Genomic DNA, 57,671 nt, shown 5'->3' with positions numbered 1-57,671 from the left:
CTGCCAGGCATCGTGTGCCAGTATGCGCATGTTGAAACCGCGGGCACGTAGCGCGACCTGTTTACCTATGTTGCCCAGCCCAATGATACCTATGGTTTTGCCATAGACATCAGAGGCGAAAATACGTGGCCAATTTCCGGCGCGAGTTTGCTCAATTGCACCGGGTAATTGTCGAGCACAGTTAAGGATCAATGAAAAAGCAAAATCGGCGACGGCATGTTTGTTGGCATCCGGCACATTGGTAACGTAAATGCCTTTTTCCCGGGTGGCATCCAGGTCGATGTTATCGACACCGACGCCATGCTTACAGACGATTTTCAGCTGAGGGGCCGCTGCCAGCAATTCAGCATTAACCTCTGTGAAGGCAACGATCATCGCCACCGTGTCTGCAAGGTATGGTTCGAGTTCTTTTCGTCCGATATCTGCGGGAAGCATGATTAATTTAAGACCCGCATCCTGCAGTTGCTCGATTGGCTGCCGATCGTATTTGGCAAATGACGGAGAAGTACAGATGACGTTCATAATACAATCCTGTTAGTTAAGCGGCGTTACCGCCGCTGTAAAAGAGGTTATTGCAGATAGTTATTGATAATCTGTTGGATCAGATTTTCCTGTTGTGCGTTAAACGTGACAGCGTAACGACTTGCGCCAACCTCATGCCCCATGATTTGCAACGCTTTTTTGACTGCAGCGGGCGAGAAGGCAACTTTATAGAGATCGGTTCGCAAACCCGTGACGCTTTCCTGTGCCTCATGCGATCCGGCAATATCACCGGCCTTGAATCGCGCCCAGATAGCATTAATTTCTTTTGGCGCCACGTTTGCCAGACCAGAAATACAGGCAGAACAACCGTCAACGAATCCCTGGTGAATCAGCGAATCCGGCCCATTCAACACATCAAAACCTTCAATATCTTTGACGGCGTCAAGGAATCCACCGAGGCTTTCATAGCTACCGGCGCTGTCTTTGATGCCAATGATGTTGGGATGCGCCGCCAGCACTCTTGCGGTTGCCGGTTCAATGGTGTTACCCGTACGTGCCGGGATGTTATAGAGAAATACCGGCACCGATAGCGCGTCGGCAATCGCGGTATAGTGGGCAATCAGTTCCTGCTGTTTGAGCGGAACAAAATACGGGGTAATCACCGATACGGCATCGACGCCCAGTTTTTCTATTTGTTTACCCAGACGAATGGTTTCACGGGTTGAGATTTCACCAATATGCGCCACCACATTTGCCCGTCCAGCAACTTCCTCAACGCAGGTACGGGTCACCGCTATTTTTTCTTCCTCGTTAAGTACAAAAAACTCGCCATTGGTGCCGCCGCAGAAAATACCGTTTCCAGCGTTTAGCTGGCGATTAACCTGGTTTTTGAGTTCGGTGAGGTTTAATGCCCCTTCGTTATCGAAAGGGGTGACGATTGCCGTCAGTACGCCACAGATTTTTTTACTCATGATTCACTCCTTTGGTAATCAGTTCTGGAAAAAGTGTTTGATAAATAGCCTTAACATCGTCATGGCTCACCTGACAGGGCGCGTTGTTCATAAGACGTTTTACGTTAAGCGCGGCATCGGCCAGCGCGGAAAGGTCAGTGGAGGGCACGCCAAGCGTTGCCAGGTTGTCGGGCAGGTTGAGCCGTTTCACGAGCGCGGAGAAGTACTCCACCAGCGCGAAAGATTTTTCTTCAGCGCTGAGTGTGCGATCGGCGTCAGGTAGCAGATCCCAGACCTGGGCAAATTTGTTGACCGCGTGAGGGCGAACCACCTTCATGCAGGGTGCTAACAGAATCGCGTTAGCGACACCATGTGGGAGATGGTATCGCCCCCCCAGCGGATAAGAGAGCGCATGAACCAGATGTGTACCGGCGTGATTAATCGCTACACCGCCATAGTATGACGCCCACAGCATTTCCAGTTTAGCCAGCAAATTGTTCGGTTCATTAACCGAGGTTTCGATGTTTTTCAACAATTTCTGTAAACCGATGAGCGCAGCGTTGTCGCTGATTGGGTTGGCGATAGTTGCTGTAAAGCACTCAATCAGATGACAGAGCGCGTCAATGCCGGTGGATGAGGCGATGTGCGCTGGCATACTGGTGGTGAGTTCCGGTAGCAAGGCGACATAATCCGGCAGCAGCACCGGGGAGATGATACCCACCTTGGTGTTTTGTTCGGGGATGGCCAGTATCGCGTTTGGAGTGGCTTCTGAACCCGTGCCTGCTGTGGCGGGGATTAGCACGGAGGTCACACGTTGTTGCGGTTTTTCACCTGCCAGCATGGCGTCAAGCGTCGGGGACTCAGGGTGACATAAGACGGAGAGCAGTTTCGCCACATCCAGTACGCTACCGCCGCCAATGCCTATCACCATTTCCACATTGAGGTCAGCCACGCGTTTGACGAGTTTGCTGACGTCATGATGTCCCGGCTCGGCGGGTACGTTATCAATCAGTGTCACCTGACGGCCATCATTAGCCAGCAGGGTACGGATCTGCGCTACTGCATCCAGTCGAACAATATTTGCATCAGTTACCAGCAGTAACTGGCGTTTACCGCTCAGTAATGGCTCCAGAGCGGGGATGGCATGCGAACCGCTGATCACGGTGCTATTAATTGTTGCCACAACATTCTCCTGTTGTTTGAGTGATTGAATTCGCTCACTGTGATTCAGGAACGATGACATCATGGGCTAAATTTATAATTTATCTCGGAACTGAATAACTTGAGCTTGCTCACACTTAATCAATTGTGATTGAATATAATCATTAACAACACATAACGACCCGGAGCATGGATGAGTAAACAAGTAGCTAGACCGCAAATCCTGGTTATCGCCGATGACTTTACCGGGGGGAACGATGCGGGGGTCAGCCTTGCGCTGACGGGAATGACGGTGAATGTCGCCTTCACGTTACCCTCCACCGAGGAGACCGACGTACTGGTCGTTAACAGTGATAGTCGTGCGTTGGATGCACCGCAGGCATCTTCCCGCGTGAGAGCTTTAGCGCTTGCCTGTCATGCAGACTCGCGGGCGCTGTGGCTAAAGAAAATGGATTCCACATTACGTGGCAACCCAGGGGCCGAAGTTGAGGCGTTAATGCAGGTCACCGGTAAAAATCTGGCCATTGTTGCGCCAGCGTTTCCCCTGGCCGGTCGGACGACTGAAGAAGGTCTTTGCCTTATCAACGGTGTCCCGGTTACCCAAACCGAATTTGCCAGTGACCCGAAAACCCCGGTAGCTAGCGCTGATATTTGTGCGGTACTTCAGGCACAAACCACCATCACATGCCGGGCTATGTCACTGACTGACTATTTGCAACGCCTGACAGAACCTGCCGCTGATATGCCGCAAATTTGGGCGGTTGATGCGCAGAGTAATGCCGATCTCGATGCCATTGTTGTTGAAGCAATGGAGCGAAATGATACGCCGCTTTTGGTGGGGTCAGCAGGAATCTGTGACGCACTGGCTCGCCATATCCAGACGGCATCTTCCCGGCGTTTACTGGCGATTGTGGGCTCAATGAGTGAAATTGCTCAACGCCAGATTGCTGTTGTGCGCAGAAACCCGCAGGTAGAGACGGTATTCATTGATATCGAAGATATGTTGAAGGGGGCTGTGACGGGGTACGTCGCCCGCATCATTGGCGTTCTGGCATCCGGTAAACACTGCATTGTTCACACTTGTCCTGATACTGATGCGCGGCACCATATTCCGCATCTTTGCGCCCGCTGGCAGGTAAGTCGCGCTCAGTTGGGCGAAAAAATCTGCCAGTTCCTTGGGCAACTTACCCGACAGGTTGCTGATGATATCTCACCCGCAGCGCTGTATCTCTCTGGCGGCGATGTTGCTATGGCGGTTGCTGAAGCGCTCGGAGCAACAGGATTTCGTATCAGCGACCGTGTGGCCCAGTGCGTGCCGTATGGTCATTTTGTTGGTGGATACTGGCAGCGCCCGGTTATGACAAAGGCAGGGGGGTTTGGTGACGAAACGACCTTGCGTCAGGTTTTGAATTATGTTGAGGAGAAAATGAGTGAATAACACTATTGCGGTAACCATGGGCGATCCGGCTGGTATTGGACCGGAGATCATTCTTAAATCACTGGCGGAAGGAGAGCTTTCTGGCGCGCCGGTCATTGTTGTTGGATGCGTGCAGACGCTGCGACGGATCCAGTCATTGAATATAACACCGCCAGCGGAACTTCGGGTGATTGAAAGTGTAGCCCAGGCGCAATTCGCCGCAGGTGTAATCAATGTCATTGATGAACCGCTTGCCGATCCAGATTCTCTCCAGCCCGGTGTAGTGCAAGCACAGGCCGGGGATCTGGCATATCGCTGTATCAAGCGTGCCACGATGTTGGCGCTGAATGGCGAAGTTAAAGCGATAGCCACTGCGCCTCTGAATAAAGAAGCATTACATCTGGCGGGTCATCATTATCCTGGGCATACCGAACTGCTGGCGCAACTGACCAACAGTAAAGATTATGCAATGGTGCTGTATACCGACCAGCTCAAAGTCATCCATGTCACCACCCATATTGCGTTACGAAAATTCCTGGATACGCTCAGCGAACAGCGGGTGAAAACTGTTATTCAGGTAGCACATGATTTCCTGCGTCGCGTTGGGTATGAAAATCCGCGTATTGCGGTGGCAGGGGTGAATCCACATGCTGGAGAAAATGGTCTTTTTGGCGATGAAGAAATCAAAATAGTTGGACCCGCAATCCAGACTATGCAGGCGCTGGGGCTAAATGTCACCGGGCCGTGCCCACCGGATACGGTATTTATGCAGTGCCACGAAGGAATGTACGACATGGTGGTAGCGATGTATCACGATCAGGGGCATATTCCGCTAAAATTGCTTGGATTCTATGATGGGGTGAATATCACCGCCGGGTTACCGTTTATTCGCACCTCTGCAGACCACGGTACGGCGTTTGATATTGCCTGGACAGGTAAAGCCAAGTCTGAGAGCATGGCGGTGTCCATCCAGTTAGCAATGCAAATCACGCGGGATTAAAATGAAGGGATATAATCGGTTAGAACAGATTATGGATTATCTGAAAGGGCATAATCTGGCGACGGTAGAACAGTTGGTTGCCGTGACGGGCGCCTCTCCGGCGACTATTCGTCGCGATCTGATTAAACTCGATCAGGAAGGCGTGATCAGCCGTACCCATGGTGGTGTGACGCTTAACCGATTTATCCCATCGCAGCCTACTACGCATGAGAAAATGCAACGCAGCCTGCAAGAAAAACAAGCGATCGCCAGCGCGGCAGCAAGCCTGGTGAAGGCAGGGGATTCTATTGTTCTGGATGCAGGTACGACAATGATTGAACTGGCTCGTCAGCTCACCCATCTGCCGCTGCGGGTCATCACCAGCGATCTGCACATCGCACTTTTTTTCTCCGAGTTTAAACAAATTGAAGTGACGATCATTGGCGGGCGGATTGATGACTCCAGCCAGTCATGCATCGGCGAGCATGGGCGTAAACTGTTGCAGAGCGTCTGGCCGGATATCGCGTTTTTAAGCTGTAACGGTTGGGATCTGGCGCGTGGGATCACCGCGCCGACGGAAGAGAAGGCCGGGGTAAAACGTGACCTGATTGCCAACGCCAGTCGCCGGGTACTGCTGGCAGACAGTTCAAAATATGGCGCGTGGTCATTGTTTAATGTTACCCATTTGAATGCGCTGACGGATATTGTGACCGATGCCCGGCTCAATGAGGGCGTGCGCGAGCAACTAGAACAGTTACCCTGCCAACTGACGATTGCCAGTTAATCCCTATTCTGCGACAACTGGGGGTTCAAGATCTCAATAAACGCTTCCAGTTGCCTCGTCATTGCGCCTCTGCGCCAGACCAGCCACGTATTCAGCCAGCGCCAGTTTTCGCTTAGCGCCCAGGCGTTGACCTGATGATGCCCAGGCATGCTCTCCAGCATCGAGCGCGGGATCAGCGCGATACCCGCGCCGGCAATAACGCAGGCCAGCATTCCGTGATACGACTCCATTTCATGAATGGTGCCGGGCATTGCGCGATCGGCATGAAACCAGCTTTCAAAGTGGCGGCGATAGGAACAGTTGGCGCGAAAGGCGTAAATACTACAACCGTTAACATCACTGGCCCGCTGGATGGGAGGGTGACCGTGCGGCGTGACAATCATCATCTCTTCACGGTAGACCGGCATTCCTTCAAGGCCAGGATGGGTAATCGGACCGTCAACAAAGGCGGCGTTCAGCGTCCCCTCGAGCACACCATCCAGCATCGTGCCCGAAGGGCCTGTCGCCAGCGCAAACTGAATTTTGGGGTAACGCTGGTTATATTCCGCCAGCGTGGCGGGGATTCGCACAGCGGCAGTACTTTCCAGCGAGCCAAGAGAGAACAACCCCTGAGGTTCATCCCCGGCGACGACCATTCTCGCTTCCTCAACCAGTGCGAGGATCCGCTGGCTGTAGCGCAAAAAGTTGTGCCCGGATGGGGAAAGTCGCAGACGCTGGTTTTCACGAATAAACAGATCGACGCCAAGGTCGGCTTCAAGCTGGCGAATGCGGGTGGTGAGATTAGATGGCACGCGATGCACCTTCGCAGCGGCCTGCGTAATACTGCCGGTCTCTGCGACGGCATTGAACATTTCCAGTTGCGTCAGATCCATGGTGTTCTCTATTCGTGAATGGTGTGGTTAATATTATTCATTTTTCAGAAAGAGTAAATATGCGCATGATATAACCATACCCTGCGATGAAGAGAGGCAACTATGACTATCACAGCAGCAACACATGCGATTTCCGTTAATCCTGCTAATGGAGAAAGGCTGGCAGCGATGCCATGGGCGAGCGCTGAAGAGATTGCACATGCGCTGAGCCTTGCTGCGAAAGGCTACAGCGAATGGAAACATACTTCCGTTGAACACCGTGCGCAAACGCTGCGTGATATCGGGCAGGCTCTGCGTCATCGTGCGGAAGAGATGGCGCAATGTATTTCCCGTGAAATGGGCAAACCCATCAAGCAGGCACGGGGTGAAGTTGCCAAATCGGCCGCATTGTGCGACTGGTACGCCGAACATGGCCCGGCGATGCTCAATCCGGAACCTACGCTGGTGGAAAACAATCAGGCGGTGATTGAGTACCGCCCCGTAGGAACCATTCTGGCGATCATGCCGTGGAACTTCCCACTCTGGCAGGTACTGCGTGGCGCCATTCCAATTCTGTTGGCCGGAAATGGCTACCTGTTAAAGCATGCACCGAATGTAACCGGCTGTGCTGCGATTATCGCCCAGGTATTTGCTGATGCGAATGTTCCTGCCGGGGTTTACGGTTGGGTGAATGCCGACAACGCTGGGGTAAGTCAGATGATCAATGACCCGCGTATTGCGGCGGTAACGGTGACGGGCAGTGTTCGTGCCGGTGCGGCGATTGGCGCTCAGGCAGGGGCGGCGTTGAAGAAATGTGTGCTTGAGCTGGGTGGTTCCGATCCGTTTATTGTCCTTAATGATGCTGATCTTGACCTGGCCGTTAAGGCGGCAGTTGCCGGGCGTTACCAGAACACTGGGCAGGTGTGTGCGGCAGCCAAGCGTTTCATTATTGAAGAAGGTATTGCGGCAGAATTTACGGCTCGTTTTGTCGCGGCCGCGAGCGCGCTCAAAATGGGCGATCCGCTGAACGAAGAAAACGATCTGGGTCCGATGGCGCGATTTGATCTGCGTGATGAGCTTCATCAGCAGGTTGAAGCCTCCCTTGCTGAAGGAGCGCGATTACTTCTCGGCGGGGAAAAAATTGCAGGCCACGGCAATTACTATGCTGTGACGGTACTGGGTGATGTCACTCCAGAGATGACGGCTTTTCGTCAGGAGCTGTTTGGCCCGGTTGCAGCGATTACCGTGGCAAAGAATGCGGAACATGCCTTAGCACTGGCAAATGATAGTGATTTCGGTTTATCCGCCACGGTGTTCACCGCAGATGAAGCGCTGGCGCAGAATATGGCGTCACGCCTGGAATGTGGAGGCGTATTCATCAATGGCTTCAGTGCCAGCGATGCCCGTGTTGCATTTGGCGGCGTGAAGAAAAGTGGTTTTGGCCGCGAGCTCTCTCACTTTGGCCTGCATGAGTTCTGTAACGTGCAGACCGTCTGGAAAAACCGCCTCTGATGGTGTGGGTGCCTCCATCGGGGGCACCTGTCTTATTTCTGCAATTTTTCTGTCATTTACTCTCCGTATATTCGCGTCTAACGCTTTGATACAGAAGAGTAATATGAACATAACGCAAATTTTTCAACGTCTGATCCCCCGTCAGTTTGGTTTGTTAACTGGTATTTTCTGCATAATTGCACTGTTCTCTGTATTGCAGGTCGCGTCCTCTTTGATGCTCTCGGCCTCTGTCAGCGACGCGCAGCATAATGAAGGTCGTAATCAGCTCGCGCTAATACAGCAGGCGAAGATCGATGAAGCGCGGGTGGCATTATTGTCTGCCAGCGATCTGCTTAACCGGGCTGGAGTTTATTTTATGCAGGATGCTGCCACCGGCTCTGACGGAAGTTGGCGGCCATTAATGGAGGAGGCTCATCGGGCGCTGACACAGTCAAAAACCGCATGGGATGCATGGAGTCATTTAAAACCGCAGCCGGATCCTGAACTCACGGAGAGCTATCAGCGCTTTTATAGCGGCATTCAGGAACAAGCGGACGGGCTGATGCAGTCCGGTTCGATTGACGCTTTTTTTGCCGTGCCCGTACAGGCGTTTCAGTCAGATTTTAACGACAACTACGCCCGCTTTCAGCAGGAAAGTGGGCGACATGCGGAAGTCGGGCGTCAGCAATTGTTGACCAGTCTTGAGCGTTTACAGCATCTGTTTTTGTTTATTCCTCTGGTGCTGGTGGTTATCGCTGTGCTGGTCTGGCGCAGTATGTCTCGTTGGGTGATAACACCGCTGCGACGGCTGATCGATCATATCGATATTTTAGCGGCAGGCGATCTTTCCCGACCAGCTCCGCAGGTGAGTCAGTTCAATCGGGAAGTGATGCAATTAAGTTTGCGAATTGCTGCAATGCAGCAGGGACTCTGCGCGCTGGTACAGCAGGTGAATGACGCCACAACCGCAATGGTGGGGAACATCAGCGAACTTGCGCAAAATAATAAGCAGTTGTATCAGCAATCGGCGAAACAAAGTGAAGAGTTGAGTACCGTGACTTCGCATATAGGTTTTCTTGAAACGCATGTTGAGGATAACAGTGGCTTTGCTCAACTGGCGAATCAGCGTGCTGTGCAGGCCCGTGATATTGCGGCGGGCGGAGACCGAATGATGGCGACGGTAAATGCGTCAATGCAGGCGATTGTGACGCGCTCGTCTGAAATGCGCGGAATTATAACGCTAATCGACAACATCGCGTTTCAGACAAACATCCTCGCACTGAACGCGGCAATCGAGGCTGCACATGCTGGGGAACAAGGGCGCGGGTTTGCAGTGGTCGCCAAAGAAGTTGGACTTCTGGCGCGAAAAAGCGGTCAGTCGACGCAGAATATTCAGGCGCTCATTCAACACTCTTTACAGGGCATTGAAGAGGGCTTTCATGCCGTAAACGGGCTGGATGAGAATCTACAGCAGGTTATTTCGCTGGTGGAAAACCTCGGCGCATTGCTGAACGATATTTCGGCGGCAACGTTAAATCAGGGGGACAGTATTCACCAGTTGACTCGTAAGCTTCATGTTCTGAACGGAGAGGCCCGGCAAACCAGCGATCTGGTGAATGCCGCATCCAATTCTTCCTTGCAGCTACATCATGAATCTCACCAGCTTATGCAGGCAGTGGCCAGATTCCGCCTTCCGGCCTGACGCTGCGTATTCAGCTCTGTTATACTCGCAGGCCTTTCATACCTGCGAGCAAGGAGCATGTTGTGGCCAGGGCCATGGACAATTCAATTTTAGAGACCATTGTGCAGCAGGTTCGTCCGCTGATTGGTCAAGGTAAAGTCGCTGATTACATTCCTGCATTAGCTTCCGTGGACGGTTCAAAACTGGGTATTGCCATTTGCACCGTCGATGGACAGCACTATCAGGCGGGGGATGCGCAAGAGCGCTTTTCTATTCAGTCAATTTCAAAGGTGCTCAGTCTGGTCGTGGCGATGCGTCATTATCAGGAGGATGAGATCTGGCAACGTGTCGGCAAGGATCCATCCGGTCATCCTTTTAACTCCCTGGTACAGCTGGAAATGGAACAGGGGATCCCGCGTAATCCCTTCATCAATGCCGGGGCGCTGGTGGTTTGCGACATGCTGCAAGGGCGACTGAGCGCACCGCGTCAACGGATGCTGGAAGTGGTTAGGGCGTTAAGCGGCGTATCGGATATCGCCTATGATTCGACAGTGGCGCGTTCTGAGTTTGAGCACTCGGCGCGTAACGCGGCTATCGCCTGGCTGATGAAATCATTTGGCAATTTCCATCATGATGTGACCACTGTTTTACAAAATTACTTTCACTATTGTGCGTTGAAAATGAGCTGTGTAGAACTGGCGCGTACGTTCGTCTTTCTGGCGAATCAGGGACACGCCTTTCATCTTGCGGAGCCCGTGGTTACGCCCATGCAGGCCAGGCAGATCAACGCGTTGATGGCTACCAGTGGCATGTATCAGAACGCAGGGGAATTTGCCTGGCGAGTAGGTTTACCGGCGAAATCTGGCGTTGGCGGCGGTATCGTGGCTATCGTTCCCCACGAGATGGCGATTGCCGTCTGGAGTCCGGAACTGGATCCTGCGGGAAATTCGCTGGCGGGTATCGCCGTGCTGGAGCAATTAACACAACAACTGGGGCGCTCGGTTTACTGATGAATACGCTCGATCCTCTTTTTGCCAGGCTGGCGAAATCAACGTTTCGCTCGCGGTTTCGTCTTGGTCAGAAAGAAAGGCAGTATTGTCTGGATAAAGGTGCGCCGGTTATCGAGCAACACGCTGCGGATTTTATTGCCAAACGGCTGGCCCCGGCGTTACCGGTCAATGATGGTAAGCAGACGCCCATGCGTGGGCATCCGGTCTTTATCGCTCAACATGCTACGGCCACCTGTTGTCGGGGCTGTCTGGCGAAATGGCATGATATTCCTCAGGGTGTCGCGCTTAACGATGAGCAGCAACGTTACGTTGTCACGGTTATTTATCACTGGTTAGTGCTTCAAATGAATAAGCCATAGATAACATAATCCTATGATATGTCTCCTTGTGTTGTGCTTTTGTTAAAAGCAGTATAAAGAGGTCAATCTAAGGAGAAAAAATGGCTATCTGCAAACCCTGCTTTGTGATGAGTACGGCACAGATTCTGTCGAGAATCGACGAGCTCAGCGACATCCTTGAAACATGCGTCAATGACGGCGCCTCTGTTAGCTTTATGCTGCCTTTTACGAGTGAAAAGTCACGACCTTTCTGGATGAGCGTCGCGCAAAGTGTCGACCGTGGAGAAAGGATTGTTCTGGGGGCACAGGACGCACAGGGTGTTCTTGTTGGTACCGTCCAGCTCATTATCGATCAACCCGAAAACCAACCCCATCGTGCGGATGTCGCCAAACTACTGGTTCACACCTCTGCGCGACGGGGCGGTGTGGCTCGGGAATTGATGAACGGACTCGAACGTTGCGCGCATCAACAAGGCAAGACGCTGCTGGTGCTTGATACCGCGACGGGCAGTTCCGCTGAGTTGTTCTACCACAATTGCGGATGGCAAAAAGTTGGGGTGATACCCGACTATGCCAAAATGCCCGACGGGACGCTGACCGGGACCACACTTTTCTATAAAACTCTCTAATTTATTATCGGGGATTGATCAAAACAGGGTTTCAATGTATTAAAGTTTGCTAACCTATTGGACCAATTCAATCAGGTTGTATGACTAATCATAAAGGGAACCCATTGTGCAAACACTAAATCGTCGCGATTTCCCCGGTGCTCAGTATCCTGAACGCATCATTCAGTTTGGTGAAGGAAACTTCCTGCGCGCCTTCGTTGACTGGCAGGTTGATCTGCTGAATGAGCATACCGATCTGAACGCAGGTGTGGTCATTGTTCGTCCTATCGAAAGTACCTTCCCACCATCGCTGAGTACACAGGATGGTCTCTACACCACCATTATTCGTGGCTTGAATGAGAAGGGCGATGCCGTAAGTGATGCTCGTTTAATTCGTTCAGTTAACCGCGAAATCAGCGTCTATAGCGAATACGATGAGTTCCTGAAGCTGGCGCATAATCCAGATATGCGTTTTGTTTTTTCTAACACCACTGAAGCAGGCATCAGTTACCACGCGGGCGATAAGTTTGAGGATGCACCGGCGGTGAGTTATCCCGCTAAACTGACCCGACTGCTGTTCGAGCGGTTCAGCCATTTTAATGGTGCGTCGGATAAAGGCTGGATTATCATCCCTTGCGAACTGATTGATTACAATGGTGATGCGCTGCGTGAACTGGTCCTGCGCTACGCTCAGGAGTGGGCGCTACCGGAAGCATTTATTCAGTGGCTGGATCAAGCCAACGCATTTTGTTCCACGCTGGTGGACCGCATTGTTACCGGTTATCCGCGTGACGAAGTAGCGCAACTTGAAGCTGAGCTTGGCTATCATGATGCATTCCTGGATACGGCTGAACACTTCTATCTGTTTGTCATTCAGGGGCCAAAGTCATTAGCCGCCGAACTGCGTCTGGATAAATATCCGCTCAATGTCCTGATTGTTGATGACATCAAACCGTACAAAGAACGGAAAGTGGCCATTCTCAACGGCGCGCACACCGCACTGGTTCCTGTTGCCTGGCAGGCAGGGCTCGATACTGTGGGTGAGGCGATGAATGACGCAGAGATTTGCGCCTTCGTTGAAAAAGCTATTTATGAAGAGATCATTCCGGTACTGGATTTACCTCGCGATGAGCTGGCATCTTTCGCCAGCGCGGTGACCGGTCGATTCTGCAATCCGTACATCAAGCATCAGCTGCTGTCGATTGCCCTGAACGGCATGACTAAATTCCGTACCCGTATATTGCCGCAGTTGCTGGCAGGGCAACAGGCCAGCGGCAAACTGCCGGCGCGCCTGACGTTTGCGCTTGCCGCGCTGATTGCCTTTTATCGTGGAGAGCGTAACGGTGAGTCATATCCGGTTCAGGATGATGCGCACTGGGTGGAGCGCTTTCAACAGCTTTGGTCTCAGCATCATGACCGCCAGATAAACACCGAAGATCTGGTTAAATCTGTACTGGGCGTTAAAGAGCACTGGGAGCAGGACCTGACTCAGGTTTCTGGGCTGGTGGAGCAGGTTTCTGCCGATCTGGATACCATTCTGGCAAAAGGCATGCGTGAAGCCGTTAAACCACTGTGCTAAGAAAACAGCCCGGCTCAGGCCGGGTTTTTTGCAAAACAATTATTAGTTACAACATACTATTGTATGTTAAATACTAAGCCATTCTGTAACTCAGGTGCGGGAATTGTCTGGCAGGAAAAAGATGTTTAGTTAATGTTGCGATTAACTTGCAACATTGATCACTATCGCGTCTAATGTGACGGGTTTCACATTTTTCCGAAGATAACCATGATCGTTCGCCCCCAACAACACTGGCTACGCCTGATTTTCGTCTGGCATGGTTCCGTATTATCAAAAATCTTTTCACGTCTGTTGCTGAACTTCCTGCTCTCCATCGCCGTTATTATCATGCTTCCGTGGTATACGATGCTGGGTATTAAATTTACGCTGGCGCCGTTCAGCATTCTCGGCGTGGCTATTGCTATCTTTTTAGGCTTTCGCAATAACGCCTGCTATTCACGTTACGTTGAGGCCCGCCACCTTTGGGGGCAGTTGATGATTGCTTCCCGATCGCTTTTACGAGAGGTAAAGACCACCTTACCGGATGACGTCGAACTGGGGCAGTTTGTTCGTCTGCAAATCGCGTTTGCCCACTGTTTACGCATGACTTTACGCCGAAAACCGCAGGCAGCGCCGTTGGCGAAGTACCTCAGCGAGAAAGATCTGCAGACGGTATTTGCCTCACAATCACCGGCAAACCGCATATTGTTGCTGATGGGGGAGTGGTTGGCCGTGCGCAGGCGTAATGGACAACTATCAGATATATTATTCCATAGTTTAAACAATAGGTTAAATGATATGTCTGCGGTGCTGGCAGGTTGTGAGCGGATTGCGAATACTCCGGTCCCGTTTGCGTATACTTTGATCCTTCATCGCACGGTGTACCTGTTTTGTATCATGTTGCCATTCGCCTTAGTGGTGGATCTGCACTACATGACACCTTTCATTTCAGTGCTTATTTCCTACACTTTTATTTCGCTCGACACGCTTGCAGAAGAACTGGAAGATCCGTTTGGCACAGAGAACAACGACCTGCCGCTGGATGCGATTTGCAATGCTATTGAAATCGATTTACTGCAAATGAACGATGAAACAAATGTGCCAGCAAAACACATGCCGGATAAACATTATCAACTCACTTAGCGACGTTCGTTTTGCCACCAGGCGGGTTGCATATCGGAAAACGAATGAAACTCTGGGGCCAGATCTTCATCGTTAGGATCGTCAAAAGCTCCGGCTAAAAGTGCAATTACCGGGGCGTCATCAATGGCGCCCACGGAACTCCCGCACTGAGGGCAAAAGGCCCGACTGGTCGTTTCAGATGAGCGCCAGGTTGTCGGTTTTCCGGCTTTTCCCGTCCATTCTACATTTTCTGCAGCAAACTCAATCCAGACGACGGTCGGCACGCCAGTATGTTTCCGGCATATATCGCAGGAACAGGTATGGGAATTATTAGGACTGCTGGCAGTGAAGCGGATCGAGCCACACAGACACCCACCAATGTAGACTTTAGACATAACAACTCCCGTCAGAAATACGTGGCAAGACACTAGCAGATGCACGCCATTGCCACTAGAACCTTATAATAAAAAGGCGAGGGCGCGCATAGACGATAGTTCATTCCTGTGATCTGTCTGATGATTAACGCTTAACTATTGCGTCTGGCAACCATAAACATTCGCGGAAACGCCAGTAAAATTTTGCCATTTTCCTGTAATGGATATTGCTCCTGCAGGAGTTCGTGGTAGCGCGCCAGGTACTGGCGTTGCTCTCTTTCGCTCAAATCCTGCAACCAGGGGCGCAGGCCTGTAGAACTTACCCAGTCGATAATCGCCTGATGAGAATCCATAATGTGATAATACGTTGTGCGCCAGATATCTACCTCACAACCTGCCTCGCTCAAGATATCATAGTAGGCGTGTACGCCTGGAAGTGGCGTCCGGCCCCGGTCGGGATAACCCTGTTCATAAGCTACTTCGCGCATCAGAACATGCGTGGGTTCCAGCCAGTTATCCGGCATTTGCACGGCCAAAACGCCGTTGCGACCAAGAAGCGATACCAGATTTGGCAACAGTTCATAGTGATTGGGTACCCACTGTAATGACGCATTGGCATAAAGCAGATCTACGGGATGCTCTACCTGGAACTTACTGATATCCGCTTCAATAAAACGGCATGTCGGTAATACGTTTCGCGCCTCATTAAGCATGGCGGGTGAGGAATCAACTCCGGTTATTACAGCCGAGGGCCAGCGCTGATATAGCAATGCCGTACTGTTTCCCGGACCACAGCCAAGATCGACGACTGAACGGACACTCTCTAACGCCACTCTGCTGAGTAATTCCGCAGCGGGTCTTGAACGTTCAGTTTCATATTGCAGATAAAGCGAAGGGTTCCAGTCGGCCATGAATGAATCTCCAGTATGAGAGAAAAAGGCGGAAAGGGTGCATAAATCCTTGCCGATGAGCCATTTCTTTTAGAAGATTATATGAAAATGAAAGATAAGGGCAGAAATATGCTGGAAACATCGAGACTGGTTTTACGCCAGTGGGAAGCCAAAGACAGAGCCCCGTTTGCTGCGCTAAATGCCGATCCGGACGTGATGCGTTTCTTTCCGACTCCGCTGCAACGAACGGAAAGCGACAACCTGGCTGCAAGGTTCGAGGAAGGCATTACAGAGCGCGGTTGGGGATTCTGGGTCGTTGAACTTAAAGAAACACACCAGTTTGTGGGGTGTGTAGGTTTACATCCACAGCCTGATAAATTTCACTTTTCACCCTGTACCGAAATAGGCTGGCGTCTGGCTAAAGACTACTGGCACCAGGGGCTGGCATTGGAAGCCGCCGAGGCATGCCTGACGTTTGCTTTCGAGGAGCTGGGGTTAAGTGAGGTGGTTTCATTTACTTCCGTACTGAATAAACCGTCAGAGCGCCTGATGATACGGTTGGGCATGAATAAGACTGAAGAGTTCCTGCATCCCGCGTTGCCGACTGATCATCGGCTAGCACAACACGTCCTGTATCGTCTTTGCCGATAATTAGTCAGACTATTTTGAACCCTTTCTCATATCAGAAAAAATAACTAAGCCTATTCCAGCTAAAATAATAATGCTTGCAAGAAGGATCCTGGCGGTGAGCGTTTCACCCAAAAACACGATCCCGCCGAGCGTGGCGAGACAAGGAACGCTGAGCTGGATGGTACTGGCCGTCGTGGCTTTGAGCAACGGAAGAAGCGAGTACCAGAGCAGGTAAGCGCCTCCCGATGTTAGTGCGCCTGATAATACTCCCAGCATTATTCCGTTTATATCAATGTGAAGATGGGTATGAAAGATGAGGGGAATAATCAGTGCAACCGGGACCGTCAGGATGAAATTACCACTCGTTGAGGCTACGGCATGCGTGATTTTTTTCCCTGCGATACTGTACATAGCCCAGGCAACACCGGAAATAATCATCATGACTGAGGCATACAAGGAAGGCCGCTCAGCACCAGGAAGTAGCAATATCGCTATTCCAACCAATGCTCCCAGAATCCCTGTTATTTTTAATTTTACGAGTTTTTCTTTCTGAGCTAATCCCCATACCGTCATGACGAGCTGAACGGTACCAAAGAGCAGCAGGGCGCCGGTGCCGGTATTGAGCGAAACATAGGCAACGGAGAATGAGAAAACATAAATGCAAAGTAGCAGGGCGTTTAACCATCTAAACTCTATTTTTTTACTCTCAGATGCTATCGTGATGAATAAATAAAGGGCAATCGCACCACTGATTAACCTGAGACTGCTAAAAGAAATGGCATCGGCGTGCATACCCTTTAGCGCGATTCGGCAAAGCACTGAATTTCCTGCAAATGCGCTCATTGCGATAACGATTTTGATAAGCAAGTTAGCATCCTCAATCTAATACAACAGTCAGTGCCGGTGTTCAGGTTTCAAAAACACGTGTTTTGATCGATGTATTTACCCACATCTACAACGTTGTTCGTTTCAGGATCGACATTGAGAACCACAAAACGCGTTTGCGGACAAAATTGCTCAGCACTTTTCTTGCTGCATTCAGTTTGCAGCCATCGATGTTGACCATAATCGGTGACAACCGTTTTGAGATTGCTATATTCGCTGCATACAAAACCTTTTTCAGTCGCTCTTTGTCTCGCGGCATCCAGACTCAGACCAACAACATTCAGGCTGTCGACTTCTTTGGCATGTGCGCTGTCGGAAACGCGGGTCAATACGCATCCCGTTAGCGTACAGGCAAAGAGCAGTAAGAGTGCCAGGCGTTGGATGGGGTGAGCATTTTTATTACGCATTGTCTGGATAGTGGTCAATTTTATTACCGTTTTTCTGAAAGTGAGCGATGCCTCATGGAGCAGTATATAACGATTACATGCATCTGCTTTAGAATCGCCGACATGCTGCTTTCCGTTTTTAAATGAAACATTTCAATGCCGGGACGCACAGAATAAATAAGGGAGATAGATATCAGTTAGGTCGCGGCGCTTTAAACAACGGTTCGACATCATTATTGAGCAGCACAAGGACTACCATAAAACCCTTAGATTCTTCCTCATCCCATCTTGGTGCGTATAATGTATATTATGTTAAATGCAATCTAATGATCTCTCAGTTCATGGCCCTCAGCATATGGCGCTCACTCGCGTGCTTACCCTTCCCCAATCCGGCTTCGGTTAAAGCGAATAAGTTTTCTATCCGTTCTGGTGCCGGAAACATGGCGTCAGTTTCTGTTCGTCGAACTCATACATGCGGTCCTGGCCACCAACTGTCTGCCAGCAATCTTCACAGAATCCTTTAATGAAACTAACTTCAGCGTAAAATCGCTTCCGCTATTTTTTCCTGCTCATCAATGCGCTGAGCAATCCGTGTGTTTACTTGCGACTGCTGCGGTAAAGCTTCAGTCAGATCCTTCGAATAAAAACTCGTTTGATATCTATAGTCTCTCTGATGCGATGTCCGCTGTTACGAATTAGCCCGACCCGGCTATCCTTTGGATACATTTTCAAGGGTTGGTAACGGTGATGATAAACGACAAGGTCAAACCTATAGTCGCATTTGAACGTGGAGGCGGTTTTTGATTCCCGGGAAAAGAACGCCCTGACTCATCCTGTGGGCAAACAGTGAACATGACTGTCTGCTTTGAGTGTAAAACAGACAGTCACCTGGATTTTCTACGTAAACTTTATCTATTTCTTATAATCAATGCATCTGGCTGGATGTTTTTATAACAAATTTGTAAGTTCAAAATCAGCCACAATGACACTTCCCTTTTAATTTACAATTAAAGGTTTGCAACGTTATGATATACTTTTTGAACATCATCGTCAGCCTCAAGAGCGTCAACGAGTCCTTCAAAGATTTCTAAATCTTCAGGTGAAAGTTCAATTTCTGATTGAGCAATCATTTCTAATTCTGTTGTTGAGAACTCAGTAATGCCAGCTTCTTTTAAAGCAGCAATTCCTTTGTGGAGATCTGTAGATTCAGTATAAACAACGATGTTCCCTTCTTCTTCGGTTACATCGCGGACATCTACTTCGGCATTCAGCAAAACTTCAAAAATATGGTCAGGGTCTGTTCCTTTAAATACAATCACCCCGGTATTGTCAAACATATAGCTGACTGCACCTGCTGCTCCAATATTCCCGCCTTTTTTATTGAAGATTGAGCGGACATTAGCAATTGTACGATTAACATTGGAAGTCAATGTTTCAGCGATAATCAGTGAACCACTTGGGCCAAAGCCTTCATAGCGCCCTTGTACGAACGTTTCATCGCTGCCACCTTTGGCTTTATCGATTGCTTTATCAATAACGTGCTTAGGAACCTGGGCTTGTTTTGCACGCTCAATAACGAATTTTAAAGCTGAGTTTGATTCTGGGTCAGGCTCACCTTGCTTAGCGGCAGCATAGATTTCTACACCAAATTTTGCATATATATTAGACGTTGCACCGTCTTTAGCTGTTTTTTTAGCAACAATGTTTGCCCATTTACGTCCCACTGGAATGGTCTCCTCAAAAATTCATTTATGCTACGGACAGGTTAATAACCTGCATATTTTTCCGCCGCATTATATCATGATACACAAACTCTCGTCCATGAAAACAAAAATATACAGATTATATGGAGTGTTACTTTAATTACATTAATTATTAACATTATGGATAAAATATTCCCACATTATATTTCAGATCTTTTTTATTCTTAATAATTGAACCGCAGCAATAATAAAAAACCCGTCATTGCTGACGGGTTATTACATGATTTCTATCTACAATTAAGGCGTCACAATGTTAAACCAGAAATCAAAACTGTCTAAATATCCGACGAACTCGTCAAGTTTGGCGTGATTGCCAGTGATCTGTACCTCACCTTTCTCTTCCGCTTGCTTCAGCGATTCTTCCTTCAGGATAATTTTGTTCAACGTCGCCCGATTCAGCGTAATGGAGGCATCAGCATGACTGGCCTGAGTATCAGCACTATGGTTAAGAACACCGTTTTCTAGTTCCAACTTGTATTTACCACCGTCAGCGCCTAAATCAACGTTGAAGACAGCCTGGGCATTTGCCGCTTTTTCGCCATTAATATGTACAGCCAGATAATCGAAGAACATTTCCGGCGACATAGCTTTAACCGTATCCGGGCTGGCGGTATTGGGGGTTGCGCCTTTTACCACACCATTGCGTAATTCTTGCGCACCAGTCAGATAAAAATTACGCCATGGACCGGACTCTGCCTGGTAACCCATCTGCTCAAGAGCATCGGCTTCCAGATTACGAGCCTCTTTATTGCTCGGATCCGCAAAGACGATATTGTTAGTCACCTGCGCCACCCAACGGTAATTACCATGGTCATAATCCGCTTTTGCTTTTTGCATGATGGCATCGGCCCCTCCCATATAATCGACATATTTCTTCGCGGCATCTACTGGCGGTAGTTCGTTCAGCGTTGCCGGGTTACCGTTGAACCAGCCGAGGTAAAAGACATAAGTTGCTTTCACGTCATGGCTAACGGAACCATAGTATCCGCGGCTGGCCCATGATTTTTCCAGACCAGACGGCAGTTTGAAGTTAGCGGCGATTTCGTCACGAGTCAGACCCTGGTTAGCCATCCGCAATGTTTGATCGTTGATGTAACGGTACATATCGCGCTGGCTCTTCATTAACTTCACAACATTTTCATTACCCCAGGTTGGCCAGTGGTGCTGAGCAATAATAATGCTCGCCTTACCTCCCCAGCGGCCAATAACGTCATTGATATATTTTGACCATGCCAGCGGATCGCGGATCTTCGCGCCCCGCAGCGAATAGGTGTTATGCAGCGTGTGGGTTACATCTTCAGCGGCCTCAATCATTCCCTTCTCTTCTACATACCACAGCATTTCAGAGGGCGCTTCTGAACCAGGCGCCATCATGAAATCATAGGTTAGACCGTCGATAACTTCTTTCTGCCCGGTGTGGGTAATGTAATTAGTAGGTTCAATCAGTGTCACCGTACCCGCAGAGGTTGTCGTACCAAGGCCTGCACCTACCTGACCTTTTGCATCCGGTTTTAACAGATTGCCATACATATAACTGGCCCGGCGACTCATGGCGTTACCTGCCATAATATTTTCAGATACGGCCTCCTTCATAAAACCAGCCGGTGCATATACCTTCACTTTGCCGGATTTAACATCAGCTTCATCCACGACACCACGTACGCCGCCGTAGTGGTCAACATGGCTGTGCGTATAAATGACGGCAACAACGGGTTTTTTACCGCGATTTTCATAATAAAGATCCATTCCGACTTTTGCCGTTTCTGCCGATACCAGCGGATCAATGACCGTAATTCCCTCTTTCCCCTCCATTATCGTCATATTCGAGAGATCCAGATTACGGATTTGATATACACCATCGGTTACCTGGAACAGACCACCGATATTGATCAACTGCGACTGACGCCACAGGCTTGGATTAACCGTAGCGGGAGCTTTTTCGCCTTCCTTGATAAAAGCATATTGCTGCGGATCCCAAACGATGTTCCCTTGCTTTCCTTTGATTAGTTCATCGGGAAGCGGAGCGATAAATCCCTTATGGGCATTTACGAAATCTGTTTTATCAGTGAATGGCAATTGCCCGTATAAGGCATCATTCGCGCTTTTGGTTTGAGCTGTAGCATCTTTTGCCCCTTCCTGTGCGATTGCAGGAAGTGACATTAACGATGTCGAACAGACACCGGCTAAAGCCAGATAGCTTACTCGTTTATTTAGTTTCATAAATTCTCTGCTAATAATAAATTTTCAAGCAGGATCAAAACTGCTTCATTGATTATTGACATGCATCTGCGATGCGATGTTTATCAGGACGGCGTGATTGAGTATTGAAAGGTTAACATAACCTTATAAGCCAGTATCATTAAAAAATATTTAATTATAAATTTTTATTTAAATAAATCATCCGTAGACAATGGATTGTTTAAAAAGATAATGACTGGCATCCATTTCCTTAGGTCAATAAATATGCGTGCACTTTATCTATTACTCATCATTGGAACCCTCTCTGGTTGTAGCTCTTCGCCACCGGAGAAAGTAATTAGAATTAATAAAATGATTATTCCTGTTATCCAGAATAACTCCGTGACTAAATCGAGCAGTAATTCGAGATCCTTGTCGTTATATCAAGAAAATAAACTGCAAATTAAAAACGTGGCAAACACGCTAAAAAGTGATTATCTTCATGATGTTAAGCGTAATGAGATGTTTGATGTTCATAGCCAGGCATACCAGGTGTATGCTTCATTATCTAAGCTTGAGCAAATGCAACAGATGAACAATTTTTATTATAAGGAGCATAATCAAACGGGTCTGTTGAGCATCAATCAGTCGGTTAATTCTCTTATTGAATAATAAAAGAGCCTCCTCATTGATGAATGTGGAGGCTCTTAAATATGGGCTGTTTGATTAACTAAGGTTAGTCATGCTGGCCAAAACGATATGACAGCCCCGCCGTAACAGAACTGACATCGCTGGTTGCTCCAATCTGGTTTTCGTTACCGACATTGCTTACCCATTGATACTCAAGGCGCCCTGCCCAATTATTATTAAAGGCATATTCAGTACCTACCGCCACTACCGGACGGACACCGGTATCAAAACGATTATTCCCTTTAATATCGGACTCTGCGCGATATCCCATGGCACCTGCCCGACCATATACATCCCAGGCATCGTTCAGACCATAACTTGCTTTCAGTGTGAGTTGCAGCCCCTGGCTTTTCATTTGCGAACCTGATGCGCCATTTTTACCATTGAACTGCATATTACCTAAATAATCATAACCACCTTCAACGGCGAGCCATGGTGTAATTTGATAACCGGTGAATACACCGCCACCAACATTATCGCCATCGGTGCCAACATTACCAAATTTTTCACCGTGATTATTGCTCTGTTGAGTGGTGCTGGAGTCAAAATAGTGTGACCAACCAAATTTCCCGCCAGCATACCAGGTTCCGACATCCGCTGCAGCAAAAGCGGTTGTGGCTGTAAAAGCGTTAGCAATAATAAGTGTAATAAGCGTCTTTTTCATGATTTTCCTATCGAGGCTTTCAGTTACGATTGATACAAATAACGTATCGCTACAATAGGGTATTTAAGTTGTGGTGATAATTACTTTTTAATTTATTTTTGGATTTACTCAAAATCGCTCAGGTAATTTATTGATGGTGGTAAGATATCCCCCGCGTTCAAAATCAATATAGCCTCCTTTTTTTAGGGCTGAAATGACATTTAAAACGCTGCTGCGTGATAAGTGGGTGCGATCCTGAATGTAATCCAAAATAGACATGCGTTTGCGGGTCTCTTCCGGTAACAAAATCATTTCCTCGAGATGGTTTCGTATCACCGAATAGGTACGCTGCTGTACCACTAGATCATCGCGATAAAAGAGATAACCCGTGTGATATGAAAGCACAGCCGCCGCATCTTCCCACAACCCTTGTTGATGGAAGAGCTCTCGCGCTTTATCGGCATCCACGCGTAATATTGTCGACTCGGCTTCTGCGCGTAATAAGTGACCATGGACCGGCTGGATCATCTCGGCAATACCGAACAGATGAGGTTCATAGACAGTCACAATTAACAGGCCATCAGACGAACGTAAGATGGAGAGTTCTCCTTGCAGGAAAAGATATAGCTGAGGCTTATTTTTGTATTTCCACATGATACGGCGTCGAGGTACAACCTTAAGCTTTTCTGCAATTGGCTCAAGCACTTGCATTAAACGTTGTATGCTTTGTTCAGGGCGTACCGGGGGTGAAATTTGCATGTTCAAACCTGTATTCTTTTGATTGAGATAACGCTATGATTCTACGTATATTCCATGAAGAATAGTACAGCCTCATATTAAAACCATAGGTTGCGCAATACTAAAAGTACAAATTTATTTTTATTTAAATGATTTTTTTAGAAGGCCACCAGCAGACGTTCACTGAACATTAGTGCATGGATGCTTTGCTATGGTGATTATTGACAATACATAACATTTCGACTTGATAACAACGATGCTAAAACTGATAGCTGTAGTTAACGCTGGCAAACCAAAGCCACGGATTTTTATACTCACCGGCATAGATATCAGATTTAACGCTGGATGACTGCATATGCAAATACTCAACGGCTACCCCGATATTACTGGCTGGGGTAATCTGGTACTGAGCTCCGGTGGCAAATCGCCATTCATCCCCGGTCGGTAACGAAAGCGCGGCATTACTTTGTGTTTTGTACGGTGAACTGTCAAATGCGACCCCGGCATTAATTCGCCACTGCTCATCGGGATGATATTGCACACCCACCGCCGTATGCCATGTATCTTTCAGCCTATTATCACGATCGTCAGGTTGACCATTTATTGTAATCTGAGGGCTACCAAACTGACTCCAGTCCTGCCAGCCAAGATCCCCCATCACTGACCATCTTCGGTTAATATCGTGAACCAAGCTAGCCATTACCTGCTGTGGCGCGCGGACCTGGGCGGAAATCGGCAGGTCATAGCCAATATTAGGTAGATGTGGGAAACGCGCTTTGCCGTCAATATTGAAATGATAATCAGTCTTGCTGCTCCAGGTTATGCCCGCCCGTGTTTTGTCATTTAAATCCATCAATAAGCCAAGGCGGTAATTCATCGCCCAGTCATGATCGCTTTGTTTTTCATCGTGGCCGTCGACATTTCTTTTTAAAGACAGAAAACCGTAGTTCAAACCCGCAGCAGCACCAACCGACACCTTGTCACTCAGTTTCCATGCAACGCCTGGACTCAGCGTCATCGCAACCAGGGTGCTTTGTTTAATCAACCGATCCCCGGCCCAGTTGCCAAAATCGATACCCAACCCATAGTTGCCATATAATCCCAGCCCGGCTGAAACGGTATCGCTCAGGCGTTGCGCATAAAACATACTGGAATTGGGGAACAGCGTCATTACGTTCCCCGGACTTTGCCTTTCGTCAGCGCTATTGTTCAGCGTATAGGGAATATCTCCCCCCATCGCCTGCAACCCTCCGCTGACCATATGGTCAGACAGACGGGTCATTCCCGCTGGGTTCGTTAATAGCGTTGAGGCATCCTGAGCGCGAGCGGCCTGCCCTGCACCAGCGAGTGCTGTATCCTCCGTTCCGACTTCATAAAAATAGAGCGTACTGGCGTTACCGAATGCCGAAAAGAGCATTCCGGAAAGAAGAATTATATTTTTTTTCATTGTATTACCTGTCTGGATGGGAACTTAACAAAACGTAGGCCAGTTATCACACAGTATTGATTTACGCTAATAGCATAATCAGGCCTCTGGAATGATGTCGCGTTAAGTTTCATCCAATATTAAATTTTATAATCTGCCCCTGCTCTCTTAAATATCGCCTTAATGAGAATTCTTCTTAATAAGAAATTTGGCATTAATTCAAATGTAAAGAAATGAAAATTTAATGTTTTCATAAAAAAGTATGAGTGAAGTCGGCAACGGAAAAACCATAGTTATGATCATCACATAAATGTAATCTGAGTTTAAAAAAACCTACACATTCACTGCTTGAGAAGACCTCGTCTTCTCAAAACTTCGCGCCCCGAATATGCCTTTAATTTCAATAAGGCACGGTTAGCATTGGTCACTAAAACCCAATTCATAAGTGAGGTGAATATCTTATTGGTCTGGTTAAATATCTGGAGAATAACACCATTCCGGTCGTGGATATCGTTTGTGTTTTAAAATACGGAGCTTAATCATGTACTAACAATCAGATATCTGATGCGACTCATTCTTCTGTCCGCTTTTGTAAGCAGAAGAAAAGAGTGATGATAGCTAATACAGGTAAAGATAGGGGTAATGACTTATGGCCTCACAATATGACTTTACTGTCACTCTGCACGATCTGGCTTTTATTCTTAAGCAGATCAAAATATCCGAAGCGGCAACTAACGCGGATGGTAGCGTTAATGATGAAATGCTTCGAGAATTAGTCTCCAGTCCGCTATTACCTTATGGCCTTCGTACGGTGGATGGTTCATGGAATAACCTTTTACCGGGTCAAGAGTTATACGGCTCTGCCGACCAGACTATGCCAAGATTAACCGCATTAAACTGGCAAGACGCGGATGAAATGACCAGTTATATCCAAATTGGCGGGATGGTTATTGATGCTGACCCGCGAATTATCAGTAACTTAATTTCGGACCAGACGGCTTCAAACCCGGCGGCTCTGGAGGTATTCAACGCATTAAAAGATGCGCCTGGTGGTGGTACTATTACAGGAGAAGGCAGCTTATCTATTCCCAACCAGTCTCCGGATATTGGACTTTCCCCCGCTTTTAATGGCTGGATGACCTTCTTTGGTCAGTTTTTCGACCACGGTCTGGATTTGATACCGAAAGGTGGCAACGGTATTGTTTTCATTCCGCTACAGCCAGACGACCCATTATATGTTGAGGGGTCGGATACAAACTTTATGCTATTAACCCGGGCGACGGTCAACGAAAACCGAGAGACGGTAAACCTGACAACCCCTTTCATTGATCAAAACCAGACCTACACCTCCCACCCTTCACATCAGATTTTCATCCGCGAATACGTAATCATTGACGGTAAACCCGAGCCAACGGGAAATCTGTTAGGCGGCGCTAACGGAGGACTGGCGACCTGGGCTGACGTTAAAAATCAGGCTGAAACTCTACTGGGTATAAAACTCACCGATCAGGATGTTTTTAATGTTCCTCTGCTGGCAACGGACCGCTACGGTAATTTGATTTTAAGTGAAAACGGGAAGGTACAGATTGTGACCACCAACGGCCTGGTTGAAGCCAATGGCGGCCTGTTACCTGCGGAGACGTTCCGCACCGGCCACGCGTTTCTGGATGATATTGCTCATACTGCCGCGCCAAAAGCGGGCCTGCTGGCGGATGATGACAGTGCTATCGGCGGCGAAGGAGCGCAACCTGCGGGAACCTATGATAACGAACTGCTCGACCGCCACTTTATCACCGGCGATGGGCGTGGTAATGAAAACATTGGCTTAACCGCTGTGCATGCCGTTTTTCACAGCGAACATAATCGCCTGGTTGAACAGTATAAAACCACACTGCTGGAAACCGGCGACATCGACCTCATTAACCAGTGGTTGATGCCGAATCACCAAATCACTGAGATGCCTGCCAATACCAGTACTCTGGTATGGAATGGCGAGTACTTATTCCAGGCCGGTCGCTTCTCCACGGAAATGCAGTACCAACACCTCGTGTTTGAGGAGTTTGCACGTACCGTACAACCCGCCGTCGATCCGTTTGTCTTCTCCAACACGGCGGATATTAACCCCCTTATCTTTGCCGAGTTTGCGCACGTGGTTTACCGTTTCGGGCATTCAATGCTGACAGAAACCGTGGCGCGTACCAACATTGATATGCAAAGCGGCGATATCGGCCTGATAGCCGCGTTCCTGAATCCTGTGGCATTCAATGAAATCAACGGTGCCACCGTCACTGACGACCAGGCCATCGGCGCGATTGTGCGTGGTATGACGCGTCAGGTGGGCAATGAAATTGATGAGTTTATTACCGATGCTCTGCGTAATAATCTCATCGGCCTGCCCCTTGATTTAGGCGCGCTTAATATTGCCCGTGGCCGTGATACGGCAATGCCTTCGCTGAACCAGGCTCGCGAGCAGTTTTTTGCATTAAGCGGTGATAGCCAACTACGCCCCTATACCAGTTGGGCTGACTTTACCACCTACCTGAAAAACCCGGCCTCTATTATTAACTTTATGGCCGCTTACGGTCAGCATGAACTGATCCTCAATGCCACCAGCCTTGAAGGTAAACGCGCGGCGGTTAACTTCCTGCTGTTTGGCGATGCCAATAACGCCCCACCTGCGGATGCAATGGATTTCTTTAATAGCACTGGGGCGTGGGCAACGAAAGAAACCGGCCTGAATATGGTCGATTTCTGGATTGGCGGACTGGCTGAGCGCAAAAATGAATTTGGCGGCATGTTGGGTTCAACCTTCAACTTTGTTTTTGAAACGCAAATGGAAATGTTGCAGGACGGCGATCGTTTCTACTACCTGAGCCGCGTTCAGGGGTTGAACTTACTCAATGAACTGGAGGCCAACTCGTTTTCCGCGCTGGTAATGCGTAACAGCGATCTTGGTGAGGAGGGTTCCTCTCACCTGCCCGCCAACCTGTTCCAGACGCCGGACCATATTTTTGAAGTGAACCGCGTGCTGCAAACGGAAATCGACCCGAAATGGGGTAATCCGCTGAAAGATCTGCTCTCGCCGTTGTTGGTGCGTCGCGACCCTGGCGCGGATGTTGACGGCGATAGCTTTGCGGACGGTGGTTATCTGAAATATACCGGTGATGGGCATGTGGTACTTGGCGGAACGGCAGGCAACGATACGTTAATCGGCGGTAAAGGGATCGACAGCCTGTGGGGCGATGGCGGAGATGACCGACTGGACGGCGGTGACGAAGCCGATGTGGTCCACGGCGGTGACGGTGATGACATTATTACCGATACCGGTACACCCGTTGGCGATGCTGACTTCCTGCACGGCGATGCCGGACATGACGTTATTTTCTCCGGAAATGGCAACGATCTGGTCTTTGGCGGCAGCGGCAGCGACTTCGTGGTGGTCGGTGAAGATGCGCAGGAGGTCTTCTCGGGTCAGGATAATGACTTTGCGCTTGGCGGCTCGGGTGGTGATTTCCTGATGGGCAACGAAGGCGATGACTGGCTGGAAGGCGGCGACGGGTTTGACACGCTGGCGGGTGATAACTCTGAGCTGTTCTTCAACAGTACCATTATCGGTCACGATGTCCTTAACGGTCAGGGTAACGACACCGACTACGATGGCGAAGCTGGTGACGACATCATGGTTCAGGGCGCGGGGATCCAGCGTAATAATGGTATGGCCGGTTTCGACTGGGCTATCCATAAAGGCGACCCAAACGGCGCTAACTCTGATCTTGGGATCCCCATTTTCGTTAACCAGCAGGAATTTATTCTGCGCGATCGTTTTGACCTGGTTGAGGGGCTGTCGGGCTGGAAATACGACGATATCCTGACCGGGACGGAACAGCCGATAGGAACCGCCCCGGTTCAGGGTGTTCCCCTCTCTAACAACCTGACCCAGGAAGGTGCAGACCGGATCAACGGGCTTCAGGCCATTCTCGGCGTAGAACGTTCTGCTAACCCGGACGCGGTGCTACTGAACCCTGATGATGGTAGCGATATTTTACTCGGCGGCGGCGGTAGCGACCGCATTATGGGTAAAGCTGGTAACGATATTATTGATGGCGATGCGTGGCTCAACGTGCGTATTGCCGTTACCGGTATGGCAGGACTCACCAGCGCCGAAGGCATGGCCGAACTGAAGTCGTACATGCTTGCCGGCACGCTGAAACCGAATCAACTGTCGATTGTGCGCGAAATTCTGCATGAAGGTAACGGCACGGAAACCGACGTTGCAGTGTACCGTGATGTCAGCAGCAACTATGTCTTCACCCGCATGGCTGACGGTAGCCTGCGTGTCGATCACGCTACGCCCAATGCCGCGCTGAACCTGAATGATGGCATTGATCGTTTGTTGAACATCGAAAAACTGGAGTTTGGCGATGCTCAGCAGTTGTGGGTGACGGCGCAGCAAGCGACGGGCGATCTCACCATCAGCAATCCTAACCCTTCGGTGGGCGATCTGCTGCGCGTCAACGTGGCGAATTTGCTGGACGGTAATGGGCTGGCAGCGGATGTGGCCATCACGATGACCTGGCAGGCATTCGTCAACGGCCAATGGCGGGATCAGGCAACCGGTGCGGAGTTCAGAGTGCCTGGCGCTATTCAGGGCGCGCCGCTGCGTGTGGTAGCCAGTTTTAACGACCGTATGGGTGACGCAGAAACGCTGGTGTCGGCACAAACTCAGGCAATCCTGCCGAGAAATCAGGCCACCACCGGTGCGCCGGTAATTAATGACCTCACTCCGACTGAAAGTCTGACGCTGACCGCGGTGGTTTCGGGCATTGCGGACGCAGACGGTCTGAGCGGCGGTAATTTCACCTATCAATGGAGAATGAGTTCGCCAACCGGATTCGTCAACATTAACGGCGCGACATCCGCGACCTATACGCCGGGCCAGGCCATGGTCGGTCGAACGCTGCAGGTGGTGGTTACCGTCGTCGACGATGAAGGCAACCCCCCTGTTGTTCTGACCTCGACCACCACACAGCCTGTGGGCGATCTGATTGTCGGTACCAACGGCGCGAACACGCTCGTCGGTACCGCATGGAGCGATATTCTGCGCGGTGAAGGTGGGAATGACACTTTGTTGGGCGGCGCAGGTGACGATCTGCTCGTGGGCGGTGCGGGTAACGACAGTCTGTCTGGTCAGGCGGGGCAAGATATCCTGCAGGGGGATGCGGGTAATGACACGCTTGATGGTGGTCTTGGCGCCGACAGTATGACCGGCGGCGCGGGCGATGATACCTACATCGTTGATGATTTCGGTGATGTGGTTATTGAAGGTGTGAATGGCGGTACGGACATTGTGCGTACCGGCCTCAGCAGCTATGACCTCACTGACAACGTGGAAGAACTGGTCTTTACCGGCAGCGGCAGTTTTATCGGTACCGGGAATGCCATTGCTAACACCATTACGGGCGGTTCCGGCAATGACTATCTGTTTGGTATGGGAGGTAATGACCAGTTGTTTGGCGGTACCGGGAATGACTTCCTCGATGGCGGAGATGGCGCTGATAACCTGCAGGGCGGAAACGGCAACGACGTCATGATTGGCGGCGCGGGCGCGGATACCCTCTCCGGCGGTAGCGGCGACGATATTCTCAATGGCCAGGAGGGTAACGACATTCTTGACGGAGGGGCCGGGAGCGATATCTTCGCCTTCGGTGCTAACTTTGGGCAGGACCGGATCACCGGTTTTGACAGTAACCCCAACGGCGGCCAGGACTTCCTCGATCTCGTCTTGTTAGGCATCAACGCGGGTAATTTTGCCAGCAGCGTGTCTATCACCGGAAACAATGGCAACACCATTGTGACTATCGGCACTGACACCATCACATTAGTGGGCGTCAATTCGACCACCGTGAATATTGGTGACTTTTATCTGGAAATGCCCACCACCCTTGCCAGCAACAATGGCAATAGTTCATTGATCGTATAAGGAGAAGACTATGTCGCGCCAGCATACGCCAACAGAACTGAATGATGCATTAAAAGGAACGAAACCCACTTTTCTGATGCTGCTGTTTTTTAGTTGTGTGATTAATATGCTTATGCTGGCGCCGGCAATTTATATGCTACAAGTATACGACCGCGTGCTGGTGAGTAAAAATACCACCACGCTGTTAATGCTAACCTTATTGATTGTCGGCTTGTACATCGTTATAGCCATGATTGAATCCGCCCGCGCGCAGGTCATGGTCAGGCTTGGCAACCGGCTGGATATAAAGCTAAGCCAGTTAGTCTTTAACGCGGCATTTAAAAGAAAGATGGTTACCGGTGATAATAACCCGGCGCAATCTTTAGCCGAACTGGATCAGCTCCGTCAGTTTCTTTCCGGGAATAGTCTGTTCGCTCTGTTGGATATTCCCTGGACGCCGATATATCTGTTCATCGCCTTTCTGGTCCATCCTCTGCTGGGCTATCTCTCCCTCGGTGGAATAACGTTATTATTCATTCTGACGCTGGTCTCGGAAATCGCTACCAAGCGCCCTATTCAACAAGCACACGCCTTAACGATTAACAATGCCAGTAAACTCAATAAACAGCTACAAAACTCCGATGCCATTGAGGCGATGGGAATGCTCTCAACCCTGAAGTCCAACTGGCAGGAACAGCATAACAAAGTGCTGGCGTTACAAACGCTGATTGCCGACAAAACGGCCGGGTTAAGCAGTCTCAGCCGCTTTGTGCGGGTGTTGCTGCAGTCGATTGCGCTGGGCGCTGGGGCTTTACTGGTGATCGGCGGCCATATTACCCCGGGCCTGATGATTGCCGCGTCGATTATTCTTGGCCGCGTCCTCAACCCGGTAGAACAGGTGATCGGCAGTTGGAAGCAGTTTGTGCAGTTTCGTAGCGCCTGGCACCAGCTCTCTGACCTGCTGAAAGAGTATCCGGCACCGAAAGAGGTGCTGACCCTGCCTCGTCCGAACGGCAACATCAGCGTTGAAGGTGTTTTTGCTGCGGCTCCCGGTCAGTCTTCCCCACTATTGCGTAATATCTCATTCCAGTTGGAACAAGGCGAAGTGCTGGGGATTATCGGTCCCTCTGCCTCAGGGAAGACATCGCTGGCCAAGGTTTTGGTTGGCGTCTGGAAGCCGTTATCAGGAAAGGTCAGATTAGACGGGGCGGATATTTGTCAGTGGGATAAAGCACTGCTGGGTCCGTCCATTGGCTATCTGCCGCAGGATGTTGAACTGTTTGACGGCACCATCGCGCAAAACATTGCCCGTTTCACCACAAATGACAGTGAGCTTATCGTCGCTGCCGCCCTGCTGGCCGGCGTACATGAGATGATTCTGCGTTTGCCGCAAGGATACGACACACCGCTTGGCGCAGGTGGGTACCAGCTCTCCGGCGGGCAGCGACAGCGTATCGGGCTGGCTCGCGCCGTTTACAACAACCCTGCGTTTATCGTGCTTGATGAACCGAATGCCAATCTTGACGACGCGGGGGAATTCGCACTCATTAAAGCCATCAATACCCTGCGCACGCAGGGACAAACTACCGTCATTATCTCGCACCGACCCACGCTGCTCGGCGTGGTCAATAAAGTTTTGCTGCTTAACGATGGCGCTATACAGGAGTTTGGCACCCGCGATCAGGTTTTTGCCCATTTGCGTCAGGCCAACGTACTGAAACCGGTGGCTACGCCTTCTCCATCCACTACTGAACAGCAACGTGAGGCCTGATGATGAAAAAGAATCCCCACAACGCGGCCTCCGCTGGCGTAGATACCAATATCTGGTCGCCGATTATTCGGGGCGTGATCGTCATTATGCTGGGTGTCGGCAGCTTTATCCTCTGGGCGGTACAAGCACCGTTAGATGCGGGCGTGGTCGCCGATGGCACGGTAACCGTATCGAGTAACCGCAAAACTATTCAGCACCTGAGTGGCGGTCGGGTAACGGATATCTTTATCAAAGAAGGCGACCTGGTGAAGAAAAACCAGGTTCTTGTCCGGCTGGATAAAATGCAGCTCGAAATGCGTTTCAGCGCCTTAAACGCCCAGTATATTTCTGCTAAAAGTATTGAAGACCGCCTGCTGGCAGAACGCGATGGTCTGGAAACAATCGGCTTTAATACGACGTTGACGCAGCAGTTCTCCGGCAATAAACGGCTGGCGGAAGTGAGAAATCTGCAGGCTAAACTTTTCGATACGCGCCGCAAGACCATTCAGGACGAACTGTCGATGATTCAGGAGACGCTCGATGGCCTGGTGGGACAAACGGATAACCTTTATAAAATAAAAGGCTATCGCGACCGCCAGTTCAATCTGATTAACCGGGAACTGGGTGCTATTCGCGCACTGAGTGAAAAAAACTATTACCCCAAAGCGCAGTTACTGGTGCTTGAGCGCGAAGCAGCAGAAATATCCAGCAGCGTTTCAGAAGATATACTTAATATTGCCAAACTGAAATCCCAGCAGAATGAATTAAAAATTAAAGCCTACCAAGTGCGTCATCAATATTTACGTGAAGTTGAGTCTGAACTGACCGAAAACCAAAAAGAGGTGGCAATGCTGGAGGATGAACTGGTATCCACGCGTCATGAACTGGATAACACCGAGATCCGCTCGCCGATTAACGGCATCGTGCTAGATGTTAAAGTCAGTACCGTTGGCGGGGTCATCCAGCCTGGAGAACATTTAATGGATATCGTTGCCGCCGGGCAACCGATGCAAATCGATGCCAAAATACCGGTGCACGCCATTGATAAACTGGTCCCCGGTTTAACCGTTGATGTGCTATTCCCTGCCCTTAACCACGCGCTGTTACCGTCGGTCCCGGCCCGGGTTCTCACCATCTCGGCGGATCGTTTAATTGATGAGGCCACACAGCAGCCTTACTACCTTGCTGAAGTACAGGTTTCAGCAGAGGGCGCGCGTTTGCTGGGCGATTACAAAATTAAAGCGGGAATGCCCGCCAGCGTGACGATCAAGACCGGTGAACGAACCCTGATGAGTTACCTGTTTAAACCGTTGATTGCCCGTCTGGAACTGGCCTTTAAAGAGTATTGATCCATCCATTGCCGGTTGGGTGCTCGTCTTGTCGCGCCATGCCGGTTTATGCCATTGCTGGCAGCTTTGCTTTCTTGTAACCTTCTTCCCGTAAAATCTGGAACCACTGAACTGGACTTCGTATGAATGCTCATATTTCTAAAGACCCATTACATGGCGTAACGCTTGAAATGCAGGTCAATGCCCTGGTTGATCGTTATGGTTGGGCTGAACTGGCGCAACGCATTAATATCAACTGCTTTAAAAATGAACCGAGCGTTAAATCCAGTCTGAAGTTTTTGCGCCGTACGCCGTGGGCGCGGGCAGAAGTCGAAGCGCTGTACCTTGATTCGCTGCATGACCAGGTCTCAAACAACACCCCCGAACCGGCCTTCGACCCATGGGCTAACAGCCGCAACAAGAAGAATTAAGAGCAAAATCTGATGTCAGCATCCGGTTTTATTTCAGGAAATTATCAGAAAAAACTGGCGAATGTTCTCGCCCGTTTCCGCGCCGGGCTGCCGCTAACCAACATGAAATGGTTCGCGCTGCTGGTAGGCAGTATGTTGCTACTGGGCAGTTGTTCATCGCAACCGCCCGGCTCCAGAATTACGCCACAGCCTCCGGTGAGTAAACCACAGCAAAGCAAGGAGCCGGTGCGTGGTATCTGGCTGGCAACGGTTTCGCGTCTGGACTGGCCGCCGATTTCATCTGTCAACATCAGTTCGCCTGCCGCTCGCATCAGCCAGCAGCAAAAAGCGCTGACGGACAAGCTGGACAACCTGAAGCGGCTTGGTATTAACACCGTTTTTTTCCAGGTGAAACCTGATGCCACCGCGTTGTGGCAGTCTAAAATCTTGCCATGGTCAGATACCCTGACCGGTAGGATTGGTCAGGATCCGGGTTACGATCCGCTCCAGTTTATGCTCGATGAAGCGCATAAACGCGGCATGAAAGTCCATGCCTGGTTTAACCCCTACCGTGTGTCCGTGAACACCAGGCCTTCGACGGTCACCGAACTAAACAATACCCTGACGCAGACGCCCTCCAGCGTTTATGTCCTGCACCGGGACTGGATCCGCACCTCGGGTGAGCGTTTTGTGTTAGATCCCGGTATTCCCGAAGTGCGTGACTGGATAACCAGCATCGTGGCTGAAGTCGTTGAGAATTACCCGGTTGACGGCGTGCAGTTTGATGATTACTTCTATACCGAGTCTCCCGGATCTGCGCTCAACGACACTCAGACCTTCAGAAGATACGGCCAGGGATTCGCTTCCAAAGCGGACTGGCGGCGCGATAACACGCAACGACTGATCGCCCAGGTTTCGCGGACCATCAAGAAACTCAAACCTGAAGTCGAGTTTGGCGTCAGTCCTGCGGGCGTGTGGCGCAACCGTTCGCACGATCCGGCAGGTTCCGACACGCGCGGCGCGGCAGCGTATGATGAATCGTATGCTGACACCCGTCGTTGGGTGCAACTAGGTCTGCTGGACTACATCGCTCCGCAGCTGTACTGGCCTTTTGCCCGCGACGCGGCGCGCTACGATGTACTGGCAAAATGGTGGGCTGATGTCGTCAAATCAACCAACACCCGCCTGTATATTGGGGTGGCGCTGTATAAAGTCGGCGAACCGTCGCGAAAAGAGCCGGACTGGACGGTCAAAGGCGGCGTACCGGAGCTGAAAAAACAGCTCGATCTGAACGAGTCTGAACCGCACATTAATGGCACAATTCTGTTTCGCGAAGATTACCTTAATCAGCCGCAAACGCAGGAAGCCGTGACCTACATTCGCAATCGTTGGGGGCGCTAATGGTTGTCCTGACCGCGAAGCCTGAGCCAGACGCTCACGTAGCGGCTAAATTTCCCCACAAAAACACCGGCGAAGATGCCGCCAGTAATGATAGCCATGGCACTCATTGCGGGCTGGCGTAAAACGTCGGGGGAAACGGCGTTAAGTACGCCAAGTACGTACTTAACGCTGAATGCCAGCAGTATAAACGGCAATGCGGAATAGTCCGCCGGACGGTGAATACTCCGCGGTGCGCTACCTCGACTCAAACGGCTGGGGTTAATCAACATGTAGCCAATTATCGCGCCACTGATAATACCTATTACCCACTGGATATAGGTAATGAGGGTCGGATCGCGATAAGTGATTAAATCGTAGATATCCCAGAACAGAAAAATAGCGGGGATTAGCGCCAGTTTTTCCAGCGTGACGGTGGCGGGCGTTCTGGCTTTAATCCCCCGGTAAAGCAGAAAGACAAACAACAGATACACCCAAACTGGTGTGTGTTCCAGCATACCCAAGACAAATTCAGCCATAACATTGCCCCGCTCAGCTTTAATTCTCCGGTAAGTGTAGCGGCTATATCTGCGTCACCGGGACATTAACCGGCGGACATTATCATTAATTTGTTTCTGTATCGTATTCAGCGTGGATTGCGTTATCTGATCGGAATATTTGTCCCTGGCGACAGCGCTCAATCCTGTGGCAGAGTGACAGACCTTTTCGATTATGCCGTTCACATGATCAGCAGATAACTCAGCTTCCTGAACGCCTAGCGACAGAAGGTGCTTTCTTTCGATATCCAGCGCCTCTCCCAGTACGTCCATTTGGTGATATCCACCAGGCCCTTCACACCAGGTGACGTCATAGGCCGGAGCCAGAGTCCAGTTTCCATCGGCTGACATTAAATAGGCAAAATTCTTCGGATGATCGTCGCGGTTGTTAAATGCCACGTTGAAAACCACGCGTTCGAACGCTTTTGCCTTTTCTCTGACATCATTGGTACAAATCTGCGTAGCGCGCAGAAAATCCCGGTAGTCTAAAGCGCCGGGTATCTGGTAATTTGCCCCGGTAAGTGCCGCCAGGCTCTGCATAGGAATACGTATCGACTGGTCACGGTCGAAACGGCGAGTGGCAAATGCAGCCTGTCCGCCGGGCAGATTAAAATACGCCGTGTCTGGCGTGGTGATCCCACATTGGCGCAAGCATTCAGCATAAACCGCTTCGATGGCACATACCTCAGCATGCTCATGCCTGGCGGGAAATTTAATCAGCCAGCTTTCGCTCCCGGGTAGCGGCGCCGTGGTGAATTTAGACGTGACAGTGTCACGATAAAGTAGCGCCTTAGGCCTTGCTCCCTGTGGCGAACCGCCCATCTGGAGTAGTTTTTGCAAGAATTCCCCGCCTTCCCCGCTCAGGACTTCCTGAACCTCCGCGGCCAGTTGTGCGAGAGGAACATCCTCTTTTGACAGCGTCTCGACATCTGACTGAACGGGCTGGAATGTCATGGCGCCCATCGCGTTGTTGCCGACCCAGGTTAAGCGCTCCAATGGACCGATGCGTGCTGCGTTGAGCCCGCGGCGTTTAAATAGTCGGTCCATCAACAGCATACCCCAGCCATCAGGTAGCGAATCATAGACCGGCCCAGGTAATCCCAACTGATGAGCCGGGAAATCCCTGCGTAAACGGGGACCGTTCAGCGGTAACATCAGTCGGGACAGTTCCAGCCCCTTACGTAAGGCCTCTTCACTGTATTCAAAGGCGATCAACGGACGTCCGGTCAGGGCTGTGGAAGACATCAGTTTGCCCCACAGCCATTTCTCACCCCAGCCTTCATAGAAGACATCAACTTGCTCAGGCATCAGAGTTTTTCCTTTTGATCCGCTGACGTGCCGCGCTCTTTTCGTAACGCAAAATATCATCGAGACTATCAATCCTGGGTTTGAATAACCCCTCCAGCGCATCGCCATAGCCTAACACCATCGCGACTTTGACCAGATTCTCAAATCCTACATTTTTCCCCGCTTCCAGATTCGAAACGGTATTCACACCGACCCCTGAACGCGCGGCAACATCAGCCTGCGTCATTTGCCGGGCGAGTCGTTCTTTACGCAACCTGTCGCAAAGTAGTTTGACGATATCGGCTGCAGTATTTAGCGTTAAATCCATAATATTGGCTCTTATTGGGATAAATACGACTTTACACCCAATATTATAGAGTTAAGCAGGGAATGATTCAAAGCCTTATAAGGCACAATAAAAGGGAGTTAAACCGGAAAATCTTGCTTAAGGGCCATTATACTGGAGTTATCCGGGCACATTGCCTGTACCCGGATAGGGTGTGGTTATCCGGCAACGCCAGGCTCAGGCAATCTGAAGGATGAGACCAGCAGTGCCAACTGTTCCGCCTCCTCTTTCAGTGCCTGCGTCCGTGCTGCGGCATCATCAATTAATGAGGCGTTTTGCTGAACGGTGCTGTCCATTTCGGTAACGGCCAGCGTAACTTCGGAAACGCCCTTACGTTGTTCTTCACCCGCAACGCGTATTTCCCCCATCAACTGGCGCACCTGACGCACATTGCTCACCAGTTCTCCCAGACGTTCGCCGGCAGTGTGGATTTGCTGACTTCCGCTACCTACATGAGAAACGGATTCATCAATCAACGCTTTAATTTCCTGGGCAGCAGTGGCACTGCGCTGAGCCAGCGTGCGCACTTCTGAGGCCACGACGGCAAACCCTCTGCCAGCATCACCCGCTCTGGCGGCTTCAACCGCGGCATTCAGGGCGAGAATATTGGTCTGGAACGCAATGCTGTCGATGACCGCGACAATTTCCACCATTCTGCCGGATGAGGCGCTGACGTTATCCATCGTAGAGATCACGCCCTGCATCACATCGCCGCAACGGTTTGCCGTTTGCGCGGTACTGTCGGATAGCTCATCCGCCAGTTGTGTGTTACTGGCATTTTGATGAACGGTCGCATTTAACTGCTCCATAGCCGCCGAACTCTCTTCCAGAGCAGCAGCCTGCTGCGTTACGCGAGATGAAAGCTCCATATTACTGTCAGCCAGGCTAACGGCGTTATTCGCCACCACTGTGCTACTGCTTCTGACGGTGATCAAAATGGCTGAGATTTTATCGACGAACAGGTTAAACGCCTCGGCAATAGCAGAGATCTCATCTTTGCCGCGAACATCCAGACGACGGGTAAGATCGCCTTCGCCCTGCGCGATGTCATCAAGAGCCTGACGGGTATCATCGAGACGAGAAATCAGTCGGCGAACCACCAGCCAGGATCCCACCAGCAACAACGTCATTATCGGGATTAATACTTCCAGGACGTTCTGCATCATTACTTTGGCAAGGCCGACGATACGCGACTCAGGTGTCACCAGACCGACAACCCAACCGGTATCCGCCATCGGGAACAGCATTACCCGTGACGCCGTATTCAGAACGTTGTCGTTTGCAAGCGTAATCGTCTTCACCCCATCGGCCGGGCGCAGAGATTTCAGCCCCTTTTCCACCGGGATAAGCCATTGCGCGCTTTGCGCCAGATCGTTAATGGTTTTATATTTTGCCAGGTCGGCCTGCGGGAAATAGAGAATTTGTCCCTGCTTGTCTACCACAAACGCGTAGCCGCCGGTGCTGTTGCCCTGCTGCTGCATGAAAGTAGCGACATTATCCAGGCGAATGTCGGTGGTGGCGACCCCGGCAAACTTGCCCGCCAGTTGATAAGGCACGCTGCATGTCACCATGTTGACGCCAGAACTGGCATCCTGGTAAACATCAGACCATAGGCAGTTGTTTTGTGATTGCCCTTTGGCGTGCTGATACCAGCTTTCATTGTGGTATCCGCTTGATCCTTCGACATTGTAGTCGTTGGAATACACCAGTTTTCCTTCAGCATTACGCGCCCAGAAAAAGCTTCTTTTCTCTACACCAGCGGTGAATGCATCAGGTTCTGGCCAGATGCCGCCGCCGGTGATAATCGAGTCTTTACCTTCACCAATCAGATGTGGAACGACGTTTTGGTACAGAGATTCATCATTTGGCAGCACCTCAGCCAGCCGTGACAGGCTGACGGTCTCGCCTTCAATTCTGGACAATACGGTACTCAATTGACGGGTTAAACCTTGCCCTGTTTCTTCGATCAGGGCGGTGTTGATTTCAACGACGCGCGGCTGACCACGCCAGAGCATAATCACCACTATCACAAGGCTCGTGACTGCAAGCAGCAGAATGCCGCCGATGGTTAAACGCGTTGAAATACGAGTAGGATACCAGGCCATACAAACTCCTTCTGCAAAAGGCTAACTTTTATCCAGTATCGGCACAGGAGTTTATATCTTTATAAAGTTTTCTTAAGTATTACAAAACAAATAAGTGACATTGTCACGAATAGCAAAACCCAGCACTCTGGCTGGGTTTTAATAACTGCTTAATCTTATTTGGATAATTCTTTTTTGATTTCGTCTTTTATTTTGCTTAATTCACTCTGAGGATGTTTTTTACAAAGTTCAACGGTCAGGGGAACTGCAGTCGTCACGGTTTCGTTATAGTCTACGTAATCGCCACCTTTGAAGTCTTCGTCTTCATTGAGCACCCAGAAAGCCACCGGAGCCATAGTTTGCGGGTTCAAATCAATAAACTCCTGGCAGCTCATGCCTTTCGGAGTCACTTCAGTTTTAGCGTTATCAGTTGCTGCATTGACGCTGACACTGGTTAACAGCGCTGCGACCAGAATACCAGCTGTAGAAAGAGAAAATTTATTCATTGTAGAACTCCATTTATAATATAAATAATATCTACACTTGCGCTTCAAACCGTTAATGTAGTTCGCAAAAATAATACCCCTACCATCATGAGAATAAAGATTGCCGCCATGGATATAGCTGAAATTTATATTTCACATTACTGATTCTGATGTTTGGGCGTAAAACGTGGCCACAATGTGATCGTTCCGACGAAATCAACAGAATCCTGCCCCGCTCCCCCTGCCGTTGCACCAAAACTGAACTAGGCTGCACAAATGTTGATCATTAGTTAACGAATATGAGTTTGTTTTAACAAAAACAGCCAGTGTGCCGCTGTTACCGACCTGGCACGCGTCCTGCATTGTTAATTTGCTAACAGTGAACCGTAATCTGACAGACAACTAACAGCGAGAAGGTAATGACAGCGAAACCTGAGTTATTTACCCGCATAGAGCAGACCTTTAGCCAGCTGACGCCCAGCGAAAAGCGCGTGGCCGGGTGGCTGTTAGCCCATGCTGTACAGATCCCTTTTGAAACCGCGGATGGTATCGCTAAAGCAACCGGAACCAGCGGTATTACCGTTGGACGCTATCTGCGTAAACTGGGGTTTCGCAATCTGGAAGATGCAAAAGCCAGTCTGCGAGAGCTACCCGTTGTCCCGTATCAGCCCTGGGGAATGAACGAGCGGCTGGACTCCTGGCACCAACAGCTAAGCCTGCCGGATCGCGCGCAGCAGTCGCTGTTACTGGAAATCGACGCCATTACCCACGTCTATCAACTTGCACAAGGCGAAACGTTTTTACGCATTGCGCAGCAGCTGGCGCATGCGGAAGCCGTGTATATTCTCGGGATCCAGTCCACCCGTGGGATCGCCAACGCCTTTTTTAGTCACCTGGAATACCTGCGACCTAAAGTTAGCTACTCCGAAGGGCTTTCCGGCAGTTGGGTGGAGTCGCTGAATTCGGGATTCAACCAGCCTTACGTGGTGATCACCGATATGCGCGCCTATTCCGCTATCTCGCGACAATATTGCCGCGTCGCCACGGAACGTTGCATTCCGCTGGCGCTAATCACCGATGTGTGGTGTCCATGGGCCAGAGACTATTCTATTGATTTACTTCAGGTAAAAACCGACACCGGACATTTCTGGGACTCACTGGCGCCGGTGAGTTGTTTGTTCAATTTATTACTCTCTGCGGTGGTGGCCCAACTGGGTGACTCCCTCGCAGGACGCCTGCAAACCAATCGCCAGTTACAACAACAATTTGGTCAATTCGAACAATGAACAGGAAACGTGCTATGTCAGAAACCCCAGAACTGGTCGATCTGTCGGTGATATTTCCGTCGCTGCATATCGATCTTAAATACGCCACTGCCGACAACATTACCGGTGCACCTATCTATCGGGAAGCGCGCTGCCTGTTGCACGCCGAGGCGGTAACCGCGCTGGCTAAAAGCATTAGTATTGCGCAACTGGCGGGATTGTCGCTGGTGGTGTACGACGCGTATCGCCCTCAGCAGGCGCAGGCGGTACTGTGGAATGCCTGTCCTGATCCCCAGTACGTTGTTGATGTGGCGATAGGATCCAATCACAGTCGCGGAACGGCCATTGACGTTACGTTAATGGACGATCGTGGCGTTCTACTCGATATGGGGGCCGGTTTTGATGAAATGCACGACCGTTCCCATGCCTGGCACCCTTCTGTTCCTCCGGCTGCGCAGCGCAATCGGCTGCTGCTCAATGCCATTATGTTCGGGGGCGGTTTTGTCGGTATCAACAGCGAGTGGTGGCATTTTGAATTACCTGATGCCGCTCGTTATCCGCTGCTTGACGACCAGATAGCCTGTTTCCCCGCTTCACCCATAACAACACAACATCCCCTTTAATTCTGGAGCCTGGTTATGAAGACTACACCTGCGTTAAACGCGTTTTTTCGCCCCGCTCTGATAGCCGTTGCGCTGGCGTTTGCCCTGCCCGCCGCGCAGGCCGCCGTGCCTAAAGACATGCTGGTGATTGGTAAAGCCGCCGATCCTCAGACGCTCGATCCCGCCGTGACCATCGATAACAACGACTGGACGGTCACCTATCCCTCTTATCAGCGGTTGGTTCAGTACAAAACCGATGGTGGCAAAGGTTCCACGGAAGTTGAAGGCGATTTAGCCAGCGGCTGGAAAGCCTCGGACGACCAGAAAGAGTGGACGTTTACTCTGAAAAACGATGCCAAATTCGCCGACGGAACGCCGGTGACGGCTGATGCGGTAAAGCAATCCTTCGAACGTTTGCTCAAAATTGGTCAGGGTCCCGCAGAAGCGTTCCCGAAAGATCTGAAGGTTGAGGCGATCGATAACACCACGGTGAAATTTACCCTGAGCCAGCCGTTTGCTCCGTTTCTGTATACGCTGGCAAATGACGGGGCTTCAATTATTAACCCGGCTATCTTAAAAGAGCATGCCGCAGACGATGCCCGCGGATTCCTCGCGCAGAACACGGCGGGTTCCGGGCCATTCATGCTTAAAAGCTGGCAAAAAGGACAACAGCTGGTGCTGGTGCCTAACCCGCATTATGCCGGCACTAAACCGACGTTTAAGCGGGTTTCGGTAAAAATCATCGGTGAAAGCGCCTCCCGCCGCCTGCAATTATCGCGTGGCGATATCGACATTGCCGATGCGCTTCCTGTTGACCAACTGGCCGCCTTAAAACAAGAAGGCAAAGTGAACGTGGCGGATTACCCCTCATTGCGCGTGACCTATCTGTATCTCAACAACAGTAAGGCCCCGCTCAATCAGGTGGATTTACGCCGCGCCATCTCGTGGGCCACCGATTATAAAGGCATGGTCAACGGGATCCTGAGCGGCAATGGGAAGCAAATGCGTGGCCCGATCCCTGAAGGCATGTGGGGTTTTGACGACAAGGCCATGCAGTACAGCTTCGATGAAGCCAAAGCGAAAGCGGCCCTGGACAAAGTTGCCACCAAACCTGAAAGCCTGAGCTTCCTGTACTCTGATAATGACCCTAACTGGGAACCTATCGCGCTCGCGACCCAGGCAAGCCTTGGCAAACTGGGCATTAAGGTGAAGCTGGAAAAACTGGCGAACGCCACCATGCGTGACCGCGTGGGTAAAGGCGATTACGACATTGCCATTGGCAACTGGAGCCCGGACTTCGCCGACCCGTACATGTTTATGAACTACTGGTTTGAGTCAGACAAGAAAGGCTTGCCAGGTAACCGTTCGTTCTATGAAAACGCTGAGGTCGATAAACTCCTGCGTAGCGCGCTGGCCACGACCGATCAGGTTGCCAGAACCAATGACTACCAGCAGGCGCAAACCATCGTGATTGATGAAGCAGCCTACGTCTATCTATTCCAGAAAAACTATCAGCTGGCGATGAACAAAGACGTCAAAGGATTTGTATTCAATCCGATGCTGGAACAGGTCTTCAATATCTCCACCATGAGTAAATAAGCCACGTTGATGCGGAGCCGCTCTGGCTCCGCAAGGGGAAGCTAATGACGTTCTGGAGTATTTTACGCCAGCGATGCTGGGGACTTGTTCTGGTGGTTATCGGTGTTTGCGTAATCACCTTTATTATTTCACACCTGATACCAGGCGACCCAGCGCGGCTGCTGGCGGGCGATCGCGCCAGCGATGAAATTGTCGAAAATATTCGCCAACAGCTGGGGCTGAATCAGCCGCTGTATGTGCAGTTTTTTCGCTATGTCAGCGACATTTTTCATGGCGATTTAGGCATCTCTATTCGCACCGGACGTCCGGTACTGGATGAGCTACGCATTTTCTTCCCCGCTACCCTTGAGCTGGCTTTCTGCTCCTTGTTGCTGGCGCTGATTATTGGGATTCCGTTAGGTATTTTATCTGCAGTATGGCGCAATCGCTGGCTTGATCATCTCGTTCGCCTGATGGCGATCACCGGCATCTCCACGCCTGCATTCTGGCTGGGGCTGGGGGTTATCGTGCTGTTTTATGGGCATCTGCAAATTTTACCCGGCGGCGGACGTTTAGACGACTGGCTGGATCCGCCTGCTCACGTTACCGGGTTCTATCTGATAGATGCACTGCTGGAAGGCAATGGCGAAGTCTTTTTCAATGCGCTTCAGCACCTGATCCTGCCATCACTGACGCTGGCATTTGTGCACCTGGGGATTGTCGCTCGCCAGATTCGCTCCGCCATGCTTGAGCAACTGAGTGAAGATTACATTCGTACCGCTCGCGCCAGCGGGCTGCCGGGCTGGTACATCGTATTGTGTTACGCGTTGCCTAATGCGCTTATCCCCTCGATAACCGTTCTCGGCCTGGCATTAGGCGATCTGCTCTACGGCGCGGTGCTGACTGAAACGGTCTTCGCCTGGCCTGGCATGGGCGCGTGGGTGGTGACGTCGATTCAGGCGCTCGACTTCCCGGCGGTAATGGGATTTGCCGTAGTGGTCTCTTTCGCCTATGTGCTGGTTAACCTGGTGGTGGATTTGCTCTATTTGTGGATAGACCCACGAATTGGACGTGGAGGCGCACAATGATGCTCACACAAGAAACGCCGACCGCCCCTCAGACAACACGCCGCCGCACGGACTGGGCTAAACTGTTCTGGATGATGAAAAGCAGCCCACTGACGATGGTTGGCGGGGTCATCATTGTACTGATACTACTGCTAATGGTGCTGTCGCCGTGGCTAACCCCTTACGATCCCAATGCTATCAATTTGAGTGCACGTCTGCTACCCCCGTCAGCCGCGCACTGGTTTGGTACCGATGAAGTTGGCCGCGATCTGTTCAGTCGCGTTTTGGTGGGAAGTCAGCAGTCGGTCGTTGCGGGGCTAGTGGTGGTGGGTATTGCCGGAGGATTGGGTTCGCTGCTGGGGTGTCTGTCTGGCGTCATGGGCGGACGTGCCGATGCGATTATTATGCGGATAATGGACATTATGCTGTCTATTCCCTCGCTGGTGCTGACGATGGCGCTGGCCGCCGCGCTGGGTCCAAGCCTGTTTAACGCCATGCTGGCGATTGCCATCGTACGTATTCCGTTTTATGTGCGCCTCGCCCGCGGTCAAACGTTAGTGGTGCGCCAGTTTACCTATGTGCAGGCCGCACGAACCTACGGGGCTTCACGCTGGCATTTGATTAGCTGGCACATTTTACGTAACTCTCTGCCGCCGCTCATTGTGCAGGCGTCGCTGGACATCGGCAGCGCGATCCTGATGGCCGCCACGCTCGGGTTTATTGGTCTGGGTGCACAGCAGCCCAGTGCTGAATGGGGGGCGATGGTCGCAATTGGCCGCAACTACGTGCTTGATCAGTGGTGGTATTGCGCTTTTCCTGGCGCCGCCATTCTGATTACCGCCGTGGGTTTTAATCTCTTTGGCGATGGTATTCGCGATCTGCTGGATCCGAAAGCCGGAGGAAAACAGTCATGACACAACCTGTGCTGGAAATTGAAGATTTGCATCTGAGTTTCCCCGGCTATAAAGCTGACGTGCATGCGCTGAACCATGTATCGCTGCATATCAACCGCGGAGAAATCGTTGGCGTGGTGGGTGAATCCGGTTCCGGTAAGTCCGTGACGGCTATGCTCACCATGCGTTTGTTGCCGGAGGGAAGCTATCATATTCACCAGGGGCGCGTTTCGCTGCTGGGTGAAGATGTGCTCAACGCCAGCGAGAAGCAAATGCGCCAATGGCGCGGCGCACGTGTGGCGATGATCTTTCAGGAACCCATGACGGCGCTGAATCCGACCCGACGTATAGGTCAGCAAATGGTGGAAGTTATTCGCCATCATCAGGCGTTAAGCCGCACGGATGCTCGTCAGAAAGCCATCGCTTTACTCGACGAAATGCAAATCCCGGACGCGTCGGAAGTCATGAAACGTTTCCCGTTTGAGCTTTCCGGCGGGATGCGTCAGCGGGTAATGATTGCCCTGGCCTTTTCGTGCGAGCCGGAGCTTATCATTGCCGATGAACCGACCACCGCGCTGGACGTCACGGTACAACTGCAGGTGCTGCGTTTGCTGAAGTTAAAAGCGCGCGCCAGCGGGACAGCCGTATTATTTATCAGCCATGATATGGCGGTGGTTTCACAGTTATGCGATCGGTTATACGTCATGTATGCCGGGAGTGTGATTGAGAGTGGCCCGACGCAAACTGTTATTCAACGCCCAACGCATCCCTATTCCATTGGTCTACTGAAATGCGCGCCGGAACACGGTGAGCCACGCGCATTACTGCCCGCAATTCCCGGTACCGTGCCGAACTTAACCTGTTTACCGGCCGGATGCGCATTTCGCGAGCGCTGCTTTGCCGCTGGCCCACGTTGTGAAGAAACGCCTGCGTTAAGCAGTCAGGGAGGCGCGGATCAACAATCTGCCTGCTGGTATCCGCAACTGGAGACAACACATGTCTGATTTTTTACTGGCGCTGCAGGATGTTCATGTCAACTTCCCTGCGCGTAAAAACTGGCTCGGCAAAGTAACGGAACGGGTGCATGCGCTCAACGGCCTGGATTTACAGATCCGTCAGGGAGAAACGCTGGGGATTGTCGGTGAGTCCGGCTGCGGAAAAAGTACACTGGCGCAACTGCTGATGGGGATGCTGAAACCCAGTCAGGGTAACTATGCTTGCCGTGGGGACACGCAGCACAACGGTATGCAGATGGTCTTTCAGGATCCCCTTTCATCGCTGGATCCGCGCTTACCGGTGTGGCGGATAATGACCGAGCCGGTGTGGATCCAAAAGCGGAGTCCGGAGCGTGAGCGACGCATGCTTGCCGAGGATTTGGCGCGCCAGGTGGGGATTCGCCCGGAATACCTCGATCGCCTGCCGCATGCGTTTTCTGGCGGACAGCGTCAGCGTATTGCCATCGCCCGGGCGCTATCATCAGAGCCCAATGTGATTGTTCTCGATGAACCTACCTCAGCGCTGGATATCTCCGTGCAGGCGCAAATTCTCAACCTGCTGGTGTCATTGCAGGCGCGCAGGAATCTGACTTACGTGCTGATATCGCACAACGTGTCGGTGGTCCGCCATATGAGCGACCGGGTGGCGGTAATGTACCTCGGGCAAATTGTCGAGCTGGGCGATGCGCAGCAGGTACTCGCTCAGCCCGCTCATCCCTACACGCGATTATTACTGGACTCGGTCCCCAAAACGGGCGCACCGCTGGCGGAAGATTTGGTGTTGCGCAAAACCGAACTCCCGGGGAACCGTACGCTGCCTCAGGGCTGCTTTTTCCGTGACAGATGTCCGCTGGCAACCCGCGGTTGTGAGCAGAAACAGCCATTGCTGAAAAGTGACACCGGATGTGAGGTTCGCTGCTGGCGGGCGTTGGCATAACCTTAACGGCTGGCGTAATGCGTGAGAGCATCAGGCGCAATAGGCCTTTTTCAGTGAATCCACCAACACTTCTGAGGCGGTGGACAACTTATGATGCGCCGAACGCAAAACGCCGATCCGCCGCTGGATCACCGGCGTATCCAGATCGATACAGGTTGCGCCCAGCTCGGTCATTTGCGTGCGGCACAGGGCGGGTACGGCACTGCCGCCCAGTCCGTTGGCTACCAGCCGGCCAATGGTCACCAGTTGATGGCTCTCCAGCGCCACCTCCAGCGTATGTCCACTTTGCACCAGTTGTTCTTCCAGCATCAGGCGCACGGCAGAAGGACGTTGCAGTGTGATGAAATCCAGCGTTAACAGTTCGCGCCACGCAATACGATCCCTGCCCGCCAGCCGGCACGTTGGCGGCACAATGGCGATAAAACGATCCACACCGAGCGGCGTGAAATGCAGATGACCTGAATAGTCCGGCTCAAAGGCAATCCCCATCTCTACCCGCCCTTCACTGACCATTTCAATTACGTGTTCGTTAATCACATCGTGAACCGTTACGTTGATACCGGAGTAGGAGTCACGAAACGTTTTTAGTACCGATGGCAGGACGTTAGCAGCGAATGAGGGCATGGCGGCAATAGAGATTTTCCCGCGCTGTAGCGTAAAGCGCTGGCGCATTGCCTCTTCCGTATTTTCCCAGTCCGCCAGCAGTTGTCGCCCCATGTTCAGCAGCGTTTCGCCCTCTTGCGTCAGAGTCACTTTGCGTGTGGTTCTCAACAGTAACGCCCCGCCCAACGAATCCTCAAGTCCTTTAATCGCCAGACTTAGTGCGGGTTGCGACATATTCAGTCGTTCACTGGCATGAGCAAAATTCAGAGTGTGAGCTACCGCTAAAAACGCGCGTAACTGTTTGATGCTCATTCCCATTTCGCATTCTCTTAACTGGTTGAATACCTTTAATTAACATTAAATTGATAAAAAAACCCAATGAGTGAGTCACAAATTTAAAATTAACAAATCATTTTTCACCCCCAATGATGTCAGCAAGGACAACAGAAGGGGCAAGTGTATGGCTGGACTGGATAAACGGGTTGCCACTTATCAAGAGGCGCTGGAAGGACTAACCGATAACATGACGCTGCTGGTTGGCGGTTTTGGCTTATGTGGGATCCCTGAGAACCTGATTGCCGAAGTACGTCGTCGGGAGGTTCAAGGGCTTACGGTTGTGTCAAACAACTGCGGCGTGGATGGTTTTGGCCTTGGTGTACTGCTGGAAACGCGCCAGGTACGCAAGGTTGTCGCATCTTATGTGGGTGAAAACGCCCTCTTTGAGCAACAGGTACTTAATGGTGAACTGGAAGCTATCCTGACGCCGCAGGGCACGCTGGCAGAGCAACTGCGTGCGGGCGGTGCGGGGATCCCGGCATTCTATACCGCAACCGGATACGGGACCCCGGTTGCGCAAGGCAAAGAAGTTCGCGAGTTTGCCGGACGCCCTTACATCTTAGAACAGGCGATAACCGGTGATTTTGCGTTGGTTAAAGGCTGGAAAGCTGACTGGTACGGCAACGTTATTTATCGCCACACCGCGCAGAATTTTAATCCGCTGATGGCCGCCGCCGGGCGTATTACCGTTGTGGAAGTCGAAGAAATTGTCCCTCCCGGAGAGCTGGATCCCGCCGCAATTCACACCCCAGGAATTTTCGTTAACCGCCTGATTCAAGGGCAGTTTGAAAAACGTATTGAACAACGCACCCTGCGCCAGAAAGGAGCCTGACCATGTTAACGCGTGAACAAATGGCGATGCGTGTTGCCCGCGAACTGCGCGACGGTTATTACGTCAACCTTGGGATTGGTATCCCCACTCTGGTGGCGAACTATATTCCCGATGGCATGGACGTAATGCTGCAATCGGAAAATGGTTTGCTGGGTATGGGCCCGTTTCCTACGGAAGATGAAATTGATGCTGACATGATCAACGCCGGGAAACAGACCGTGACGGCGCGCAAAGGTGCGGCGATCTTCGATTCGGCGCAATCTTTCGCCATGATCCGCGGCGGCCACGTTGATCTTACGGTGCTTGGCGCATTTGAAGTGGATGTTAACGGCAATATCGCCTCATGGATGATCCCCGGAAAAATGGTGAAAGGCATGGGCGGCGCGATGGACCTGGTTGCCGGAGCCGACAACATCATCGTGGTGATGACGCATGCCTCCAAAAGCGGAGAGTCGAAACTGCTCCCCGCCTGCACCCTGCCGCTGACCGGCGTAGCCTGCATTAAACGCGTGCTTACCGATCTGGCGCTACTGGAAATTGCCGACGGCGCGTTCATTCTGCGTGAGCGTGCGCCGGGCATCAGTGTGGATGAGATTGTCGCCAGAACCGCCGGCAAGCTGATCGTTCCCGAAAATGTCCCCGAAATGCACTTTAGCTGAGGAGCTGACCATGCAGGATGTTGTTATTGTCGCGGCAACGCGCACCCCGATTGGCAGTTTTCATGGCGCACTGGCGCCGCTTTCGGCGGTTGAACTGGGTTCGGTGGTGATCCGTTCGTTGCTGGAAAAAACAGCCGTAACCCCTGAGCAAATTGATGAAGTGATTTTAGGTCAGGTCCTGACGGCGGGCTGCGGCCAGAATCCGGCCAGACAAACGGCATTACGCGCAGGCCTGCCGGTAACTACGCCGGCGTTAACCATTAATCTGGTGTGCGGCTCGGGCCTTAAAGCGGTGCATCAGGCGGTACAGGCTATTCGCTGCGGCGATGCGCAGATCGTGATTGCCGGTGGGCAAGAGAGCATGAGCAATGCGCCCTATTTTCTCGATGGCGCTCGGGCGGGCCTGCGACTGGGTCATGCCAGCATGAAAGACAGCGTGGTGCATGACGGTCTGTGGGATGCGTTCAACGACTATCACATGGGCATTACCGCCGAAAATCTGGCGGATAAGTTTGCCATTAGTCGTGAGCAGCAGGACGCTTTTGCCCTTCGCTCCCAGCAAAAAGCCGCCGCCGCCATTGAAGGTGGTCGTTTTAGCGCGGAAATCACGCCGGTCAGCGTCCCACAGGGCAAAAAACCGCCGCGTGTAGTGGATCATGACGAACAGCCACGTCCGGATACTCAGGCCGATAAACTGGCGCAGCTCAAGCCAGCATTTCGCCCAGGTAACGGCACGGTGACCGCCGGGAATGCCTCGTCAATCAATGATGGCGCCGCCGCGGTAATGTTGATGAGCGCCGCCAAAGCGGCAGAACTCAACCTGCCGGTTATGGGCCGGGTGGCGGGCTACGCCGTCTCCGGCGTCGACCCTGCGATTATGGGCATTGGGCCAGTAGAAGCGTCACTCCAGTGCCTGAAGCGAGCGGGCTGGACGTTAAATGATGTCGATCTCATTGAAGCCAACGAAGCCTTTGCCGCACAAGCGCTGGCGGTTGGCGAATCCCTGAACTGGGACGGTAATCGGGTGAACGTGAACGGCGGAGCGATTGCGCTGGGCCATCCCATTGGTGCCTCAGGTTGTCGAATTCTGGTGACACTGCTGCATGAAATGTCCCGCAGCAATGCCGTCAAAGGGCTGGCTACGCTGTGCGTAGGCGGCGGTCAGGGCGTAGCACTGGCGGTGGAACGTTCGCAGGAGGCATCTCATGCAAAGTAAACCTATCTGCGTACTGGGTGCGGGTTTGATGGGCGTCGGTATTGCCACTCACTTCGCCCGGTATGGTCACGATGTCTGGCTGTATGACACCGACAGCAGCCGCATTGCGGACATTGGCGCCGTTGCCAGCGGCATTATGGATGAACTGATTGCTACCGAACAGTTTGCCGCAGACGAAAAAACACAGGTTGTGAGCCGTCTGCATGGCACTACCTCGCTACAAGATATTGCCGCGTGTGGGTTGCTGATTGAAGCCATCCCGGAGCGACTCGAACTCAAGCACGCGTTGTATGCGCAACTGGAAGAGCTGATCGCGCCGGAGGCCGTGATTGCCAGTAATACCAGCGGCCTGCCGCCGGATGCGCTGGCAGAAAAGCTCGCCCATCCCGAACGCTTGCTGATCGCCCATTTCTGGCACCCGCCGCATTTTATTCCGTTGGTCGAAATTGTCCCCGGCACGGCCACGAAGCCAGAATACCTGCATGCGCTGCAACAGCGACTGCTTTCAATGCAACTGGAAGCCGTGGTGCTCGATCGCGCCGCACCGGGGTTTGTTGGTAATCGCCTGCAGTTTGCCCTGCTGCGCGAAGCGTTGCATATCGTCAAAAGCGGTATCGCCAGCGCAGAGGTGGTGGACCAGGTCATGCGCGCCTCGCTTGGTCGTCGCTATGCGATGGTTGGTCCGCTGGAGGCGGCAGATATGACCGGACTTTCTACGGTGCAGGATATTTGTCGGCATCTGCTACCGGAACTGGCAACCGGTAGCGACATGATGTCGCTGGTCGCTGACAAAGTTGCCAACGGTGATACCGGTTTACGCAGCGGTCAGGGATTTTATCGTTGGGATGATTCGCGCAAGGAATATATCCAGCAACGCAGAGAGCATCAGCTGCGCTTTGCCCTGAAACCGTAACTTCTCTTTCTGTACCCCACTATAACAATGATATTGAGGAGTCATGATGAGTGTATTAATCGCCCTGGCAGCGCTGGGCCTGCTGATGCTGGCAGCCTATCGCGGATATAGCGTCATACTTTTTGCCCCCATCGCGGCATTAGGTGCTGTATTGCTTACCGAACCCAGCGCCGTCGGACCTGCTTTTACCGGCCTGTTTATGGAAAAAATGGTCGGTTTTGTGAAGCTTTACTTCCCGGTGTTCTTGCTGGGAGCAGTGTTTGGCAAGTTAATCGAGTTATCTGGTTTTTCACGCTCCATTGTCGCCGCCGCCATCAACATTCTCGGCCGTCGCCACGCCATCCCGGTGATTGTGCTGGTGTGTGCGCTGTTGACCTACGGTGGCGTGTCGCTGTTTGTAGTGGCGTTTGCGGTGTATCCGTTTGCGGCGGAACTGTTCCGCCAGAGTAATATCCCAAAGCGCCTGATCCCGGCAACCGTTGCGCTGGGGGCCTTCTCTTTCACTATGGACGCCCTGCCAGGCACGCCGCAGATCCAGAACATTATTCCGACCAGCTTCTTTGGGACTAACGCCTGGGCCGCGCCGTGGCTGGGTTTGATAGGTTCCGTGTTTATTATCGTTGTCGGTCTGGTTTATCTCGAGCGCCAGCGTCGTAAAGCCCAGACGAAGAATGAAGGATATGGCACTGAACTGTTAAACGAGCCCGAAACGCCAGATAACATTAATCTGCCGAACCCGATAATTGCTATCTCTCCGCTGATCCTGGTTGGCGTATTTAACCTGCTGTTCACCCGCTGGATCCCCCAATGGTATGGCGCCACGCATCAGTTAGAGCTTCCGGGTCTTGCCAAACCGATTACCACCGAAGTCGGTAAAATCACTGCTATCTGGGCGGTAGAAGCGGCGCTGATTTCTGGAATTTTACTGGTGGTACTCTTCGGCTATCGCAACATTAAAGGTCGCCTGGCGGAAGGGAGCAGAACGGCGGTTGGCGGTGCGATCCTCGCAGCGATGAATACCGCATCAGAGTACGGCTTTGGCGCAGTGATCGCCGCCCTGCCGGGTTTCCTTGTGCTGTCCAAAGCGCTGGCGGCCATTCCCGATCCACTGCTCAATGAGGCTATCAGCATCACCACGCTTGCCGGGATCACCGGTTCGGCGTCTGGCGGGATGAGTATTGCCCTCGCCGCCATGTCTGACACTTTTATTGCCGCTGCTCATGCCGCCAATATCCCACTTGAAGTCTTCCACCGCGTGGCGTCAATGGCCAGCGGTGGTATGGACACCCTGCCACACAACGGCGCGGTCATTACCCTGCTGGCCATTACCGGTCTCAGCCATCGTCAGGCGTACGGTGGGATTTTCGCCATTACCGTCATTAAAAGTCTGGCCGTTCTGTTTGTTATCGGCGTCTTCTACACCACCGGAATTGTTTAAGGAGAATCATCATGAACTTAACGGGAAAAACTGCCCTTGTAACCGGTTCAACCAGCGGTATCGGATTAGGCATCGCACAGGTGCTGGCGCAAGCGGGAGCGACCCTGATCCTTAACGGGTTTGGCGATGTTGAAGCCGCCAAAGACGCCGTGGCGCAGTATGGCAAAACGCCGGGCTATCATGGCGCGGACCTGAGCGATGAAGCGCAAATTGCTGACATGATGCGCTATGCTGCAAGCGAATTTGGCGGTGTGGATATCCTGGTCAACAACGCCGGGATCCAGCACGTTTCACCGGTGGAAACCTTCCCGGTTGATAAATGGAACGCGATTATCGCCATTAATCTCTCTTCTGTCTTTCACACCACACGCCTGGCGCTTCCCGGCATGCGTAAACGTAACTGGGGGCGCATTATTAATATCGCTTCTGTTCACGGGCTGGTGGCCTCAAAAGAGAAGTCCGCCTATGTGGCAGCGAAGCATGGCGTGGTGGGACTAACCAAGACCATTGCGCTGGAAACCGCGCAAACGGGCATCACCTGCAATGCGCTGTGCCCCGGTTGGGTGCTCACACCGCTGGTCCAGCAGCAGATTGATAAACGAATTGCCGAAGGCGCTGAGCCTGAAGTCGCGCGTGACGCCCTGCTGGCGGAAAAGCAGCCGTCGCGCGAATTCGTCACGCCGGAACAGTTGGGTGAGCTGGCGCTATTTTTGTGCTCAGACGGCGCGGCGCAGGTGCGAGGCGTTGCGTGGAATATGGATGGCGGTTGGGTAGCGCAATAACATCATCTGGTGCCGGATAAGACGCAGTCGCATCCGGCACGCCACGATTAAGACTTCAACTGATAATCCAGCGTAATTTCCGCGTTCAGCACCTGCGATACCGGGCAGCCCGCTTTCGCTTTCTGGATAATGCCGTCAAACGTGGCGGCATCGATCCCCGGGACGCTCACCTCGCTGTGCAGCGCGACTTTGGTGATAGCAAACCCGGCATCCACTTTATCCAGAGAAACATCGGCAGTGGTATCAATGGCATCTGGCGTAAAACCCGCTTCGCCCAACATCAGAGAAAGCGCCATTGAGAAGCAGGCCGCATGGGCCGCGCCAATCAACTCCTCGGGATTGGTGCCTTTCACCCCTTCGAATCGGGTATTAAACCCATACGGTTGCTGATTCAACACGCCACTTTCGGTCGATACGGTACCTTTACCGCGCTTAATGTCGCCTTCCCAGTGTGCCTGACCTTTCTTATGGATAGTCATTACCGTTCTCCTGTGTTGTCGTTGGAGTTACAAGTATAGGACGGCTGAGAAAAAGCATGGCACATACGGGAAAGTTCTCATTTGCCGCTTAAGCATTGACCTTTCAGATAAAATGACCGACCATCCAGAAAGCCGTTATTTTGAACATCGGCTTTCTATCAGGTTGTATTTCGTCCGTTGTCATACGGGCTCGCCCTTGAAACCAGTAACAGGATTAAGGAGTTAGAATGAAATCGAACCGTCAGGCCCGTCATATTCTCGGACTGGACCACAAAATCTCAAATCAACGTAAATCCGTGACCGAAGGTGACAAAACCAGCGTGGTCAATAATCCTACCGGAAGAAAGCGCCGCGCTGACGGCAAGTAGACCTTTCGCACGTCTGACTGAATAACGAGATAAACACCATTGCAACCGCAGTGGTGTTTTTGCTTATAAAACCCCTTTACCCATTCACAATGCTTTATACTTCGCCCGTTTCCCTGGCGAACAGGCCACATACGATCATAAAGAGTGCCAGGGACGGTTATTCAAAAAAGAGTGAGTGACATGGAAAACGAAACTAAAAAACTGCGTTCCCTTTACATCCCTTACGCTGGCCCGGTACTGCTGGAATTCCCCTTACTGAATAAAGGGAGCGCTTTCAGTGTGGAAGAACGCCGTAACTTCAACCTGCTGGGGTTACTGCCGGAAGTGGTCGAGACGATTGAAGAACAGGCCGAACGCGCCTGGATCCAATATCAGGGATTCAAAACTGAAATTGATAAACACATTTATCTGCGTAACATCCAGGACACCAACGAAACCCTGTTTTACCGACTCGTGCATAATCACCTCGATGAGATGATGCCGGTTATCTACACCCCAACGGTCGGCGCGGCCTGTGAGCGTTTCTCTGAGATCTATCGTCGCGCGCGCGGCGTATTTATCTCTTATCAGAACCGCCACAATATGGATGACATCCTGCAAAACGTTCCTAACCACAATATCAAGGTTATCGTCGTTACCGATGGCGAACGTATTTTGGGGCTTGGCGATCAGGGCATCGGCGGAATGGGGATTCCAATCGGTAAACTGTCGCTGTATACCGCGTGTGGCGGAATTAGCCCGGCCTACACCCTGCCGGTGGTACTTGACGTCGGGACCAACAACCAGCAACTGCTCAACGATCCGCTGTATATGGGCTGGCGTAATCCGCGCATCACTGATGATGAGTACTACGAATTTGTCGATGAATTCATCCAGGCCGTGAAGCATCGCTGGCCGGACGTACTGTTGCAGTTTGAAGACTTCGCGCAGAAAAACGCCATGCCTCTCCTGACCCGTTATCGCGATGAAATCTGCTCGTTTAACGACGATATTCAGGGTACCGCGGCGGTGACCGTTGGCACGCTGATTGCTGCCAGCCGCGCGGCCGGTAGCCAGTTGAGCGAACAAAATATCGTCTTCCTCGGGGCGGGTTCCGCCGGTTGCGGTATTGCCGAGCAGATCATCGCGCAAATTCAGCGTGAAGGCTTAAGCGAAGAAGCGGCACGTCAACGCGTATTCATGGTCGATCGCTTTGGCCTGTTAACCGATAAGATGCCGAACCTGCTCTCTTTCCAGACCAAACTGGTGCAAAAACGAGAAAACCTCCAGCACTGGGATACGCAAGAAGATGTGCTGTCGCTACTCGACGTGGTACGCAACGTTAAGCCGGATATCCTGATTGGTGTTTCCGGACAGACCGGCCTGTTTACAGAAGAAATCATTCGCGAAATGCATAAACATTGTCCGCGGCCGATCGTCATGCCGCTGTCTAACCCGACTTCCCGCGTAGAAGCTACGCCACAGGATATTATCGCCTGGACAGAAGGTAATGCGCTGGTTGCGACCGGTAGTCCGTTCGCACCGGTACTGTGGAAAGAGAAAATTTATCCGATCGCCCAGTGTAACAACGCCTATATCTTCCCGGGTATTGGTCTGGGGGTTATTGCTTCTGGCGCGTCGCGCATCACTGATGAAATGCTGATGTCGGCAAGCGAAACGCTGGCGCAGTATTCACCGCTGGTGCTCAACGGCGAAGGACTGGTGTTACCGGAGCTGAAAGACATTCAGACGGTGTCGCGCGCCATCGCTTTTGCCGTGGGGAAAATGGCCCAGCAGCAAGGCGTGGCGGTTAAAACGTCCGCCGAAGCGCTACAACAGGCGATTGACGATAATTTCTGGCAGGCGGAATATCGCGACTACCGCCGTACTTCTATCTGACGCTTTGCCCGGCGGCAAACTGCTGCCGGGCAATGTTAAGCGTTTGATGAACAAAAGGCTGTATGTGGATTACTGCTCTGAAAGTTCAAGTTCAGCAATAACCGGCAGGTGATCGCTCGCCGTAGACCACGTAAATTCGGATGAATTATGTGGGATCTGCAGATTTTTGACGTTCCACTTTTGCCCTTTAAATGTGAAAATATGGTCTATA

At 51.4% G+C, this 57,671-nt stretch carries 53 protein-coding genes (2 of these 53 only partly in view); 32 read left to right on the top strand and 21 right to left on the bottom strand.

What is annotated here, in order from left to right:
* The 3 genes in view from OGV80_RS10085 to OGV80_RS10075 are tightly spaced (at most 47 nt apart) and all read right to left on the bottom strand, a layout consistent with a single transcriptional unit that may run on beyond the window.
* Window positions 1-522, bottom strand: partial view of a phosphoglycerate dehydrogenase gene (locus OGV80_RS10085; protein ID WP_043016352.1) — the 5' portion only. 429 nt of this gene lie to the left of the window's left edge; the window shows 522 of its 951 coding nt (coding positions 1-522); its start codon is at window positions 520-522; its stop codon lies off the left edge, out of view.
* Window positions 523-569: 47 nt separating this feature from the next.
* On the bottom strand, window positions 570-1,454 hold the full coding sequence (locus tag OGV80_RS10080; protein ID WP_087053269.1) for a dihydrodipicolinate synthase family protein: 885 nt from the start codon (window positions 1,452-1,454) through the stop codon (window positions 570-572).
* Entirely contained in the window at window positions 1,447-2,616 is a 1,170-nt protein-coding gene (locus OGV80_RS10075) for an iron-containing alcohol dehydrogenase (RefSeq protein WP_043016350.1), read from the bottom strand. Before OGV80_RS10075 ends, OGV80_RS10080 begins: the two co-directional genes overlap by 8 nt.
* 171 nt (window positions 2,617-2,787) lie before the next feature.
* Between OGV80_RS10075 and dtnK the strand changes: the two genes are divergently transcribed.
* Genes dtnK through OGV80_RS10060 form a run of 3 tightly spaced genes read left to right on the top strand, consistent with a single transcriptional unit; the run spans window position 2,788 to window position 5,774 of the window.
* The gene (gene dtnK, locus OGV80_RS10070; RefSeq protein WP_286514777.1) at window positions 2,788-4,032 is read left to right on the top strand and encodes a D-threonate kinase; all 1,245 of its coding nucleotides are present in this window, start codon (window positions 2,788-2,790) and stop codon (window positions 4,030-4,032) included.
* The gene (locus OGV80_RS10065; protein WP_100194390.1) at window positions 4,025-5,011 is read left to right on the top strand and encodes a D-threonate 4-phosphate dehydrogenase; all 987 of its coding nucleotides are present in this window, start codon (window positions 4,025-4,027) and stop codon (window positions 5,009-5,011) included. The genes dtnK and OGV80_RS10065 overlap by 8 nt, the downstream gene beginning before the upstream one ends.
* 1 nt (window position 5,012) lies before the next feature.
* Window positions 5,013-5,774 carry a DeoR/GlpR family DNA-binding transcription regulator gene (locus OGV80_RS10060; protein WP_043016347.1) on the top strand — a complete coding sequence of 254 codons (762 nt, stop codon included), beginning with the start codon at window positions 5,013-5,015 and terminating at the stop codon, window positions 5,772-5,774.
* On the opposite strand, the gene ptrR is transcribed toward OGV80_RS10060, so the two are convergent.
* Window positions 5,771-6,646, bottom strand: coding sequence for a putrescine utilization regulator PtrR (gene ptrR / locus OGV80_RS10055; protein WP_181634691.1), 876 nt, complete (start codon window positions 6,644-6,646; stop codon window positions 5,771-5,773). The genes OGV80_RS10060 and ptrR overlap by 4 nt on opposite strands.
* A 102-nt stretch (window positions 6,647-6,748) precedes the next feature.
* Here ptrR and sad point away from each other — a divergent pair, with 102 nt between their 5' ends.
* The 7 genes from sad to OGV80_RS10020 all read left to right on the top strand — a co-directional run bounded on the left by sad (window position 6,749) and on the right by OGV80_RS10020 (window position 14,454).
* Window positions 6,749-8,137 carry a succinate-semialdehyde dehydrogenase gene (gene sad, locus OGV80_RS10050; RefSeq protein WP_181231424.1) on the top strand — a complete coding sequence of 463 codons (1,389 nt, stop codon included), beginning with the start codon at window positions 6,749-6,751 and terminating at the stop codon, window positions 8,135-8,137.
* A gap of 103 nt (window positions 8,138-8,240) precedes the next feature.
* Window positions 8,241-9,818 carry a methyl-accepting chemotaxis protein gene (locus OGV80_RS10045; protein ID WP_043016344.1) on the top strand — a complete coding sequence of 526 codons (1,578 nt, stop codon included), beginning with the start codon at window positions 8,241-8,243 and terminating at the stop codon, window positions 9,816-9,818.
* Between the two features lie 62 nt (window positions 9,819-9,880).
* Entirely contained in the window at window positions 9,881-10,807 is a 927-nt protein-coding gene (gene glsB / locus OGV80_RS10040; protein ID WP_043016343.1) for a glutaminase B, read from the top strand.
* The gene (locus OGV80_RS10035; RefSeq protein WP_043016342.1) at window positions 10,807-11,166 is read left to right on the top strand and encodes a DUF4186 domain-containing protein; all 360 of its coding nucleotides are present in this window, start codon (window positions 10,807-10,809) and stop codon (window positions 11,164-11,166) included. The genes glsB and OGV80_RS10035 overlap by 1 nt, the downstream gene beginning before the upstream one ends.
* 80 nt (window positions 11,167-11,246) lie before the next feature.
* On the top strand, window positions 11,247-11,774 hold the full coding sequence (locus OGV80_RS10030; protein ID WP_043016341.1) for a GNAT family N-acetyltransferase: 528 nt from the start codon (window positions 11,247-11,249) through the stop codon (window positions 11,772-11,774).
* A gap of 106 nt (window positions 11,775-11,880) precedes the next feature.
* Complete coding sequence (locus tag OGV80_RS10025) at window positions 11,881-13,332, top strand: tagaturonate reductase (protein ID WP_043016340.1); 1,452 nt, start codon at window positions 11,881-11,883, stop codon at window positions 13,330-13,332.
* 207 nt (window positions 13,333-13,539) lie between these two features.
* Entirely contained in the window at window positions 13,540-14,454 is a 915-nt protein-coding gene (locus OGV80_RS10020) for a bestrophin family protein (RefSeq protein ID WP_043016339.1), read from the top strand.
* Here OGV80_RS10020 and OGV80_RS10015 read toward each other — a convergent pair.
* Window positions 14,451-14,828, bottom strand: coding sequence for a GFA family protein (locus tag OGV80_RS10015; protein ID WP_047411299.1), 378 nt, complete (start codon window positions 14,826-14,828; stop codon window positions 14,451-14,453). The genes OGV80_RS10020 and OGV80_RS10015 overlap by 4 nt on opposite strands.
* 131 nt (window positions 14,829-14,959) lie before the next feature.
* Complete coding sequence (gene tam, locus OGV80_RS10010; protein ID WP_043016337.1) at window positions 14,960-15,718, bottom strand: trans-aconitate 2-methyltransferase; 759 nt, start codon at window positions 15,716-15,718, stop codon at window positions 14,960-14,962.
* Window positions 15,719-15,826: 108 nt separating this feature from the next.
* Between tam and OGV80_RS10005 the strand changes: the two genes are divergently transcribed.
* Window positions 15,827-16,348 carry a GNAT family N-acetyltransferase gene (locus OGV80_RS10005; protein WP_199994697.1) on the top strand — a complete coding sequence of 174 codons (522 nt, stop codon included), beginning with the start codon at window positions 15,827-15,829 and terminating at the stop codon, window positions 16,346-16,348.
* Between the two features lie 9 nt (window positions 16,349-16,357).
* Here the strand turns inward: OGV80_RS10005 and OGV80_RS10000 are convergent, their stop codons facing one another.
* The 4 genes from OGV80_RS10000 to OGV80_RS09985 all read right to left on the bottom strand — a co-directional run bounded on the left by OGV80_RS10000 (window position 16,358) and on the right by OGV80_RS09985 (window position 21,581).
* The gene (locus OGV80_RS10000; protein ID WP_047411293.1) at window positions 16,358-17,194 is read right to left on the bottom strand and encodes a DMT family transporter; all 837 of its coding nucleotides are present in this window, start codon (window positions 17,192-17,194) and stop codon (window positions 16,358-16,360) included.
* Window positions 17,195-17,241: 47 nt separating this feature from the next.
* On the bottom strand, window positions 17,242-17,619 hold the full coding sequence (locus OGV80_RS09995) for a hypothetical protein (RefSeq protein WP_286514765.1): 378 nt from the start codon (window positions 17,617-17,619) through the stop codon (window positions 17,242-17,244).
* A 986-nt stretch (window positions 17,620-18,605) separates the two neighbouring features.
* A complete protein-coding gene (locus OGV80_RS09990) occupies window positions 18,606-19,322 on the bottom strand; it encodes a YebC/PmpR family DNA-binding transcriptional regulator (RefSeq protein ID WP_043016333.1) in 717 nt (238 codons plus the stop codon).
* A gap of 276 nt (window positions 19,323-19,598) precedes the next feature.
* A complete protein-coding gene (locus tag OGV80_RS09985) occupies window positions 19,599-21,581 on the bottom strand; it encodes an alkyl/aryl-sulfatase (RefSeq protein WP_087053322.1) in 1,983 nt (660 codons plus the stop codon).
* 243 nt (window positions 21,582-21,824) lie between these two features.
* Between OGV80_RS09985 and OGV80_RS09980 the strand changes: the two genes are divergently transcribed.
* Window positions 21,825-22,211, top strand: coding sequence for a KPN_03583 family lipoprotein (locus OGV80_RS09980; protein WP_087053425.1), 387 nt, complete (start codon window positions 21,825-21,827; stop codon window positions 22,209-22,211).
* Window positions 22,212-22,275: 64 nt separating this feature from the next.
* Here the strand turns inward: OGV80_RS09980 and OGV80_RS09975 are convergent, their stop codons facing one another.
* From OGV80_RS09975 to OGV80_RS09965, 3 genes are all read right to left on the bottom strand, one after another.
* Window positions 22,276-22,893, bottom strand: a complete 618-nt coding sequence (locus OGV80_RS09975) for an outer membrane beta-barrel protein (protein ID WP_047411283.1) — start codon at window positions 22,891-22,893, stop codon at window positions 22,276-22,278.
* A 108-nt stretch (window positions 22,894-23,001) separates the two neighbouring features.
* A complete protein-coding gene (locus OGV80_RS09970) occupies window positions 23,002-23,631 on the bottom strand; it encodes a winged helix-turn-helix transcriptional regulator (RefSeq protein WP_080625183.1) in 630 nt (209 codons plus the stop codon).
* Between the two features lie 238 nt (window positions 23,632-23,869).
* On the bottom strand, window positions 23,870-25,057 hold the full coding sequence (locus OGV80_RS09965) for an OmpP1/FadL family transporter (RefSeq protein ID WP_087053323.1): 1,188 nt from the start codon (window positions 25,055-25,057) through the stop codon (window positions 23,870-23,872).
* Between the two features lie 628 nt (window positions 25,058-25,685).
* Between OGV80_RS09965 and OGV80_RS09960 the strand changes: the two genes are divergently transcribed.
* The 5 genes from OGV80_RS09960 to OGV80_RS09940 all read left to right on the top strand — a co-directional run bounded on the left by OGV80_RS09960 (window position 25,686) and on the right by OGV80_RS09940 (window position 35,884).
* The gene (locus tag OGV80_RS09960; protein ID WP_286514756.1) at window positions 25,686-31,016 is read left to right on the top strand and encodes a peroxidase family protein; all 5,331 of its coding nucleotides are present in this window, start codon (window positions 25,686-25,688) and stop codon (window positions 31,014-31,016) included.
* Between the two features lie 10 nt (window positions 31,017-31,026).
* The gene (locus OGV80_RS09955; RefSeq protein WP_080625185.1) at window positions 31,027-32,766 is read left to right on the top strand and encodes a type I secretion system permease/ATPase; all 1,740 of its coding nucleotides are present in this window, start codon (window positions 31,027-31,029) and stop codon (window positions 32,764-32,766) included.
* Window positions 32,766-34,094 (top strand): HlyD family type I secretion periplasmic adaptor subunit, encoded by a 1,329-nt coding sequence (locus OGV80_RS09950; RefSeq protein ID WP_170928000.1) that lies wholly within the window; start codon window positions 32,766-32,768, stop codon window positions 34,092-34,094. Before OGV80_RS09955 ends, OGV80_RS09950 begins: the two co-directional genes overlap by 1 nt.
* Window positions 34,095-34,216: 122 nt before the next feature.
* Window positions 34,217-34,504: a VF530 family protein gene (locus OGV80_RS09945; RefSeq protein WP_043016326.1), complete on the top strand. Its 288-nt coding sequence runs from the start codon at window positions 34,217-34,219 to the stop codon at window positions 34,502-34,504.
* A gap of 12 nt (window positions 34,505-34,516) precedes the next feature.
* Window positions 34,517-35,884 carry a glycoside hydrolase family 10-like protein gene (locus OGV80_RS09940; protein ID WP_286514752.1) on the top strand — a complete coding sequence of 456 codons (1,368 nt, stop codon included), beginning with the start codon at window positions 34,517-34,519 and terminating at the stop codon, window positions 35,882-35,884.
* Here the strand turns inward: OGV80_RS09940 and OGV80_RS09935 are convergent.
* From OGV80_RS09935 to hdeB, 5 genes are all read right to left on the bottom strand, one after another.
* Window positions 35,881-36,399, bottom strand: coding sequence for a DUF6622 family protein (locus tag OGV80_RS09935; protein ID WP_286514749.1), 519 nt, complete (start codon window positions 36,397-36,399; stop codon window positions 35,881-35,883). The two genes, OGV80_RS09940 and OGV80_RS09935, sit on opposite strands and share 4 nt — an antisense overlap.
* A 54-nt stretch (window positions 36,400-36,453) precedes the next feature.
* Window positions 36,454-37,725, bottom strand: a complete 1,272-nt coding sequence (locus tag OGV80_RS09930; protein ID WP_286514746.1) for a type II toxin-antitoxin system HipA family toxin — start codon at window positions 37,723-37,725, stop codon at window positions 36,454-36,456.
* Complete coding sequence (locus OGV80_RS09925) at window positions 37,718-38,032, bottom strand: helix-turn-helix domain-containing protein (protein ID WP_032943458.1); 315 nt, start codon at window positions 38,030-38,032, stop codon at window positions 37,718-37,720. Before OGV80_RS09925 ends, OGV80_RS09930 begins: the two co-directional genes overlap by 8 nt.
* Window positions 38,033-38,208: 176 nt before the next feature.
* Window positions 38,209-40,155, bottom strand: coding sequence for a methyl-accepting chemotaxis protein (locus tag OGV80_RS09920; RefSeq protein WP_286514743.1), 1,947 nt, complete (start codon window positions 40,153-40,155; stop codon window positions 38,209-38,211).
* 155 nt (window positions 40,156-40,310) lie between these two features.
* Window positions 40,311-40,640 carry an acid-activated periplasmic chaperone HdeB gene (hdeB, locus tag OGV80_RS09915; protein WP_043016321.1) on the bottom strand — a complete coding sequence of 110 codons (330 nt, stop codon included), beginning with the start codon at window positions 40,638-40,640 and terminating at the stop codon, window positions 40,311-40,313.
* A 398-nt stretch (window positions 40,641-41,038) separates the two neighbouring features.
* Between hdeB and OGV80_RS09910 the strand changes: the two genes are divergently transcribed.
* From OGV80_RS09910 to OGV80_RS09880, 7 genes are read left to right on the top strand one after another with little or no spacing between them, the layout of a single operon-like run.
* A complete protein-coding gene (locus OGV80_RS09910) occupies window positions 41,039-41,905 on the top strand; it encodes a MurR/RpiR family transcriptional regulator (protein WP_286514738.1) in 867 nt (288 codons plus the stop codon).
* A gap of 14 nt (window positions 41,906-41,919) precedes the next feature.
* Window positions 41,920-42,507, top strand: a complete 588-nt coding sequence (gene ddpX, locus OGV80_RS09905) for a D-alanyl-D-alanine dipeptidase (protein ID WP_087050545.1) — start codon at window positions 41,920-41,922, stop codon at window positions 42,505-42,507.
* Window positions 42,508-42,522: 15 nt separating this feature from the next.
* Window positions 42,523-44,085: an ABC transporter substrate-binding protein gene (locus tag OGV80_RS09900; protein WP_043016318.1), complete on the top strand. Its 1,563-nt coding sequence runs from the start codon at window positions 42,523-42,525 to the stop codon at window positions 44,083-44,085.
* 44 nt (window positions 44,086-44,129) lie between these two features.
* A complete protein-coding gene (locus OGV80_RS09895) occupies window positions 44,130-45,152 on the top strand; it encodes an ABC transporter permease (protein WP_043016317.1) in 1,023 nt (340 codons plus the stop codon).
* On the top strand, window positions 45,149-46,045 hold the full coding sequence (gene ddpC, locus OGV80_RS09890) for a D,D-dipeptide ABC transporter permease (protein ID WP_043016316.1): 897 nt from the start codon (window positions 45,149-45,151) through the stop codon (window positions 46,043-46,045). The genes OGV80_RS09895 and ddpC overlap by 4 nt, the downstream gene beginning before the upstream one ends.
* Complete coding sequence (locus OGV80_RS09885) at window positions 46,042-47,028, top strand: ABC transporter ATP-binding protein (protein ID WP_043016315.1); 987 nt, start codon at window positions 46,042-46,044, stop codon at window positions 47,026-47,028. Before ddpC ends, OGV80_RS09885 begins: the two co-directional genes overlap by 4 nt.
* Complete coding sequence (locus OGV80_RS09880; protein WP_080625193.1) at window positions 47,021-47,956, top strand: ABC transporter ATP-binding protein; 936 nt, start codon at window positions 47,021-47,023, stop codon at window positions 47,954-47,956. The genes OGV80_RS09885 and OGV80_RS09880 overlap by 8 nt, the downstream gene beginning before the upstream one ends.
* 30 nt (window positions 47,957-47,986) lie before the next feature.
* Here OGV80_RS09880 and OGV80_RS09875 read toward each other — a convergent pair whose 3' ends face one another.
* Window positions 47,987-48,877 (bottom strand): LysR family transcriptional regulator, encoded by an 891-nt coding sequence (locus OGV80_RS09875; protein ID WP_043016313.1) that lies wholly within the window; start codon window positions 48,875-48,877, stop codon window positions 47,987-47,989.
* A gap of 142 nt (window positions 48,878-49,019) precedes the next feature.
* Between OGV80_RS09875 and OGV80_RS09870 the strand changes: the two genes are divergently transcribed.
* From OGV80_RS09870 to OGV80_RS09845, 6 genes are read left to right on the top strand one after another with little or no spacing between them, the layout of a single operon-like run.
* Window positions 49,020-49,727: a CoA transferase subunit A gene (locus tag OGV80_RS09870; RefSeq protein WP_047411250.1), complete on the top strand. Its 708-nt coding sequence runs from the start codon at window positions 49,020-49,022 to the stop codon at window positions 49,725-49,727.
* 2 nt (window positions 49,728-49,729) lie between these two features.
* Window positions 49,730-50,386: a CoA transferase subunit B gene (locus tag OGV80_RS09865; protein WP_047411246.1), complete on the top strand. Its 657-nt coding sequence runs from the start codon at window positions 49,730-49,732 to the stop codon at window positions 50,384-50,386.
* A gap of 10 nt (window positions 50,387-50,396) precedes the next feature.
* Window positions 50,397-51,602, top strand: coding sequence for an acetyl-CoA C-acetyltransferase (locus tag OGV80_RS09860; protein WP_043016310.1), 1,206 nt, complete (start codon window positions 50,397-50,399; stop codon window positions 51,600-51,602).
* Window positions 51,592-52,515 (top strand): 3-hydroxyacyl-CoA dehydrogenase family protein, encoded by a 924-nt coding sequence (locus OGV80_RS09855; RefSeq protein WP_043016309.1) that lies wholly within the window; start codon window positions 51,592-51,594, stop codon window positions 52,513-52,515. The genes OGV80_RS09860 and OGV80_RS09855 overlap by 11 nt, the downstream gene beginning before the upstream one ends.
* Window positions 52,516-52,558: 43 nt before the next feature.
* The gene (locus OGV80_RS09850) at window positions 52,559-53,953 is read left to right on the top strand and encodes a GntP family permease (RefSeq protein ID WP_196781239.1); all 1,395 of its coding nucleotides are present in this window, start codon (window positions 52,559-52,561) and stop codon (window positions 53,951-53,953) included.
* Window positions 53,954-53,964: 11 nt separating this feature from the next.
* Window positions 53,965-54,735, top strand: coding sequence for a 3-hydroxybutyrate dehydrogenase (locus OGV80_RS09845; RefSeq protein ID WP_286514727.1), 771 nt, complete (start codon window positions 53,965-53,967; stop codon window positions 54,733-54,735).
* Window positions 54,736-54,782: 47 nt separating this feature from the next.
* Here the strand turns inward: OGV80_RS09845 and osmC are convergent, their stop codons facing one another.
* On the bottom strand, window positions 54,783-55,214 hold the full coding sequence (gene osmC / locus OGV80_RS09840; RefSeq protein WP_042308368.1) for a peroxiredoxin OsmC: 432 nt from the start codon (window positions 55,212-55,214) through the stop codon (window positions 54,783-54,785).
* Between the two features lie 227 nt (window positions 55,215-55,441).
* Between osmC and sra the strand changes: the two genes are divergently transcribed.
* Both sra and maeA read left to right on the top strand, forming a co-directional pair.
* Entirely contained in the window at window positions 55,442-55,582 is a 141-nt protein-coding gene (gene sra / locus OGV80_RS09835; protein ID WP_043016306.1) for a stationary-phase-induced ribosome-associated protein, read from the top strand.
* A 180-nt stretch (window positions 55,583-55,762) separates the two neighbouring features.
* On the top strand, window positions 55,763-57,460 hold the full coding sequence (gene maeA, locus OGV80_RS09830; protein WP_043016305.1) for a malate dehydrogenase: 1,698 nt from the start codon (window positions 55,763-55,765) through the stop codon (window positions 57,458-57,460).
* 69 nt (window positions 57,461-57,529) lie between these two features.
* On the opposite strand, the gene OGV80_RS09825 is transcribed toward maeA, so the two are convergent.
* Window positions 57,530-57,671, bottom strand: the end of a protein-coding gene (locus tag OGV80_RS09825) for an endonuclease/exonuclease/phosphatase family protein (protein ID WP_043016304.1). The gene runs 761 nt beyond the window's last position; 142 of the gene's 903 nt are visible here — the last part of the coding sequence; its start codon lies beyond the right edge, outside the window; the stop codon is at window positions 57,530-57,532.

Source organism: Citrobacter sp. Ce119 (assembly GCF_030334525.1).
Lineage (GTDB): Bacteria > Pseudomonadota > Gammaproteobacteria > Enterobacterales > Enterobacteriaceae > Citrobacter > Citrobacter europaeus.
This window is presented reverse-complemented; position numbering and strand designations above follow the sequence as displayed.

Bases quoted from the DNA above. Each gene is read 5' to 3' on its own strand.
- OGV80_RS09940 (WP_286514752.1), top strand. From the start codon at position 34,517: ATGTCAGCATCCGGTTTTATTTCAGGAAATTATCAGAAAAAACTGGCG.
- OGV80_RS09850 (WP_196781239.1), top strand. From the start codon at position 52,559: ATGATGAGTGTATTAATCGCCCTGGCAGCGCTGGGCCTGCTGATGCTG.
- OGV80_RS10020 (WP_043016339.1), top strand. From the start codon at position 13,540: ATGATCGTTCGCCCCCAACAACACTGGCTACGCCTGATTTTCGTCTGG.
- OGV80_RS09870 (WP_047411250.1), top strand. From the start codon at position 49,020: ATGGCTGGACTGGATAAACGGGTTGCCACTTATCAAGAGGCGCTGGAA.
- OGV80_RS09980 (WP_087053425.1), top strand. From the start codon at position 21,825: ATGCGTGCACTTTATCTATTACTCATCATTGGAACCCTCTCTGGTTGT.
- OGV80_RS09885 (WP_043016315.1), top strand. From the start codon at position 46,042: ATGACACAACCTGTGCTGGAAATTGAAGATTTGCATCTGAGTTTCCCC.
- OGV80_RS09955 (WP_080625185.1), top strand. From the start codon at position 31,027: ATGTCGCGCCAGCATACGCCAACAGAACTGAATGATGCATTAAAAGGA.
- OGV80_RS10015 (WP_047411299.1), bottom strand. From the start codon at position 14,828: ATGTCTAAAGTCTACATTGGTGGGTGTCTGTGTGGCTCGATCCGCTTC.
- OGV80_RS09925 (WP_032943458.1), bottom strand. From the start codon at position 38,032: ATGGATTTAACGCTAAATACTGCAGCCGATATCGTCAAACTACTTTGC.
- maeA (WP_043016305.1), top strand. From the start codon at position 55,763: ATGGAAAACGAAACTAAAAAACTGCGTTCCCTTTACATCCCTTACGCT.
- tam (WP_043016337.1), bottom strand. From the start codon at position 15,718: ATGGCCGACTGGAACCCTTCGCTTTATCTGCAATATGAAACTGAACGT.
- ddpX (WP_087050545.1), top strand. From the start codon at position 41,920: ATGTCAGAAACCCCAGAACTGGTCGATCTGTCGGTGATATTTCCGTCG.
- OGV80_RS09970 (WP_080625183.1), bottom strand. From the start codon at position 23,631: ATGCAAATTTCACCCCCGGTACGCCCTGAACAAAGCATACAACGTTTA.
- OGV80_RS10045 (WP_043016344.1), top strand. From the start codon at position 8,241: ATGAACATAACGCAAATTTTTCAACGTCTGATCCCCCGTCAGTTTGGT.
- OGV80_RS09935 (WP_286514749.1), bottom strand. From the start codon at position 36,399: ATGGCTGAATTTGTCTTGGGTATGCTGGAACACACACCAGTTTGGGTG.
- OGV80_RS09900 (WP_043016318.1), top strand. From the start codon at position 42,523: ATGAAGACTACACCTGCGTTAAACGCGTTTTTTCGCCCCGCTCTGATA.
- OGV80_RS09855 (WP_043016309.1), top strand. From the start codon at position 51,592: ATGCAAAGTAAACCTATCTGCGTACTGGGTGCGGGTTTGATGGGCGTC.
- OGV80_RS09975 (WP_047411283.1), bottom strand. From the start codon at position 22,893: ATGAAAAAGACGCTTATTACACTTATTATTGCTAACGCTTTTACAGCC.
- hdeB (WP_043016321.1), bottom strand. From the start codon at position 40,640: ATGAATAAATTTTCTCTTTCTACAGCTGGTATTCTGGTCGCAGCGCTG.
- osmC (WP_042308368.1), bottom strand. From the start codon at position 55,214: ATGACTATCCATAAGAAAGGTCAGGCACACTGGGAAGGCGACATTAAG.
- OGV80_RS10035 (WP_043016342.1), top strand. From the start codon at position 10,807: ATGAATACGCTCGATCCTCTTTTTGCCAGGCTGGCGAAATCAACGTTT.
- OGV80_RS09920 (WP_286514743.1), bottom strand. From the start codon at position 40,155: ATGGCCTGGTATCCTACTCGTATTTCAACGCGTTTAACCATCGGCGGC.
- OGV80_RS10060 (WP_043016347.1), top strand. From the start codon at position 5,013: ATGAAGGGATATAATCGGTTAGAACAGATTATGGATTATCTGAAAGGG.
- ddpC (WP_043016316.1), top strand. From the start codon at position 45,149: ATGATGCTCACACAAGAAACGCCGACCGCCCCTCAGACAACACGCCGC.
- OGV80_RS09960 (WP_286514756.1), top strand. From the start codon at position 25,686: ATGGCCTCACAATATGACTTTACTGTCACTCTGCACGATCTGGCTTTT.
- dtnK (WP_286514777.1), top strand. From the start codon at position 2,788: ATGAGTAAACAAGTAGCTAGACCGCAAATCCTGGTTATCGCCGATGAC.
- sra (WP_043016306.1), top strand. From the start codon at position 55,442: ATGAAATCGAACCGTCAGGCCCGTCATATTCTCGGACTGGACCACAAA.
- OGV80_RS09965 (WP_087053323.1), bottom strand. From the start codon at position 25,057: ATGAAAAAAAATATAATTCTTCTTTCCGGAATGCTCTTTTCGGCATTC.
- OGV80_RS09880 (WP_080625193.1), top strand. From the start codon at position 47,021: ATGTCTGATTTTTTACTGGCGCTGCAGGATGTTCATGTCAACTTCCCT.
- OGV80_RS10030 (WP_043016341.1), top strand. From the start codon at position 11,247: ATGGCTATCTGCAAACCCTGCTTTGTGATGAGTACGGCACAGATTCTG.
- OGV80_RS09910 (WP_286514738.1), top strand. From the start codon at position 41,039: ATGACAGCGAAACCTGAGTTATTTACCCGCATAGAGCAGACCTTTAGC.
- OGV80_RS09930 (WP_286514746.1), bottom strand. From the start codon at position 37,725: ATGCCTGAGCAAGTTGATGTCTTCTATGAAGGCTGGGGTGAGAAATGG.
- OGV80_RS09950 (WP_170928000.1), top strand. From the start codon at position 32,766: ATGATGAAAAAGAATCCCCACAACGCGGCCTCCGCTGGCGTAGATACC.
- OGV80_RS09945 (WP_043016326.1), top strand. From the start codon at position 34,217: ATGAATGCTCATATTTCTAAAGACCCATTACATGGCGTAACGCTTGAA.
- OGV80_RS09895 (WP_043016317.1), top strand. From the start codon at position 44,130: ATGACGTTCTGGAGTATTTTACGCCAGCGATGCTGGGGACTTGTTCTG.
- OGV80_RS10005 (WP_199994697.1), top strand. From the start codon at position 15,827: ATGCTGGAAACATCGAGACTGGTTTTACGCCAGTGGGAAGCCAAAGAC.
- OGV80_RS09875 (WP_043016313.1), bottom strand. From the start codon at position 48,877: ATGGGAATGAGCATCAAACAGTTACGCGCGTTTTTAGCGGTAGCTCAC.
- ptrR (WP_181634691.1), bottom strand. From the start codon at position 6,646: ATGGATCTGACGCAACTGGAAATGTTCAATGCCGTCGCAGAGACCGGC.
- OGV80_RS10080 (WP_087053269.1), bottom strand. From the start codon at position 1,454: ATGAGTAAAAAAATCTGTGGCGTACTGACGGCAATCGTCACCCCTTTC.
- OGV80_RS09860 (WP_043016310.1), top strand. From the start codon at position 50,397: ATGCAGGATGTTGTTATTGTCGCGGCAACGCGCACCCCGATTGGCAGT.
- OGV80_RS09995 (WP_286514765.1), bottom strand. From the start codon at position 17,619: ATGCGTAATAAAAATGCTCACCCCATCCAACGCCTGGCACTCTTACTG.
- OGV80_RS09985 (WP_087053322.1), bottom strand. From the start codon at position 21,581: ATGAAACTAAATAAACGAGTAAGCTATCTGGCTTTAGCCGGTGTCTGT.
- OGV80_RS09845 (WP_286514727.1), top strand. From the start codon at position 53,965: ATGAACTTAACGGGAAAAACTGCCCTTGTAACCGGTTCAACCAGCGGT.
- OGV80_RS09865 (WP_047411246.1), top strand. From the start codon at position 49,730: ATGTTAACGCGTGAACAAATGGCGATGCGTGTTGCCCGCGAACTGCGC.
- sad (WP_181231424.1), top strand. From the start codon at position 6,749: ATGACTATCACAGCAGCAACACATGCGATTTCCGTTAATCCTGCTAAT.